Source organism: Coriobacteriia bacterium (genome assembly GCA_018368455.1).
Taxonomy (GTDB): Bacteria; Actinomycetota; Coriobacteriia; order Coriobacteriales; family UMGS124; genus JAGZEG01.
Genome location: JAGZEG010000005.1, coordinates 1 through 57,671, shown reverse-complemented (window position 1 = coordinate 57,671; position 57,671 = coordinate 1). Strand labels below are relative to the sequence as shown.

The following is a 57,671-nucleotide window of genomic DNA, read 5'->3' as shown; positions in this document are numbered from 1 at the left end:
CCTCGACGCGCAGGCGCAGGCGGTAGATGCCAAAGCCCGCCAGCAGCATGCCGAAGATACCGCACAGGAAGGGCAGCAGCATGTCAGGCGGCAGGCCGGAGTCGGTGCGGAACACGACCGGGTGGATGGACGAGGGAATAAGGCGCGTGATGAAGAACGAGATGGGCGCGTCCACGGCGGCGAGGATGCCAAACACGGCCGAGAACCGGGCGCGCTTCTCGGGGTCATCGATGGCCGCGCGCAGGATGAAGTAGGCGATGACGAGAAGCATGAGGATGAAATACGTCGTCAAGCGCGGCTCCCACACCCACCAGACGCCCCACTCGACGCGCGTCCACAGGTCGCCCGACACCATCGTTGCCAGGATGAACACGAGGCCCACCTGCATGCACAGGCGCGAGCGCGTGTCATAGCGTGCGTCCTTGCGCACGAGCAGCAGCACGCCGTAGACGGCAGCCACGATGATGAACACGAACGACACGACGGCCACGGGCACGTGGAAGTAGAAGATCTTCTGCGAGAACAGCTGCAGGTGATCGACGACCTGTCCGTTCACAACGTACGTCTCGTCGAGCACGGCGCCGTTGACCATCGGGGCCTTCAGGAACGCCCACAGAAAGTCGAACGTCGTCAGAATGAGCCCCAGGACAAGCGTCACGATAGCAACGGTATCCCACGGTATCCGGGACGCGCCAGAGCGCTTGGTATCCGCCACGGCTCGCCTCCTTTCCTTTCATGTGCGAGCCCAGCGGGCCCACCCAGCAGATACGTGCAGACGGGGCGCCAGTCGCGCCCCGCCCGACTACGAACCAACGACGAAATCGTACAAGCCCCAGGCCACGGCCACCATGATGATGTCGTAGCCGCCGGCCAGCGCCAGAGAGCGCCAGAACGTCACCATCTGCCCCTCGACGCCTGTCAGCGCCACGGCCGTCGACGACACACAGGCGTAAAGCAGCGGGAAGATGAGCGGGATGAACAGGATCGCGAGCAGCACGTCCTTGCCGCGCGTGTCCATCGTCATCGTGGAAAGAAACGTGCCGACGCCCGCCACGCCGATCGTACCGACGAACAGCGGCAGCACGATGAGCCCAGCCGTGGGCGCCACCTGAGCGCCGCCAAGGAAGAACAGGAAGAACAGCGGCACGGTGATGATCTCGACAGCAAGCAGGAACAGGCAGTTGCTCGTAGCCTTGGCGAAGAAGATGGCGCCGCGGCTCACGGGCGCGAGCAGCACGCCCTCGAGGCAGCCGTCAGCCGTCTCGTGCGAGAACGAGCGGTTGAGGCCGAGCAGCGACGTGAACACGATGAGCGCCCACAGCAGGCCCGCGGCGACGTTGAGCACGTCAAGCGCGTCGCCGGTCTGCGAAAGCGTCGCGCCATACACCGTGAGCACGAGCAGCGCGTACACGCCCATGGAGACGAGCATGTCGCGCGTGCGCAGCTCCATGCGCACGTCTTTGGCAAGCAGCGTGCGGTACTGCGACCACGCGCTCGGGCCGCGACGGGAATCGCCGGCATCGTTCGCACCCATCTACGCCACCCCCATCCCGACCGTCTCCAGGTACGTCTTGCGGAACTCCTCGGCGTCGAAGTTCTCGCGCGCGTCGAACGCCACGACGCGGCCGCGCGCCAGGATGAGTGCGTGCGAGCACAGCGAGAAACCCTTGTCGAGGTCGTGCGACACCATGACAAACGTGCGACCGGCGCGCACGCGACCAATGAGCTCGTCGAACAGGTGCACCGCGTGCGGGTCGAGGCCCGCGTACGGCTCGTCGAGCAGCACGAGGTCGGGGTCGTTGATGAGAGCGCGTGCAATGGAGAGACGCTGCGTCATGCCACGCGAGAACGTGCGGGCCGCGTCGTTGGCGCGGTGGTCGAGCTCGACGACCTCAAGCAGCTCGCTGATGCGCTCGCGGGCGTCGGGAACGCCGTAGAGCCGCGCGAACAGCTCGAGGTTCTCGCGCGCCGTGAGATCACCGTACACCATGGACTTATGCGAGATGAGGCCGATGCGGGCACGCAGCTCCTCGGGGTGCTCGAGCGCGTCGACGCCGAGCATGGAGAGCTTGCCGTGCGTCGGGCGCGACAACGTCGACAGGATGCGCAGCAGCGTCGTCTTGCCGGCGCCGTTGGGCCCGAATATCGACAGGAAGGCGCCGGCGGGCAGCGCGAAGTCCACGCCGTCGAGCGCCCGCCGGTCGCCAAACACCTTGCACAGGTCGCGCGCGTCTATCGCAAGCTCGGCGTCCCCCGGCGCCACGGCGCTCGCTTCCCCCTTGCGTGCGATGTCCATGCTACTTCGACTTCCTCGGACGAGCCTTCTTGGCCTTGGCCGACGCCGCGCCGCCCTTGACGTTGGCCTGGCCCGCGACGAACTTCACGGGCTCGGGCGTCGTGGCGCTGTCAACCACCTGCAGGGCGCCGCCACGCTTGGGCAGCGTGCACGCGATGATGCCGACCGTCATGATGCCAAAGCCTGCCCACACCATCCAGATGAGCGGGTTGACGCGGGCGTTGATGACAACGGAGCCATCAGACGTGTAGCCCTGGAACGCGACAAACAGGTCCTCGAAGAACGAGGAACGCGTCTCGGCCGACAGCTTCGTCTGGCCGTAGCCGCTAGAAGCCGTGAGCGCAACCGTGGGCTGCATCTCGCCGAGGTCGGTGCCGTCACGCGTCACGCCGATCTTGGCCGTGTACACGATGTTGTTCGACTGGTCATAAGCGTTGGAGTCGCCACGGTACTCGAGCGTGTAGCTGCCGAGCTGCATCTGCTGCGTCGTGCCCTCGTCGAGCGTGAACGTGTGCTCCGTGACGTACATGCTCGACGCGATGAGGCCCACGAGTACGATGCCGAGGCCGAAGTGCGTCAGGTAGCCGCCCGCCTGAGCGGGAGCCTTGGCAAACAGGCGCACGATGGCCTGGCCGGCGTTCTCGCTCTTGTTGGCCATGCGGCCGCGTACGCCACGCACGACGAGGTACGCAGAGTTGGCCACGAGCAGCGCCGCGACGAGCAGGCCCAGGATGGCGAGGCCGTTGTAGTACCACGACGGACCCATGGCCGCCAGGTCGGCTGCCGGCGTGCCGCCGCTGGCGAGCAGCGCGTTGTACGCCGGGAACAGGCGCGTGACCCACAGCACCATGAGCAACACGAACAGGACGATGCCGATGACGGCGGGCACGCGGATGTTCTTGGCGAACTCCGCGCCGTCCGTCTTGCGCCACGCAAGGAACGGGCACACGGCCGCAAGCGCGCAGAACACGACGCCGAGCGGACGCGACACGGAGTCGTACGCGCCAGCGCCCACCGTGACGCCGCCGGCAGGCAGCCAGGCGGGCAGGGCGCTGGAAATCGTGAGGTAGGCCAGCAGCACGGCCGAGAACACCATGATGAGGTTCGTCAGGTAGAAAGAGCCGTTCTTCGAGATGACGGACTCGATGTCGTCACCACTCGCAAACGTGGAGCGGCGCACGAACCAGCCCACGAGCAGCGCGAGCATGGCCGCGCTCATGATGAGCAGGAAGATGACCGTGGAGACCTGGTCCTCGGAGAACGCGTGGACAGACTGCACGAGGCCGGAGCGCGTGATGAACGTGCCGAGCACGACGAAGCAGAACGTCAGCGTGGCGGCGAGTAGCGCCCAGCCGCGCATCATGTCGCGCTTGCGGTAGACGTTGAAGCTGTGCAGCATCGCAACGCTCGTGAGCCACGACAGCAGGCTCGCGTTCTCGACGGGGTCCCAGCCCCAGTAGCCGCCCCAGCCCAGCACGACGTAGGCCCACACGGCGCCGAGGCCGATGCCGATCGTCAGGAAGATGAACGAGAACAGGGCGATGCGCTGGCACAGGTCGATCCAGCGGTGCGACGGGTCGTTGACGACGAGGGCGGCGATGCCATACGCGAACGGGATCGTCATGCCGGCGTAGCCGATGAACAGTGTCGGCGGGTGCAGCGCCATGGCCCAGTGCTCGAGCAGGACGTTCATGCCCCAGCTCGCCGCTGAACCCGTCAGGTTGCCGTTCTCGTCGATGAGCGAGGGGCTCGTCGCCACGAACGGGTTGTTGCTCGAGGAGAACAGCATCGTCATGACGAACAGGATGAGCACAACCTCGGTGATGACGAGAGCGACCGTCGTCAGGTCGTCAGCGTGCTTGCGGCGCCGCCAGGCAACCCAGGCCGCAAAGGCCGCGATGAGGAAGCCCCACAGCAGCAGTGACCCGGCGCGGCTCGCCCACAGGCCGGCGAGCTGGAACAGCCAGAACAGGCCGTCGCCCGTGTCGGTGGGATAGTTCTGCGCCACGTACGCGATGGCGACGTTGTGCGCAAAGAAGCCATGCACGATGACGAGGCAGCTGATGAGGATAGTGGCTGCCGAGACAAACACGAGCGCAAAGCCCGCCTGCTTGAGGGCGGGGCTGCGCCGCGCCTGTCCCCATGCGAGGCAGACGACCGATGCGAGCGAGCTCAGCAGGCACGCCCACAGCGCAAGCGCGCCCAGCGTTCCCAGTGCGTACGAAACCATGTGTTGACCGCCCTCTCCACGCCGGCCCAGTCGCGCCGACGTACGTCCGTGCATTCCCCGATGCGAGCCTAGCGCTCGCTTACGCGTTCTCCCCCGCGGCGCTGACGCTGGAGTCGATCGCAACGTCGGTGGCCTCGAAGACCGTCATGTCCTGGGAGAGCTTTCCCGTCACAACGACGGCCGTGCCCTCCTCCATGCCCTCGGGCAGCGCGCCGTCGTAGGCGACGTCGACGCTGGCCTCCTGCGAGTTCAGGTTGAAGCGCACGTCGGCGTTCACGTCGGCCAGCGAGCCATCCGTGACATAGCCGGCGAGCTTAACCTCCGTGCCGATGTAGGCGCTCGGGTTGTGGAACATCACGCCCACCGTGAGGGCGCCCTCGGCACTCTCGTACTTGGAGGGGCACTTCGTCACCATCTCCGTGGCGTGCAGCGCGCCGTCCGTGACCGTGCCCGTGCAGATGGCCGTGACGCCGTTGCCAAACGTGGCCGGAAGCGCACCGTCATACGTGACGTCGAGCGTCTGGGAGGCGTCGGCCTCGTCGCAGACCTGGAAGACGGCCGTCGTGCCCTGCGTCGTGTAGGAGCCATCAACGACCGTGCCCGAGACCTGCACCTTCTTGCCCTCGTACTGGCCGGAGGCGGCGTCGCCCACCGACAGGGCCTTCGCCGTGCCGCCCGAGCCCAGGAACACGAACAGCAGCAGCGCCACAACGACGACGATGAGGCCCACAAGCGTAAGGCGCTTCTTAGCCTGAGAATTCATGCCAGCACGCTCCTTCCGCGCCCGCCGTCGCCACGCGAGGGGACGCCTCCTCAGCAGCCAGGGCCGCCGGCAACCCGCATCACCTGGGAAAGCGATGCGCGCTCCACACTCGGCCCGCTCAAGATAATCTGCCCTGAAGTATATCCAAGGCGCGGGCCCGCAGATGACTCGACGGGAAAAGTCCTCCCCTCCTTGCGCAAACGCAAGCAAGCCTGAAAGAAGATTCACAAACCGGGAGTCGCACGAAAAGACCCGGCCCCTCGCATGGAGAGACCGGGTCGTTGGAAACGCTCGCCGTGCTGTCGTGTCTACTGGGCCGCAGGCGCCGCGACAGCCGTGATGTCGGCGGCAGCCATCATGTCGGCCGTCGGGACCTCGACGACATTCGTGGCCTCGCCGGGGATCTCGCGAACAGGCTGCGCGCAGATCGTGCGGCAGGCGTAGGAGCCCATGCCCATGCAGTCCTCGATGCCCACGACGGACACCTCGCTGTACTGGCCCACGTCGCCGGCGTGATACAGGCCGGGGATCGGGTTGCCGTCCCAGTCGAGCGTCTCGCCGTTCTCGCCCCAGTGCAGGCCGCCGATCGTATAGATGGCGCACGGCACGAGCTGGGCCGCGTAGTACGGCGGCTGGCCCAGGGCCTGCAGCTTCGGCGTGCCGTAGTAGGCGTTCGGCTGCTCGGCGCGGTGGAACTCGGGGTCGACGCCCTGCTCGCAGTAGCCGTTGTACGTGTCGATCGTCTCCTGCAGCGCCGCGGCATCGATGGGGTCGTTGCCGCTGGACTCCGCGAGCTTCTCGACGAGCTCCTCGATGGTGTCGGCCTGGACGAACCAGCCCTTCTCGAGCTCGGCCTTGTTGTCGTCGCTCCACGTGTAGATGTCCTTGGCGTACGACCAGCCGATGTTGCCCAGCGTGCCGGCACCGCTCAGCTTGCCGCCGTCCATGAGCTGGGAGTCGAAGATGAGGTACATCGGCAGGTTCGTGAAGCCCTGGTAGGCCATCCAGCCACCGCCGTAGTTAAACGGCTCGTACAGGCACTTCGTGTGGATGAACTCCTTGTCCTCGTCCATGAAGCGCTTGCCCTGGGCGTTGACGATGATGCGCGCGCCGCAGAACTCGCCGTCGGGCGTGTGCAGCATGGCGGTGCCGAGCTCGTCGCTCGCCTTCTTGTAGGCGACGCTGGCCTGGCCGTTGAGCTCGAGGCACATCCACGTCAGGTTCTTGAGGGCCGCGCCCACCGACAGGCCCATGAGTAGGCCGTCGCCCGTGCACGTCGGGGCGCCCTGGTTGGCCAGGCCCACCTCCTTCGGCACGACGAAGCGGGCCACGAGCTCCTGGTTGCCCAGGAAGCCGCCCGTGGAGAGCAGCACGCCGCGGTTGGCCTTCACCGTGACGGGGTTGCCGTCCTTGTCCTCGGCCTGCACGCCGAATACCTCGTGCGTCACGGGGTCGGCGATGAGCTGCTTGCCAGGCGTCTCGTACAGCACGGTCACGCCGCAGCCGTCGACGATCTTCTTGGCCGTCGCCCAGACGCCCTTGCCGCCAGTCGTGCGGTCAAGGCCGTTGGCGTCGAGCCACGTGGCAACCGCGAGGCCCTCGTCGGAGACAGCCTGGATCGTCTCCTTGCTGATGTAGCCGCGCGACCACACGTACATGTTGTCAACGTTGTTCGGGAAGACGGCGCCGGCGCTGGCGCACGTGGAGCCGCCGCACATGACCTCGTCGCACTTCTCCAGGACGATGCAGCTCACGCCCTCGGCAATGGCCTCGCGCGCCGCGGCGGCGCCGGCGATGCCGTAACCCACGATGACGACGTCGGCCTCGTAATCCCACGTCTGCGGGAGCTCGCTCACGATGGTCTGCGCCTGGGCCTTCGGGGCCAGAGCGCCCAGACCAAGCGCGGCGCCGCCCAGAGCGGCCGTCTTCAGAAAGTCCCTGCGCTCGATTCCCTCACTCATGTTGCGTTCCTCCTTGTCGCCGTGCATACCGTGCGAACCTGACGTTCACAGTACGGGATAGGGCGGGCACCACACCTCTTCCGAACTCTTCGATATGCTGTGTGGGGGCTCATACCTTTCGGATGATTGGGCGTTTGCGCAGGTGATGGTAGGGTGGCGTGCAGTACCAGTTAACCGGGTCTTTCGGGATAGCGCGCCTACGATTTGCGCCGACACCCCCACACGACAATCGGAGGTGCAACGGCGTGAACCTTAGTTTGCCCGCGATGCGGCTCGACCCCAAATGGAAGATCGTCGCGCGCACAGCCGTGCTCGACGCCATCGTGTGGGTGTGGTTCCATCAGGCATCCTACCACTCCCGCTTCACGGAGGCGTACGTCGCCACGCCCGCACTGTTCGGCCAGATGGGCTGGGCGCTCGTGTTCTCGGCGCTGTTCGGCGTGATGTTGCTGCTGCCCGGCTGGAACCGCGTGCCCGTACGCGCCCGCGTGGGGTTCTCGCTGCTCGCGTCGGGCTCGGTGGCCGCTATCATCGCGCTCGACCTGCTGGGGCTCTCGAGCACGTCACTCGGCTTCTTCGTCGCCATCGTCATGCACCTCGCGCTGACGGGGTGCCAGATCTTGCGCCTCGAGAACCTCGCAAAGGCAGGTGGGCCGCGCGCACTCGTGCTGTCGCTGTTCGGGTCGTTCATCCTGTTCTACGCGCTGAGCGCCCTGCTCATCGTCGCGCCTGAGACCCTGTACGACAGTTTCATGATCGCCGCGCCGCTCGTGCTGCTCGTTGGTTACCGCCAGCCGCTCTCCCCCGCCGACTACTCGCAGGGGCTCACGCGCAAGCTCGTCATCCTGCCCGCCAACGTCCACCTCATCATCATGGGCGTGGCCGCCGGCGTCATCTACGCCTCGGAGGAAACGCGCAGCGCCACGTCACTCGCGCAGCTGTTCGTAGACCCGTCACCCGTGTTTCTCATCATGATGCTGCTCTACATGGAGCTCGGCATCGTCACGGCAGCAAAGCTCAAGCTGAAGCACGGCGTGTACTTCGCGTTCATGGGGCTCACGTGGGCGCTCGGCAGCTTCTTGGGGCACGTCGTGTGCGAGGTGCTACCCGGCGTGCCTAGCTCGACGTATGCCGCGCTGGCGGCCCTTGTCGTGCTGTCGTTTTTCGTGTTCGAGGGGACGTGGGAGCGCGCCGCGGCAGACGAGGGGGCCGAGCGGGCGCAGCGCATCGAGAGCGTCGTCGAGCAGGGAGAGCTGACGAAGCGCGAGCGGGAGGTGCTCGACCTGCTGCTCGAGGGGCGGAGCCTGCCGTACATCCAGAAGGAGCTCTACATATCGGAGGGCACGGCGCGCACGCATGCGAGCCATCTGTACAGCAAGCTCGGCGTGCACAACCGACAGGAGCTGATAGACCTGTTCAAGTAGGGCTCGGGCAGGTGTCGCCTCTGTGCGGCCCGGGTACCTGGCGGCAACGTGGGGCGCCGGGCCCTATCTCTGTGCTCAAACAGTCTCGCGTCGCTCGAGCTTCGGCGAAAAGGGCCCTACCACTCGGGCGCGCATACCGTCGGAGCCCGAGTGCTGCGGAACTGCGCCAGAGATGGGGCCCGGCACCTCGCAGGCGCTTCTCGCACCGGAGCCGGAGGGCGAACCTCCCAAATTTGCGGGAGTCAAAAACGCGTGCGGTCGGCCCGCCTTGCACACAAGGGGGCGATTCGTGGCCAGGAGGCGGGCTTGTGTATGGGGCCATTTCCCGAGTGGCGCCCTTCTCGGCTGCGGGAATTTCGCAAGCTGCAGCTTTGTCTTTCAGGTTTGGTGGGCAGGAGCGGGGAGGTTAGAGGGCCTATTCACGAGCTCAGTTTCTGGCCAGAATGCGCGCGCTTCCACGCAAAAACAGGCGGCCAGCCCGCTCTGGTGGGAGGGGCCGGCCGCTTCGAGGCCACGGGCGTCGGGGGTGCGCCCGGACCGCGATGGGTAGAGCTGTCGAGCGTACGCCGCCCGGGGGTTCGGGCTCAAACGCGCGCGTTACTCGGCGTAGTTGGCCAGGAACGGGCCATCCGTCTCGATGACGGACGTGCACAGGTCGGGCACGAACACGTACTGCGCGCAGGCCGGCTCAAAGAAGCGGTCAATGTACGTGATGTGGATGGGCTGCATGATGTAGGCACCCGGATAGACCGAGGGATCGGAGTAGTCGCACTCGAACACGTAATCCCACGTCTGCGAGCCCTCGCTCTCGACGACCTTCGAGATCTTCGAGTTGACAAAGCCGGGCACGAAGTCCTGCATGTAGGGCATGACCTCGTAGGCGTGCTCGACCATGGCGGGATCGGCGCCGTCACGCACATGCGTGAACAGCAGGCGGTGGCACGTGGCCTTTTCGGTGTCCGTCAGCTTGAGGATGCCGTCGTCGCCGTACGCCGCGAACTGGTACAGGCTCACGCGCTTCGTGTCAGCGAGCATGTCCTTGAGGTTGGCCCACGTGTCGGTGCCCTTGGCCTCCTCGTAGGCATCCTGGTTCGGGAAGCCGATCTCGAACATGATGTTGCCAGGAGCCTGCGTGGCGGGCTCGAGGACGATACCGATGACGGAGACGTCGCTCAGCGCCTTGCCGGCAGCCTCGAGGTCGGCGTAGAGGGCCTGCTGGTCGGCCTCGGGCAGACCTTCGGCGTACGAGACGAGAAACGATGCGCTAAACATTGTTCAGCACCTCCATGTCGGCGGGGTCGGCGAAGTACGAGCGGTCCATGCTCACGGTGCGCTCGCGAACCTCGTCCCACCACGCCTGGACATCGGGGTTGGGGCGCAGCGGCGTGTCGATACCCCAGCACCCGCCAACGCCGGCGACCTTCCACGTGAACGTGAGGACGTTGGAGTCCATGGGCAGCCAGCACGGCGGCGCCACGAGCGTGCTCACGAGCTCGGCACCCGTCGCCTGGGCGAGCGGGGCGTAGCGCTCGAGGTAGTCGTTCAGGAACGCCTCGCCGTCGCCGGGCTTCGTCTCGTAGCGGTCGACGACGTAGATCGGCGGGACGGCAGCTGCGGCTGCAGCAGCCTCGCCGTCTGCGCTCGCGGACGCCTCGGCAGCCTGGGCCGCGCCGGTGCCTGCCAGCAAGTCGCCCGCGGCGACGACGCCCGCGGCGCCGGCCGCCATCATGCAGAATCGCCTTCTATCGACGCCTGTAGTTTCTTTCATGCGTGCATCTCCTCCTTGTCGATGCCCCTTGATATGCGAGCAGATCCGCAGATTTCCGCAGGTACGCTCACGTATTCCAAGGTAGCCTCGGCAGGAGTGCCAACGCGTCCGTAGAAGCCACCGATATCGCTGAGCGCGCGTCATACGAAAGGGATGAGTGAGGGTCGCGGGGACGCCAGGGGCGAGGAGGAAATCGGGAGGACCGGCGAAGCTGGGACTCGGGGGCAGGGTGCGGAGAACCCCGGGGGCGCCGAGAGCCGAGGGCCAGGGCGAGACGGGGCACGGAGGGCCCTGGGTGCGCCGAGGGCCAGGGGCGAGGCGGGATGCGGAGGGACCCCGGGGGTACCGCGAGGGCCAGGGACAAGGCGCGGCGCATAGGGACCTGGGGCACCGAGGGCCGGGGACGAGGTGGGCACTCAGGCCTGGCACGGATTTGCGGATCTGCTAGGTTTTGCAAAACGGGAGGCGAAGTCTGGGCGCAAATTGCGGGCGTGCTAGGTTTGCACGGGTTCTGCGGGCACCCGGATGCGTTTCCTGCGAAGTACCGCGCTTTCTACCTGCGGTTTTCTTGCGAGCGAGATGGACCTGCCGGTGGTGGCGCCTCCGCAAACCTCGCAGAGCCGCGCATCGCGCCCAGATCCGGACGGGCGGTTTGCAAAACCTGGCAGATCCGCAAAACGCGCCCACCCGGGCACGGTAGCCCCCAGCGGCGTCGCCCCAGTGTGGCGTGCGCAGTCGCAAAACGTGTCGGGGTCCGGGGAGACCCTACCCACATGCGTATAACCCCAGCATGACACACCCGCCCGGAGGTCCCACCCACATGCGTCGCCCCAGTATGGCGCACGCAACCGCAAAACATGTCCGCCCGGGAATTCCGACCTGCACGCCTCGCCCCAGCATGACGCACCCGCCCGGGTGTCCCCTGTGGAGTCGCCCCAGCAAAGCACGCGCGGCCGCCAAGCGCACCCTCCCGGGAGTCCCCGCACGTCGCTCCGGTGTGGCGCGCACAGTCGCAAAACGCGCCGGAGCCCGGGATCCCACCCGTATGCGCAGCCCCAGCATGACGCACCCGCCCGGGTGTCCCCTGTGGAGTCGCCCCAGCAAAGCACGCGCGGCCGCCAAGCGCACCCACCCGGGAGTCCCCGCACGTCGCCCCGGCAAAGCGCACGTAGCCGCAAAACGCGCCGGGGTCCGGGGACTCCCACCCGCATGCGTTGCCCCAGTGTGGCACACGCAGCCCCGCGAAGCGCGCCCACTCGGGCGCCCCTGACACGCCCCCCAGCAAGGCACGCGCGCCCGGAAACCAGCGGAGCCCGCACCGGCTCTCCGGCACCCGCGCTCCCCTATCCCCGGCGAGCACTCACGCGATGCAGCGCCCACGTGAGCGCCGTCACGAGCACGAGACTCGCAGCGAGCGCCAGCCACGGGCTCGCCGTCACGCCGATGATGGCGTAGCCCACGAGTCCGCATGCCATGACGAGGCCGGCATAGGGAATCTGCGTCGAGACGTGACGCAAGTGGTTGCACTGCGCGCCCGTCGACGAGAGGATCGTCGTGTCCGAGATAGGCGAGATGTGGTCGCCGAACACAGCGCCTGCAAGCGTCGAGCCGATAGCCGCCAGGTAAAGCGGGTCAGACGGCTGGAACAGGCCGAGCACGATGGGCAGCAGCAAGGCCATCGTGCCCCACGACGTGCCCATCGCAAACGAGATGAACGCCGCGACGACGGAGATGAGTACGGGCAGCATGCTCATCGGCGCGCCCGAGCCCGTGACGACGCCCGCGACGAACTCGCCCGTGCCCAGCATGTAGCGGCACAGGCTGCCCAGGCTCCACGCCAGCACGAGGATCATAATGGCGCCCACCATCGAGCGCACGCCCTCGGAGAGGCCCTCGACGAAGCGGTCGAGAGTCATGAGCCGGCGCGGCAGGAACATGGCCGCCGCCACGAGCAGCGCCACGCATGCGCCGATGCACAGGCCGGAGACGGGATCCTCGCCGATGGCGACGGAGAACGCCACGCCCTCGAAGAAGCCGCCCATATACAGCATGCCAATGACAGAGAACACGATGAGTACGACAAGCGGGATGATCAGGTCGCTCACGCGGCCGCGCTCGGAGATGGCCAGGCCCTTGTACGTGCGCAGCTCTTCCTCGGCCGCCCCGTCGATATCGGATTCCTCCGTTACGACGCTGGGGACCTGCACGCGCCCCTCGAGGTCCTCGTCAGCCTTGCCGTGGAGGCGCATGCTCGACACGGCGTCCATGACGGTGCCGCTGCGGGGAATGCGCTCGGGATTCGCCAACCCTTTGCACGCACGCTCCGCCTTGAGCATGAGGCCGAAGTCCCAGCCCGTCACGATGAGCAGGATGACGAAGTAGATCGTCAGCAGCGCGTACAGGTTGTACGGGATTGAGGCGACAAACGTATTGAAGCCGTCTTCGCCCAGATAACCACCCACAGCGACCGCCCACGATGACACGGGAGCGATGATGCACACCGGCGCCGCCATGGAGTCGATGATCCAGGCAAGCTTCTCGCGGCTGACCTTGAAGCGGTCGAGAATGGGACGCATGACGGCACCGACCGTGAGGCAGTTGAAGTAGTCGTCGATGAAGATGAGCACGCCGAGCACGGCCGTGAGCATTTGGGCGATGCGCTCGTTCTTGACGTGCGCCGTCACCCACTGCGCATAGGCTCGCGAGCCACCTGCGATGGCGATGACGACCGTGAGCGCGCCCAACAGTGCCAGGAACAGGATGAGCGCTCCGTTGCCGCCGATCTGCTCGGCGAACATGCGTGGCAGCATGGCGAACGCGTCGAGGAACTGCCCAAAGCCGACGCCGTTGAGGCTGAACTGGTAGATGACGAGGCCTGAAAGCACGCCAAGCGCCAGCGAGGAGTAGACCTCCTTCGTCACGAGCGCAAGCACGAGCGCAAGCAGCGGCGGGACGATGGACCAGAAGCCCGTCGAGATGAGGGCGAAGCCTTCCATAGAGCACTCCAGCAGGTAGCAGTCCGGCAGCGAGGCGGACGGGTTGAGCCAGTAGGATCCGCCGCAGGCATCATGATAGTGCACGAAAGGCGAGCAGGATAGCGCGGTCGGAACGGCGGCGGCCACCGAGAGGCCACGCTGGCACGGCCCACGTCAACGGCGCGAACTCTTGCACGCCGAGGGGCTCTCCGGGGCCAGAAAGGCCGCTCGTGTATGGCCGACGTCTCCCCGGGGGCCCGCAAGTGACTCGACAGAGAGCGCCCACCTGCGGTTTTGCTGGCACCGCAGGCCAGGCGATCTAGTGGGGGTATGCACGAGCCCGATTCTCGCCCACGAAAGATGGGCATGCGTGCAAAACCGCGCCCGTAGGCGTTCGCAACCGTACAGGTGCACGGTGCCCGCGCAAAACCGCAAGGGCCGCTCGCCGCGGAAAGCGTCCAGAAGCATGCGAGCGCCCATCCCCGCACGCCGAGCGGCCTTTCGCGGGCAGGAAGGCCGCTCGTGCATAGGTCGCCTCCCCCTAAGGACGCGCCGCGCACCTGTCGGAAGCCGGGCACCTGCGGTTTTGCCGGCGCTGCGGGGCGGCCGGCCCAGCGAGAGCATTCACGAGCTCGATTCTCGTCCGCAAGCAGCGCCCGCCTCCGCGCGCAGAGCCGTGCCCGACGCCGCCAAAAGCCGCAACGCTCGCAGGCCTACCGAGCGAGGCGCTCCACACGCACGACGTTCTCCTGCGTCAGGGCGGCGCCCGTCAGCCGGTCATAGCGCAGCGGCGTATGGTCGAGCGGGCCCACGCCCATGGCGCCCTCCCCCGCCTGCTGCTTGCCGGCAAACTTGCCGCTGCGCCCGCCCGGAGCGGCCGACGTGAACAGAGCGCTGGGATGGATGTCGTCTGTCACGTGCGCGATGACGCGGTCGCGCCCCAGCTCGGAGACGACCTCGACCTCCTCGCCGTCGGCAATGCCCAGCTCAGCGGCGCGGCTCGTGTGCATCCACACACCCGCCATGCGCTCGCGCGCCGGATCACCCTTCTTGCCGGCCAGCACGTGCGACGATGTGTGCGACTCGAACGGGTTGTTCCCCGAAATGAGGCGGAACTCCCCAGGTCCCGGCTCGACGAGCGGCGGCTGCCAGCCCGGCGTGCGCCCCAGGCCAGCCCGCTCCCACAGCTCGCTCGCAAAAGCGATCTTGCCGTCGGGCGTCTCGATGACGGGCTCTCCTGTGCGCGCCGACAGGTCGATGCCCGTATCCCAATAACCCACGCGTTTGAGCTCGTCCAGGTCGGCCCCGTAGGGCGCGATGCGCGCGCGGGCCAGGTCGTCTGCCGTAAACGCGAAGTATCGTCCCACCCCCAAGGCGTCGGCGAGCTCGCGAATGACGCGGTCGGCCGAGCGCGTGTCGGGATGCAGTGGCTCGATCGCGCGGTTGCGGTAATACAGACCGCTCCCCTTGATGCCGACGCCGCGGTCGCACTCGAGGAACGTCACGTCAGGCAACACGTAGTCGGCGAGCATGGCCGTCTCCGTCATGCGGATGTCAATGCACACGAGCAGGTCGAGCTCGCCGAGCATGCGCATCCACTCACGCGGGTTGCCGTAGCCCATGGCCGGGTTGGAGGCGTAAGCGATGAGGCCGTGGATCTCATCGAGCTCGATGGACTCGCCAATCGTCGTGCACAGGCCTGCGCCCGCCTCGACAAGCGGGTAGCGATCGGCCCCCGCCTTGGGAGCCTGCGGCGTCGGCGGCGTGAGAAACTGCGCCGGGTCGAGGTCGCCCAGGTGCAGTACCTGCGGAGGGTTGAGGTTGCCACCCTCCTGGCCGTAATTGCCGAGCAGGGCGTCGACCAGGGCGATCATACGGGCCGTCTGCGTACCGTTTACGTAGGCGACACCGATGCCACCGTGGAAGCCACAGTCCACGACCGAGCGCGGTCGGGCAGCGCCGAGGCCTCTGGCGACACGCAGGACGGCCTCCTCGGAGATGTCACACTCACGGGCAGCCCACGCAGCGGTGTATGGCTCCATAGCACGGGCAAACTCGTCGAAACCTGTCGTGTGAGCCGCAACGAACTCGCGGTCGTAGAGGTCTTCCTTGATGAGGACGTGCGCGATGCCCAGCAGCAGCGCGAGATCGTGACCGGGACGGATCTTGAGCCACTCCGTCGCCTTGTCCACCGTGGAGTTGCGCCGCGGGTCGACGGAGACGATGCCAGCACCGCGCTCGCGGGCCTGCGTCACGAGGCTGCCCGTCGAGACGCTCGCGGAGTCCACGAGCGAACGGCCGAGATAAACGATGTAGTCCGTGTGCTCCAGGTCGCTGTCAGGGCTGTAGCCCAGCGTGTGCTGCCAGCCGGTGACGCGGCTCGACTCGCACGCGCCGTTGACACCGTAGATGTTCGGCGAGCCCAGAGCCGCAAGCAGACGGGCGGCGTACCAGCGGAAATACGAGGAAACACCCGTCGTGCACGCCAGCGAGGGCGCACCGTGGGCTGCGATGATGGCCTGGATGCGCTCGGCTATCTCAGCGTAGGCCTGCTCCCAGGAGATCGGGGCGAACGTGCCGTCAGGCTGGCGCTTGAGCGGGTGCAGCACGCGATCGTCGCCAAAGTACGGCATACCGAGGCGGCGCTTTCCGCGGCCGCAGAGGCGTGGCGCTTCGCAGGGGTGGCCGGGCACGGGCAGCGTCGCCTCGACGCGACCCGTCTGCGGGGAGATGCGAGCGTAGAACGCGCACTCGGCGTCGCACCCACCGCACGTCGTGACGACGTCGCGCATACCGTCGGAAGCCTGCGCAGCCGGACGTGCGTCCACAAAGGCCTGCGCACTCGTGCCGGCGACATCGCGCGACTCCACAGAGGTCGCCACCTCGCACGGCACGTCGGACACGGGGGTCGCACCCGAAGCAGCATCGCAAGCGGCGCGAGCGGCCACGACCTGCGAGCCTGTCTCGCCGGCCGGCGACTCGATGGTGTCCTGCGGTGCGCGCTCGTCCATGGGAATCCCTTTCCGCGTTTGGATTCCCCCGACCTTACCCGCTTTTGGCCGAACCGGAGTGATCACCGCATCGAACCTGCCTTCCCCACCGATTCTTCAGGCGGCCCATCCCTTGCGCCGCACGGATACCGTCACGCCTCCCGCACCGGGAGACAGATCTTGAAGCAGCACCCCTTGCCCGTGAACAACAGGTAAGGGATAAAAGCCTCTCCAGCGACTTCAGGCCCCTCGGGCAAGCCGGCAATGAGATGCGCGAGAAAGCGCCATCAGCCAAACACCGCTCATCCAATCATCTTGGCTCTTGAAAAGCTGCACAAATTGCAGTATTTAGTCTTGAAAAGCTGCAATCTATGACTAGTATAGATCTTGAAAAGCTGCATATACAGCGATTACCAGCATGGATGAGGCCGCGATGCTTAAGCGCAAAATGACCGCCTTTCTCACCCAATGGCGCGCCACAAAGGAGCGCGAATGCCTGCTCGTCAAAGGGGCTCGCCAGGTGGGCAAGTCGTATATCATCGACGCGTTTGGTCGCGAGAACTATGCCAGCTATATCGTGCTCGACTTCGTTGCGCACCCCGAGTACAAGGACATCTTTGCCGGGTCGTTGGAAGCCGACGCCATCTATCAGCAGATGACGCTGCTCATCTCCGGCATCCACTTCATCGAACATGACACCCTCATCTTCCTGGACGAGATCCAGGAGTGCCCCCGGGCGCGCACCGCTCTCAAGTATCTTGCTCAGGACGATCGCTTTGACGTTGTCGCCTCAGGCTCGCTTCTTGGCATCCAGTTTCGTCAGGCAGACGAGGTTGCCTCTATTCCCGTAGGCTACAAGCGTGTCATCGAGATGCACCCCCTCGACTTCGAGGAGTACCTCTGGGCGCAAGGACTCGATGGAGCTGCCACCGCGCTGCTGCGCCGCTACCTTGACAACCTGGAACCCGTTCCTCGCGCTGTCCACGAGTCCATGATGAGAACGCTGAGGGAGTATCTTGCCATCGGAGGCATGCCCGAGGTTGTCCAAACCTTTGTTGACACCAAGAACTACGGCGATGTTTTCGCAACACAGTCGAAGTTGTTGGCCTCGTACCTCGATGACATCGCGCGCTACGCCTCAGAAACCGAGCGCGTCAAGGCGCGAGCCTGCTTCACGTCATTGCCGCGCCAGCTCGCCAAGGAGAACACGAAGTTTCGCTACGCCCTCGTCGAAAAGGGCGGCACCTCGCGCAAGTTCGACAGTTCTGTCGACTGGATCGCCGGTGCCAACATGGTGCTGCGCTGCACCTCTGTCAGCACACCGAGCTTCCCGCTCGTCGCTTACGAAGACGACAGCAAGTTCCGGCTTTATGCCAATGACACGGGGCTGCTCATGGCGATGTATGGCTTCGAGATGCTTGCCCCCGTTGTCAACAACACGCTAGCGGGCCCAATGAAAGGCGGCCTCTACGAGAATCTCGTCGCAGGGATGCTTGCAAAGAACGGGATCCCGCTGCACTACTGGATGTCCCAAAACGGCAGCCACGAAATCGAGTTTCTTGTCGATAGGGCTGGCAGCACCGTCCCTGTGGAAGTCAAGGCCCGACGCGGCGCTACCGCCTCGCTCAACGCGTTGCTAGAGCGCGAGGACATTGCACTCGGCTACAAGCTCATTGACGGGAACGTAGGCAGAGACGGCAAGAAAGTCACGGTGCCTCTCTACCTGACCCCGTTCCTCTTCCGTTAAAGGGCCGTCGAGAGCCCCTCTGCCCACGAACTACAAAAAGGGGCCGGCCGCGCGTGGCGACCGACCCCTGAACGAGCTTGCGTATCTCGCTTGCGTTACTTCGCGGCGACAGGCTTGTGGTAGACGTACCAGTAGGCCAGGCCGACGAAGATGACGCCGCCCACGATGTTGCCGAGCGTGGCGAGCGCCAGGTTGTAGCACACGCTGCCGACGTTCAGCGAGGCAGCCGCAGCCACGGACGCGCCGAAGCCACCGGCCTTGCACGCGAGGCCCATATTCAGGAAGAACATGTTGGCAACGCAGTGCTCGAAGCCCATGGCGACGAAGGCGCTGATGGGGAGCAGGATGCCGATGACCTTGTCGGCGACGTTCTTCGCAGCAAAGCCGATCCACACGGCCAGGCACACGAAGATGTTGCACATAATGCCCTTGAAGAACAGCGTGGCCGGGGCGAGCGTGACCTTGCCCGCAGCGACGCTCACGAACTGGTCGCCCACAGCGCCGCCGTTCATGCCCTGCAGGTTGGACATGTAGAGCAGGAACACGATGAGCAGAGCGCCCACCAGGTTGCCGATCCACACGACAATCCAGTTCTTGAACATGCCGCCCCAGCTGATCTTCTTGCTCATAACGCCCGTGATCATGAGGCAGTTGCCCGTGAACAGCTCAGCGCCGCAGCACAGCACGAGCACGAGGCCGAGGCAGAAGCACAGGCCACCCAGGCAGCGCTGCGCGGCGAACGTCAGCGTCGTGTCGCCCAGGAACATGACGAAGAACGCGGCGCCGAACGCGATGAAAGCACCGGCGAACATGGCCAGCACGAACATCTTGCCGATCTTGAGGTTGGCCTTCGAGACGGCGGCCGCCTCAGCCTTCTGCTCGATGTCGGCCGGGCCGGGGGCTGCCGGCGTCAGCGCGGCGACCTGCCCCTGCGGCAGTTGCATTTCGCTCATAGCGAATGCCTCCAAACGTAAGATGTGGCCCCTGGAAGGGGCCCAGGAAACTCAGCGCGAACACTGTACCACCCCGCGCGCCAACCAGACGCCGCGTTATTGCGCCTGGCTCGTGTGCGGGATGTCCGAGAGGTCCGCGCCCCCCTTGATGCGGGCGTAGAGCGCCTGCACCGCTTCGAGCACCTCGGGCGACAGCGGCTCGTAGAAGCCCGTGTTGCCCGGTTGGATGCCAACGAACGCCACGTCGTCACACGCGGAGCGCACCTCGCCGAGCAGCAGCGTGATGGGCAGCGAGTGAGACGACATCAGATAGCTCGTCGAGATGTCCTGGTCATCGATGAGGCGCACCTCGCCGACGGGCAGCCCCATGGCGGCGGCGTCCACGACGATGACGCGCTTCGGGTGGCGGCGCTTGATGACGATGATGTCGTCCTCGGGCGTCTGGCCCCCGTCGATGACGTCCCACCCCTCGATGGGGTCGTCCTCGAGCATCTTGGCGAGCATCGGGCCGGCGGCGTCGTCGCCGCGCAGCACGCTGCCCACGCAGAACACGATGTTGGGTGCGGCCTGCGCCTGAGCGGCGCCCTCGAGCTCGTCGGCATCCATGCCCATTACTCCTTGCCTCTCCCTGTCAGATACAGCGCGACCTCGTCACGCACGTCCCCGAGCAGGTCCTCGAACTGCATGAGCCACGCAACCTCCTGCGTGCGCACGCCGAAGTCGGAAAGCTGCACGTCGATGCCCGCCTTGGCCGAGCCGCGATACCCCAGGTCCTGCAGGACCTGGTCGACGGCCGGCAACAGCGTGGCAACGTGGGACTTGTCGATCTGGATCTCGCCGTAGCGCGCGATGCCCTCGAGCTTGTAGCGGGCGTCGCTCCCCTCGGGGAACAGCGAAACGATCCTGTCGAACAGCTCGCGCGAGCACCCCAGCGCCGGTTCGAAGCAGTCGATGACGCCGGTGTGGTGCCCGATCGCCAGCGTATAGTACATGACCTGCTTCGACTCCTCGGGGATGGACTCCTGGCTCTCGACGAACTTCTTCGTGAGCCGGTAGAACACCACCTCGCCGGGAGCGCCCGACCAGGCCGCAGACGTGCGATCCTCCGTCCGGCGAACCGCAGCGGCGTCGGGGTCGGCCGCGTACAGCGCCTCGAGAGACGCCGCGCACGGACCCGGCCTGCGCGCGCCCGCATCGGCCGCGGGGGCCCCGGCACCTGCCGAGACCCCCGCAACGAGCGGCGCGCAGGCCGGCGTCGTCGCGTCCGAGCCCTGCCCGCAGGCAGACTCGGCCGCGCGCGTATCAGCCTGCGCGCTCATTTACGCCACTCCGACCGTGTGGTCGACCGTGACCTTGCGCAGCGCGTTGAAGATCTCGACGCGACGCGGGTCATCGCAGTGCTGGATGAAGTCGTCCACGTGTCCCATGACGTCGGTCTTGGCGCCCTCGAGGACATCCATGTACTCGTTCACCAGGTCGCGACCGTAGCGGTAGCCCGCCATCTCGCGGGCCTCGCGCTCCAGGGCGACGCGCAGCTTGTACGGGACGCCGGGGTGCAGGATCGGCGCCTGCTCGTCCTCGGCCTCCTTGTCGACCTTGGCGTGCAGCTTCTGGTCAAGCAGGCCCAGGGCCATGGCAAAGCCGTAGATCGTCTGCGCCGGCGACGGCGGGCAGCCCGGGATGTAGACATCGACGGGCAGGAGCTTGTCCGTGCCGCCCCAGACGCAGTAGTTATCGTAGAAGATGCCGCCCGTGCACCCGCAAGCGCCATACGAGATGACGATCTTGGGGTCGGGGGCGCCTTCAAAGGCACGGTAGGCCGGCATGCGCATGGCGCGCGTGACAGCACCCGTGTAGATGAGCACGTCGGCCTGGCGAGGCGACGGCACAACCTTGATGCCGAAGCGCTCGGCATCAAAGACGGGCGTGATCGTGCCGAATATCTCGATCTCGCAGCCGTTGCAGCCACCGCAGTCAACACGATAGGCATACACCGAGCGCTTGATCTTGTTCAGCAGGGTCTTCTTGGCCGCCGCAACGCTCGCGTCGACCTCCTCCATCGTGGGGCGTGCCTGCAGTCGCTCAGGGAGGATGGGCTCGCTCATACTATGCTCACTCTCCCTTCTCGATAGCCGGCGCCGCCTCGTCCGTCGCTGCGTAGAGGTCGGCGGCGGTCGTGAACGTCGTGCCAGTCTCCAGCGCGTCGATCAGCTGACGCGCGTGGGCCGTCTCGCTCATCTCCTTGGCGCGCTTGGCGTCGGCGAGGCGCTTGCACGTCGGGCACAGGTCCACGACGTCAGCGGCTTCGAGCGACTCGCGCCCCGCGTTCTTCTGCAGCAGGCGACGGCACAGGTCGACCTCCTTACGCGGAGCATAGGGCTCGCCGCACTCGGCGCAGCACTGCACCTCGTAGACAGCCTGCTCCATGAGGTCGGCCTTGTTGCCGACGGCAAGCTCGAACTCCTCGGACAGCTTGATGGCCTCAAGCGGGCACTGCTCCTCGCAACGGCCGCAGAAGATGCAGCGACCGAAGTTGATGGACCAGGTGATCGTCTTGGCCTTCAGGTCCGTCTCCATGCGGATGGCGTTGGCCGGGCAGGCCACCGCGCACGCGCCGCATGCGATGCAGCGCTCGGCGTCGTGCTGCGGCTTGCCGCGCATGTCCTTGTTGGTGGGCATCGGCGCGAACGGGTACTTCACGGTGGAGTTACCCGCCTTAGCGCCGATCTTCCAGAGCTTTAGCATGGTCTCCTCCCCTTCTAGTCCTCAAGCAGCGGAGAGTGCGTACGGTCAACAGCGTAGCGCTCGAGCTGATCCTTCGTGATGACCTTCTCCGTGTGCTTGTTGACATCCACGACCGTGACGCGGTCCGTGCACGAGTAGCACGGGTCGAGGCTGCCGATGATAAGGGCAGCGTCGGAGATCGTGTTGCCGCGAAGCATGAAGCGCAGGACGGGCCAGTTGCTGTACGTTGCCGCCTTGGCGCGCCAACGATAGCACTTCTGGTTGTCGCCCGTCATGGCCCAGTGTATGTCCTCGCCGCGCGGCGCCTCGGTGTAGCCGATGCCGAACTTGTGAGGCACGTACGTGAAGTTCTCGTTCAGGATCGGGCCATCGGGCAGGCAGTTGAGCAGGTACTCCGTCATGTCGATGGCGTCGAGGAACTCCTGGACGCGCACGAGCGTACGACCCTTGACGTCGCAGGTGTCCTGCGTCGCGGTCTGGAACTTGTCACTCGGCAGCAGCTTGTAGCCGTCGAACGGGTGCACGAAGCGCACGTCGCGAGCAAAGCCCGAACCGCGCATGCACGGGCCGACGGGGCTGTAGTCGCGGGCGATCGTGCGGTCGAGCTTGCCGACGCCCTCGGCGCGAGCGATGAAGTTCGGCGTCGAGAGCAGCATGTCGACGAGCTCGAGGACGTCCTTGCGAAGACCGTCGCAGATCTCGATCGTCTGCTGACGCTGCTCCTTCAGGATGTCGCGACGCACGCCGCCGATGAGGTTCAGGCCGTACGTCTTGCGGTGACCGACGAGCTTCTCGGCCAGGTCCATCGAGCGCTCACGCACGCGGAAGAACTGGTAGAAGCCCGAGTCGAAGCCAGCGTAGTGGCACACGAGACCCAGGTTGAGCAGGTGCGAGTGCATACGCTCAACCTCGAGCATGATGGCGCGAATCGCCTGGGCACGCGCGGGCACCTCGATGTTCATGGCGTGCTCGACGGCCTCGGCGTACGCCACGGAGTGGGCGCAGCCGCAGATGCCGCAGACGCGGTCGGCGAGGAACGTGACCGCATCGTAGTTCATGCGCGCCTCAGCGACCTTCTCCATGCCGCGGTGCACGTAGAACAGACGGTAGTCGGCGTCGATGATGTGCTCGCCCTCGACGAACAGGCGGAAGTGACCCGGCTCGTCCGAGGTGATGTGCAGCGGGCCCATCGGCATGACCGTCGTCTCCTTGCCGTGGGTCTCCGTGAGGAACTTGTAGTTCTCCACGTCAGACACCGGCTCGGGGCGCTTGCGGTAGTCCATCGAGTCCTTGCGCAGCGGGTAGAGCCCGTCAGGCCAGTCGTCCGGCAGGACGAGGCGGCGCTTGTCGGGCAGGCCCACCGGCACGAGGCCGAACATGTCGCGAACCTCGCGCTCGCTCCACACGCAGGCGGGCACGAGCGGCGTGACGGACGGGTACTCCATCGTGGCGGGGTCGATCTCGGCGCGCACGGTGACGAAGCCGCGGTCCTCCCCCTCCATGGACAGGATGTAGTACACAGCGTACATGCCGCAGATCTTGCGCTCGTCGTTGCCCACCATCATGGGCAGCCAACCGTCGCGCTGGTAGTACAGGTAGCTCACCACGTCGGGAAGCGTGTCCGTCTTCACCGTGATGGTGACCTGGTTGTCGTCCTGCCACTCGGCCTTGAGCAGCGCACCGGGGATGTTCTGGCGAACAGCCTCGACGTGGCTCTCACACCTCCGCAGGCCGATGTTGGTGTTAGAAACGTTGCTCATGTCAGCTCCTAGCCAATCTCGGACGTCGTGGTCTCGGTGCCGAACAGCTGGCGGAACAGAGGAGCCTGGTGCAGCTCATCCGTATCCTGCTGCAGCACGATGGCGCAGCTGTTCTCGACGCCCTGCACCAGCGGCTTAGGCGTGGCAACGCCGAACCAGATGATGCCAACGAGCAGGATGATCTCGGGGATGAGGGCCAGCGCCGAGACGTCGCCCTTCTTCATACCCTCCGGAGCCTTGTGCAGGATGGAGCCCGAGATGATCGTCATGATGACGGAGATCACGACGGTCAGCGCGACGGCGACGACGATGACGAGCCACAGGTAGCCAGCCGCAACGCCGGAGACGAACATCAGGAACTCGGAGATGAACATCGCCAGCGGCGGGAAGCCAGCCAGGGCGAACAGGCCGACGACCATGAGCGTGGCCGTGATCGGCATGGCCTCGATGACGCCCGTGATCTTGCGCAGATCACGCGTGCCGTACTTCATGAGGATGTTACCGGACAGGCAGAACAGCAGGGCCTTCGTGAAGCCGTGGAACACGCAGTGCAGGATGGCCGCAGCGATGCCCAGCGGGCCACCGAAGCCGAGGCAGATGGCGATGATGCCGACGTTCTCGACCGAGTGGTACGCGAACTTGCGCTTGAGGTCATGCTGGCTCACGAGCGACAGCGCGGCGAACACGATGGACAGCGCGCCGACGATCATGAGGATGAGCTGCGGGAAGAAGGCGCCCACCGTCTGGATGTCAAGCATGTAGAAGCGGATGATCACCAGGATGGCGCACTTGAGCAGCACGCCGGACAGCAGGGCCGACACGGGGCTCGGCGCCTGGGAGTGCGCGTCGGGCAGCCACGTGTGCATCGGGAACAGGCCGGCCTTCGTGCCGAAGCCGATGACGACGAACACAAAGGCGATCTTCATGAGCTGGGGGTCAAGCTGGCCAGCGTAGGGCAGGATGCTCGTCAGGAACGCGGCCTCATGGGGGTTAGCCATGATGTCGGCAGCGTTGGCATACACGAGCAGCGTGCCGAACAGGCCGAACGCGACGCCAGCCGTGCAGACGATGGCGTACTTCCACGAAGCCTCGAGGCACAGATCGTTGCGATAGATGCCCACGAGGAACACCGTGGACAGCGTCGTGGCCTCGACGGCAGCCCACATCAGGATGATGTTGTTCGTCGTCGTGGCGAGCAACATCGTGAACACAAAGCAGCTGAACAGCGCGTAGTACTGCTTGACGCGATCAGCGTCCATGACGTGGTTCAGGACGTCGTGCTTCACATAGGGCAGCGAGAACAGGCCCGTGAGGAAGCCGATGACGCCGATGAGCAGCACGAAGATGGCGCCGAGCGAGTCGAGGTGGAACCACAGGCCCATGGCGTCGATCGCCGTGTTGTTCAGCAGAACCGGGCCGGCGGTCATGATCGACAGCACGAGCACGGCGGTCATCGAGACCATGTGCACGGCTGCGAACAGAGAACGGCTCGTCTCCTTGGGAAGCGCGGCCATCACCAGGGTGAAGACCAGAGGGCAAGCAAGGAGAGCGATGAGAAGCGCGGAGAGTTCCATGCCGCCCCTACCCCCTCAGATTCGTCAGGTCGTTCGAGTCGAGCGTGTGGACGCCCTTCCAGATCCTCGAAACGACGATGGACATGATGAGCACGGCGAAGATGGCGTCGGTGGCGATGCCGATCTCGATGATCTCAGGCGCGGTGGGGGCCAGCAAGGCCAGCGTCACGTGAGAGCCATTCTCCATCAGGCAGTAGCCAAAGACGGACTTCATGATGTTGCGTTGGCTCACGATGCAGGTCAGGCCCACGAAGAAGTGAGCGAGCGAGATGGCGAGAGCCGGCTTGACCTCGGCGGCCGTGGGCAGCTGGATGCCAGAGACGGCCCAGAAGCACACGAGCACCTCGACGGCGATGAGCACGACGCTCAGGGCCGGATTGAGCTTGGACTTGGCGTTGGAGTCATCCGGGCAGCCCATCTTCTTGTACGTGTACCAGATGATGGCCGGCACGAGGATGACCTTCGTGACGAACGCCGAGGCGGACCAGAGCATGAGCTCGGTCGCGCCCGTCGTGATGCCGAGCGTGAGCAGCAGCATCACGAGGATGAACGACTGAACCGCGTACGTGATGACCGTCCGCTTCATGGACTTGGAGAGCACGACGAGCGTCGACGTCACGATGAGCAACGCGCCCAGGATGTTGACGAGTGTGTATCCCATCGCTTACCTCCTAACCCAGCCACGCGGCCGACAGGGGGCCGGAGACGACGACAAGAATCATCAGAGCGATGAACACGCCAGACATGGCCTTGGGCAGGGGCTGGCCAGCGGCGACCTCCTCGGAGGGCTCGCCCGGAAGCACGGAACCCATCCACTTGAGGAACCAGGCGAACGTCGCGACCGTCTCGAAGATCATGATGACGACGAGAGCGAGCGCGAACGGATGCGTCGCGCCGACCTCGAAGCCACCGGCAAAGATCTGGAACTTCGAGAAGAAGCAGTTCATCGGCGGCACGCCAGCGATGGCCAGGGCAGCGAACGCGAAGGCGACGCCCGTGACCGGGTAGCGCTTCATAAGGCCCTTGACCTTCGGCAGCATACGCGTGCCCAGCGTGAAGGACAGCGAGCCGGCAACGAGGAAGAACAGCGTCTTGGCGAACGCGTGGTTGAAGATGTGCGCCACGGCGCCGTCGAACGCCATGTCGCTGCCGAACGCGAACAGGCCGAGGCCCATGAAGATGTAGGCAAGCTGGGCGATCGTGGAGAAGGCCAGCAGGCGCTTCATGTCCTTCTGAGGCAGGTACATCAGGAAGCCAAACAGCATCGTGCACAGGGCGCCGATGCAGGCAACCCACGCCACAGGCTCCGGGATGGGGCCGGCGACGAGCAGGCCGCGCGCAAAGATGCAGACGCCGACCTTGACCATCGAGGCGCCGTGCAGGTACGCGGACACAGGCGTCGGCGCCTCCATGGCGCTCGGCAGCCACATGTACATCGGGAGCTGCGCGGACTTGGCCCACGCGGCGAACAGGATGCCGAACAGCACGACCATCTTCCAGCCGTCGCTGAGGTCAGCGATGGCGGTCAGCGCAAACGTACCGGTCTGGACGAACGTCACGATGGCCGCGACGAACAGGCCCAGCGAGCCGATGTGCGTGATGATGAGGGCCTTCATGGCCGCCTTGCTGGCCGTGGGCGTGGCGTAGTAGCCGATGAGGCCCCACGAGCACGCACCCGTCACCTCGAAGAAGATGACCTGACCGACAAGGGTCGAGCTGTACACGATACCGGCCATGGCGCCGATGAACATCGACAGGTACACGTAGAAGCGCTTGCGCGGGGCATCGGGATGCTCGCGGTTCTTCTCCGACATGTACGCAACCGAGTAGATCGTAACCAGAAGGCCGATGCCGACGAACGCAGGAGCGAGCAGCGTGCTCATGTTGTCGAACGTAAAGCCGAGGATCTCGGCCTCACCCATCGACGCGAACACGATGTCCGTGGCCTCCTTGCCGCCCTGGAAGTACATGGCGGCAACTGCAATCGTCAGAATCGTCGAGATAGACGCACCGACGATCGTGAACCACTTGGCAGCCGGGCGCGGGAACAGCAGCAGCAGCGCGGCGGCGATGAACGGGACGGCGATGGCGAGCAGCCCAAGGGTCTCTATGACAGGCATTGGTTTTCTCCTCCCTTCAGACTACACGCCAACGACGACGAACACGAACGACAGGACAGAGATGCCGAAGATGGCCCACGTCTGCGAGCCGAGCAGCTTGAACCGAACGCGAACGACAGAGCTCTCGATCACGTTGATGATCAGGAACAGCACGACGAGCTTGACGAGATACAGCACGAGGCCCAGGAAGAACGAGCCGGCGGTGATGGCCACGGGGGCCGCGCCGAACGGCAGGAAGATGCCGATGAACCAGGACACGACGAGGACCTGCTTCATGCTCATCGAGAGCTTGAGCAGGGCGAGCGACGCGCCAGAGTACTCGGCCAGAGGGCCCTCCTGCAGCTCCTGCTCAGCCTCGGCCATATCGAACGGGACCTTGCCCAGCTCGACATAGCACGCCATCGCGAACGCGACAGCAGCCAGCACGACGGCCACGGGGGCCGTAGCAGCGCCGGACGCGATCGTGACGCCCATGACGCCAACGTTCGTGGAACCGACGGCCAGGGCCGTGGCGAACAGGGACAGGATCATCGTGGGCTCAACGAGCACGCCGACGATGAGCTCACGGATGCCGCCGACGCCGCCGTATGCCGAGGACGTGTCCAGAGCAGCCAGCGAGAAGAAGAAGCGGGGCAGAGCCATGAGGTACAGGATCGTGATGATGTCGCCGAGCAGCGGAATGGGGCTGTACTGCGTGATCATCGGGATGCCCATCGCAAGGATGAGCATGACCGCAAAGAACAGGGGCGGCATGATGCGGTGGACAAAGCTCGTATCCTTGCTCAGGACCTCCTGGCGATGCATGAGCTTGGAGAGGTCACGGTAGTCCTGCCAGATATCCGGGCCCTTGCGGCTCGTGATCTTGGCGCGCACGACGCGGGCAAGGCCCGAGAAGAACGGCGCGATCAGGACAACGATGATTGCCTGCAGGATGCCGATGAGAACGTTAACCATGCTTCCCTCCCTCCTACAGCGCCACGGCCAGGACCAAGAAGACGATCAGGGCAACGACGATGTACATGATGTACACGCTGTAGTTGCCACCGACGATCTTCTGGGCGAGGCGGCCCAGGACGTCCACGCCATGCGCGACGTCGTCCACCAGGATCTTGTCGGGCTGAGGCTCGACGGCGCGCGCGACGTCGACGGAGCCCTCAAAGAAGTGCGCTATCTTCCAGCACACGCTCGTGCAGAAGTCCCGGATCGTGTAGAGCGGCTTCAGGAACATGTTCACGTCAGAAGCGAAGCTCGTGGCGATGACGGGCATCTCCTTGTCAGGCTCGTAGCCGCAGGCCCAAGGCTGCGCCATGCGCGGAGCCAGGCCGTGGTTGAGCGCTTTGCGGCCAAAGATGGCCAGCGCGACGAAGGCGACGAGCAGGATGGCGATCAGCGGCGTCGACATAGCCGTGCCGGTGATGACGTTCTCCGTCGCGGCACCGGTGACGACGTCGAGAGCCGGCGTCGCGAGCACAGACGCGGCAACATGCGCAAAGACCAGCGCGATGAACGGGGCGCCCAGGCCGAGAATGACGCAGACGGCGGCGAGGATGACCTGGCCGACGATCATCGGCGTCGGGACCTCCTTGGCCTCCGCGGCCTTCTGGCTGCGGGGAGCGCCGGCAAACGTGACGCCGTAGGCCTTCACGAAGCACGTGACGGCCAGCGCGCCGGTGATGGCCAGGGCCACGACGGCGAGCACGGCGAACACCATCGTCGCCTTGTTGCCCAGGAACGCGGCGTCAAACAGCGACTGGTACGTGAACCACTCGGAGACGAAGCCATTCAGCGGCGGGATGGCCGAGATGGCCAGGGCGCCGATGAGGAAGCAGACAGCCGTCCAGGGCATGCGCTTGAACAGGCCGCCCATCTCCTCCATGTTGCGGGTGCCCAGGGAGTACAGCAGAGAGCCGGCGCCCAGGAAGAGCTCGCCCTTGAACATGGCGTGGTTGAACGTGTGGTACAGAGCGGCGAGCAGGCCAAGGCCGGCGAGCACCGTGTTGTCCATCGCCGCACCGATGAGGGCAGCGCCCACACCGAGCAGGATGATGCCGATGTTCTCGACGGAGTGGTAGGCCAGCAGGCGCTTGATGTCGTGCTCGGCCAGAGCGTAGACGACGCCGAGCACCGAGGAGATGGCGCCGATGACGAGCACGAGGAAGCCCCACCACAGCTCGACGCCAGAGGCGGACAGCAGGTCAAGACCGACCTTCACGATACCGAAGATACCGATCTTGATCATGCCGCCGGACATGAGCGCCGACACGTTGGACGGAGCCGCCGGGTGAGCCATGGGCAGCCAGCTGTGCAGCGGGATCATGCCGGCCTTCGCGCCGAAGCCGAAGAACGCCATGACGAAGCACAGCGACGCCATCCAGGGCGCCAGAGGCGTCGCGCGGAAGGCGGAGAATTCGAACGAGCCCGCTGCGTTGGCCATGAGCAGGAACGACATCATGATGAACACGAAGCCGAGGTGTGCCATGACCAGGTACATGAAGCCGCCCTTGATGGAGCCGGGCTGCTCCTCGATGATGACGAGGAAGTAGCTCGTGAGCGACATGAGCTCGAAGGCTACGAGGAACCAGAACGCGTTGTCAGCCGCGATGACGAGCATCATCGACGCGACGAACCAGTTGAGGAACATGCAAGCGCGAGCCTGCTTGCCCTTGTACTCGTCGAGATACGAGATGCCGTAGATGAACGCGACGAGGGCCAGGATCGAGATGATCGTGACCATCAGGCCAGCCAGCGGGTTCAGCAGCAGCGAGAACTGCGCGAACGGGAACAGGAAGCTCGCGCTGAACGACTCGCCGTTGCCGATCATGGCGATGAGGCCCGCAAGCAGGCTCATAGCGGCAGCGGCGATGCCCAGCCCGCAGCCGGCCATCTTCGCAGTCTTCTCCGTCTGCTTGAGCAGAATGGACACAAAGCCAGCGACGATGGAGGTGACCATGGAGGCAAGGAACAGGGTGACGGCCATTATTCGCTCTCCTCCAATCCCATGCCGTGGCTGACGCCCTCAAGCACGTCGCTCTGAGCCGCGGTGCGGTAGCGCTTGACGTCGTTGAGGTCCTTGTTGTCCTCCTCGCTGATATAGCGAAGAGTGCGCGTCGGGCAAGCCGCGACGCAGCGCGGGCCACCCTCCGGGTCGAACGAGCACAGGTCGCACTTGACCGCGCACGTGATGACGCCCGGGTCCCACGTGAGCAGATCGCTCAGGTTGGCCTCGTGGATCGGCGTCTCGTACGCGATGCCGGCGACACCGGCAATAGAGGTGCCACTTGGGTGGATGGCACCGAACGGGCAGGCGACGGCGCACAGGCGGCACCCGACGCAATGCTGCTCGTTCACGTGGATCATGTTGTTCTCATGCACGATGGCATTGACAGGGCAGACCTCCGCGCACGGAGCTCCCTCGCAATGATGACAGGCGATGGCGGCCGTAACCTCATCGACCTTCATCACAGCAAGGCGGGGCTCCGACTGCAGCCCTGCGTTGTAATGCCCATCGTGACAAGCCGAGCGACAGGTGCCGCACCCAATGCACCTATCCGGCTCGATACTTATGAAGCGATTCACACCCGCTCCCATCCTGAAAAGGGGCCCGGGACGCCCGTCGGTGACGCCCCGAGCCCGTCCGTCCTGCGATAGGTGCTTACACCAGGATCTGATCGGGCACGTCGGAGTTCGAGAACGCGACCGCCGGCTCCGCAGCCTGGTGAGAAGCCGCCTCGGCAAGCTCGGCCTTGAGGTCGTTGTAGAGCTCGGCAACATGGCTCTCGGCCCAGACCTGATCCTTGACCTTATCGACCTGGCAGGCGCTGAACTTGTCCTCAGGCGTCATGGAGACGGCATCGGTCTGGTGCAGCGTCAGGGTGTTGCAGCGGCCGATCCACCACTGGTACGTCATGTAGACCGTGCCCTGGTTGATGCGGTCGCTCACGTCCGCGCGCGAGTAGACCTCGCCGCGGCGCGAGTGGATCTTGACGATCTCGCCGTTCTTGATGCCGCGAGCCTTGGCGTCCTCGGGATGCATGTGAACGAAACCGGGCTCGTCGGCGAGCAGCGCCAGCGCCTTGCAGTTGCCGGTCATCGAGCGGCAGCTGTAGTGGCCGACCTCGCGGACGGTGCACAGGATGAGCGGGTACTGCTCGTCGGGCAGCTCCGTCGGGTGCTCCCAGTCATGCGCGATGAGGTTGGCCTTCTTCGTCGGCGTGTTGAAGACGCCGCCGGGGAACAGGTCGGGCGTGCCGGTGTCCTCCATGTTGGGCATAGGCCACTGGGCATGGCCGAGGCCGCCGTTGGCCTTCATCTTCTCGTACGTGCAGCCGTAGAACTGCGGGCAGAGCTCGCGCAGCTCATCCCAGATCTCCTGCGTGTTGTTGTAGTGCATGGGGTAGCCCATACGCGTGGAGAGGTCGGAGATGATGTCCCAGTCGTGGCGGCACTCGCCCTTGGGGGGCACAGCGGCGCTGAAGTGCTGGAACGTACGGTCGGAGGCCGTGAAGACGCCCTCGTGCTCGCCCCACGACGTCGCGGGCAGGAACACGTCGGCGTACATCGTCGTCTGCGTCATGAAGATGTCCTGGCAGATGAACAGGTCCAGGTTCTTCAGCGTCTCGATCGTGGCCTTCGAGTCGGGCTCGGTCTGAACCGGGTCCTCGCCGTAGTTGTAGAAGCAGTGCAGCTTACCCTCGTGGGCGAGGTGCTCGAGCTGCGTCAGCTTGTAGCCGTCACGCAGCGAGAGCTTCTCCTCGGGCACGCCCCAGGCCTTCGCGAACTTGGCGCGGATCTTCGGGTCGCTGACCTTCTGGTAGCCAGGATAGAGGTTGGGCAGGCAGCCCATGTCGCACGAGCCCTGAACGTTGTTCTGGCCGCGGACGGGCGCCAGGCCGGAATTCGGCTTGCCGATCTGGTGCGAGATGCAGGCGATGGCAGCGATGGTGTGCACCGTCTGGACGTTCTGCTTCTGCTGGCAGACGCCCATGCCCCAGCCGATGACGGACGAAGGCTCCGCCGTGGCGTACATCTCGGCGGCCTTGTGCATCGTTGCGGGGTCAACGCCGGTGATGTCCTGGACCTTCTCCGGCGTGTAGTTCTTGATGGTCTCCCACCACTCCTCAAAGCCGTTCGTGTGCTCGGCGATGAAGTCCTTGTCGGCGTAGCCATCGTTGATGATGCAGTTCGCGAACGCGTTGAGGAACGCGACGTTGCAGCCGTTCTTGATCTGCATGTAGATGTCGGCGATACGCGACGTCTCGATGCGACGCGGGTCTGCAACAATGATCTTGGCGCCACGCTCCTTGGCGCGCACAACACGGCGCGCGACGATGGGGTGCGAGGCGCTCGGGTTATACCCGAACAGGAAAACGCAGCCGGCCTTCTCCATACCGGGGATGCCGAGGCTCATACCAGCCGTACCAACTGTGTCCGTCAGACCGAGGACAGTTGGGCCGTGTCAAGTTCGGGCGCAGTTGTCCACGCTGTTCGTGCCAACGCACGCACGCGCGAACTTCTGCATGACGTAGTTAGCCTCGTTGCCACCGCCACGGGAGGAACCCGTGACAAGGACGGACTCGGGGCCGTACTTCTCGATGATGGCCTTCATCTTCTGGGCCGTGAAGTCCAGGGCCTCGTCCCACGTGACGCGCTCGAAATCCGAGTCCTTCGTGCGACGGATCATCGGGTGCAGGACGCGGGGCGTCAGGATCTTGGTGTCGTTGATGAAGTCATAGCCGCTCATGCCCTTGAGGCACAGCTCGCCCTCGTTGGTGATGCCGTCAAGCGGCTCGGTGCCAACGACGCGGTCGCCCTCGACGAGCAGGTTGAACTTGCAACCCGCGCCGCAGTACGGGCAGACGACGTAATGCTTCTCCATCTCCAACCTCCCTCTTTCGTGCTCGGTGTGCTTTGCTCAGGCGGCCGTCGGTGTCGCTTGCGCAAAGCGCACATCCAATGAACAGACAGTGCTCTTGCTACGCGCGAACAATCCGCGCGCCTCGTACGCGATGCTTGGTGCTACTGAGCGACGGCAGCGGTCGCCTTGCCCATAACGAGGTCGTACAGCTCCTCTTCGGTGACGACGCGCAGACTCTTCGTGGGGCACGCCTCGACGCACGCCGGGCCGTTCTCACGATCGACGCACAGGTCACACTTGATGACCGAGGCCTTTGTGCGCGCGTTGACGAGCAGATCGCCCATCGGCGCGGGAACCTGCTGGGAAACCACGTCGACGGCGCCATACGGGCACGCCATGACGCAGCTGCGGCAGCCGATGCAGTTCTCCTCGCGCACGCCCACGCGGTTGTGCTCCGCGTCCTCGTACAGCGCGCCCGTGGGGCACGCGTGCGCGCACGGAGCGTCAGCGCAGTGGTGGCACGCGATGGGCGTCGTAATGCGCCCCGCGACGACGACGTTCAGACGGGCCTTCGCCACGTCCTCGGGAACGTCGTGCTTCATGATGCAAGCGGCCATGCACGTCCTGCAGCTGATGCACCGGTTGGGATCCGCGACCACGAACTTGTTCATGTCTTTTCCTCCTCCCCCGACTTCTCCGCACTCCCCGTATCCATGCACACCGTGGAACGCAGCCTCAGCCAAGGCGACACACGTCATCGATCGCAGGTTGATCGGACCTCGATCGACAGGCATGCGTCAGGGGGTGAAGCCCACCGTGTCGGGCCGACAATACGCCTCTACGCGCGCGTACGTAATTCACCTGAGGCATCACCTGGTCCATTTTGCCGGCGGGAAGGCGGGATCTTTGCGCTGGCTTAACATGGGCGGAACTGTTTTTGTCGCTTTCCACTGTCAGATCGGCGTCATACTTTTGTAGTACAAAGAAATACAGTGAGCTGTGGCTTTGTTGCTAGATGAATCCCGTTTAGTGGAATTTTGGTCTACCGAGGCGAGGCACCACAGCCAGAGAAGGGCAAAAATAGTCCGTTTGACGACGTTGACCATTCGCCGGAATAGCACCTCTAGCTATCTTCGTAACACCATAAATTTGCGCACAGAAACCCGGCGAACGGACGATTCTGTGCCGTGAACGCACTCGATGTGGGCGTTCGAGGTCACAATCTAGATGTCGGGATTATGTGAAGAGAGGAAATCTGCAACCTGGGAAACGGGGGGAACTCAGGCTGTCAGAGACCGACTGATACGAAAACACCCCCCGTCCGGGGGGCCCGGACGGGGGTGTTGTGGATGGCGCGGAGGTGTGGAGGACCGGCGTTACTTCGTGCCGAAGATGCGGTCGCCGGCGTCGCCGAGGCCGGGCAGGATGTAGGCGTGGTCGTTGAGCTCGCGGTCGAGGGCGCACGTGTAGAGGCGGATATCGGGATCGAAGTCGAGCGCCGTGCGCACGCCCTCGGGGGCAGCGACGAGTACGAGGCAACGGATGTCGCGCGCGCCGGCGTCGCGCAGGTACTTGATGGCGGCCGTCAGAGAGCCGCCCGTCGCGAGCATCGGGTCGACGACGAGGCACGTGCGGTTAGCGATGTCCTCGGGCAGCTTGCAATAGTACTCGTGCGGCTCGTGCGTCTCGGGATCGCGGTACATACCCACGTGGCCGACGCGCGCCGAGGGCACGAGCGTCAGCAGGCCGTCGACCATGCCCAGGCCCGCACGCAGAATCGGAATGATAGCGACCTTCTTGCCGGCAAGGCGCTTGCACGTCGCCGTCTCGAGCGGCGTCTCAACCTCGACGTCTTCCAGGGGCAGGTCACGCATCGCCTCATAGCCCTCGAAGATGGCCAGCTCGCTCACGAGCTCGCGGAACTGCTTCGTTGCCGTGGCCTTGTCGCGCAGGATGTGCATCTTGTGCTGTACAAGGGGATGGTCGATGACCGTGAACCGCTTAGGATCGAACTCTGCTGCCACATCGGACATGAGCTGAGGCCTCCTTTATGTGGGCGCGTTGCGTCGCCGTTCGGATATCCGCAGAGTAGCGCAAGCGCGCCACCTTCGCACGCCTCGTCCGGAAGCGCTCGCGCAAAATGCCGGTAGAGAGAGCGGGGGTAGGGGGTGAAGCGGCGAGGCGAAGGCCGGCAGGCTTGACCAGACGAGCGGGGGCGGAGGCCGGGCTGGGCGAGCGGAGGGAGCAGGCGGGTTTGGGCGAGCGAAAGGAGCAGGCGGGAGCGGGCGCAATCGACGTTTGTGCGAGCTTTTGTAAATTGGGGCTCGCAGATTGGGCGCGTTTTTCGATTGTGCCAGGTTTGCGGGAAGGAGCTCTCAGCAGCACACGCCCCTGACCTGGGAAAACGCTGACGACCCCACGCCACCCCCTCGCACAGGCGCAAAAAACGCCCCGCAAACCTGGCAGGAGCGCAATTCGCGCCCAATCTCGGCGCCCGGTTCTGCAAAAGCTGGCAGAACCGAAAAATGCGCCCAGGCGGCGCGCCCTAATCAGGCTCATCACCCACCGCACGACAACGTACCCCAGGGTAAGATACCCCAGGGTACGTTACGGGACAGCACTCCCTACTTGTGCGCTCCCACGTTCCAGATGCGCTCGTCGTAGCGGTAGCCTTCGTAGCTCGCGCTGATCTGCTGCGGGTCGAACGGCGTCATCTGGTAGACGTAGTTCAGCCAGTTGCGGTAGAGCAGGTTCGCATGGCTGCGCCACGTGAACAGCGGCTCCTGCGCCGGATCATCACCGGGGTAGTAGTTGACAGGCAGCTCGATGGGCTTGCGCGCCGCCACGTCGCGCTCGTACTCGTCGCGCAGCGTGAACTTGCCGTACTCGAAGTGGCCCGTCACGTAGATCTCGCGCAGGTCGCGCGAGGCGATGAGCGAGCTGCCCGCCACGTCGCTGTGGCCAAGCACCTGCAGCTCGGGCACGCGCTCGATGTCGGCCTCGTCAAAGGCGGCATGCCGGGAGTGCGGCATCATAAACACCTCGTCGAAGCCGTTCGTCAGGAACTGGTACTCGTCGCACAGCCTGTGCGGGAATATGCCGAACATCTTGGCCGGCAGCATGCGCTTCGGCACGCCGTAGCGATGGTAGAGCCCCGCCAGTGCACCCCAGCAGATGTGCATCGTCGAGAAGACGTTCTCGCGGCTCCAGTCGAGCACGCGCTGCAGCTCGGGCCAGTAGTCGACGTCCTCGAACGGCAAGTGCTCGATCGGCGCACCCGTGATGATGAGGCCGTCGTACTTACGATCCTTGAGCTCGTCGAACGTCTCGTAGAAGCGCACGAGGTGGTCGGCGGGCGTGTTCTTGGACTCGTGGCTGCCCATGTGCATGAAGTCAAGGTGCACCTGCAGCGGCGACTTGGAGATGAGGCGCAGGATCTGCGTCTCCGTCTCGATCTTCTTGGGCATGAGGTTGAGCAGCACGAGATTGAGCGGGCGAATGTCCTGCTTGGCGGCCACGTCCTCCTCGAGCGCGAAAATGCGCTCGTCCTCGAGAATGCCTTTCGCGGGCAGGCCGTCAGGTATCGTGATAGGCACGGAAAACTCCTCCTGGATGCTCTCTGCGCTACAGACGAATGCGTGTCCGCCCCATCCTACCGCTCGTCGGCGTTGAGATGGATGATGCGGATGGAGCGCACGAAGTTTTCCTCGAGCACGATGCGCGCCATCGTGGGGCCGCCGGCAGCCCGAGGGCGCGTCACAGAGCCGGGGTTGACGATCGTACACGCCCCGACGTCGGTCACCTCAGCGATGTGCGTGTGGCCGCAGATGGCGATGCACGTGTCAAGCGGGGCAAGTTTCGAGGGGATGTGCGTCACCTTGAACGTGATGCCCAGGCGCTCAAAGCGGGCCATGGCCTGCACGTTTGGCCCATACTGGCCCGGCCAGTCGTTGTTGCCGAGCACGGCGATGACAGGCGCTTGCATCTCGAGGCGCGCGATGATATCGTCGGCGCAGATGTCACCAGCGTGTACGATAAGGTCGGCGCCGGCACAAGCGCGAAACGCGGCCGTCGAGAGGACGCCGTGCGTGTCCGACAGGACGTCGATGCGAAACTGTCGCTCAGAACCGGGCTCAACGACACGTAATGGCAAGACGGGCAACACGGGCTCTGGCGCGAGCTCCGGCTCGACCCGGGCTGCCGCCGACGAGAGGCTGCCAGTACCGTGGGTCAGCGACGCAGGTACGGCTTCCATGAAATCACCTGCCTAGAGCTTGAGCACTTTCTTGAGCGGCGCGACACGGCGGCGCGACACGGGGATCTTCTCGTTGTCGTCGCGCATCGTGAGCTGCAGCGTGCCACCGGGGATGCTCTCGACCTCGCTGACATACGACAGGTTGACGATGTGGCGGCGATGCACGCGGAAGAAGTTGGCGTCGGCCAGGCGGGCCTCGAGATTCGTGAGCGAGATCGTCGACAGGTAGTGATCATCCTCGGTGTACAGGCAGGAGTAGTCGTCCTTGGCCGTGATGTAGCGAATCTTGTCGACAGGCACGAGAATCTTCTTGCCGCCCTTTTCGACAGGGATGCGCTCGGATGCGGGCTGCGACTTTGCGACGGTCGTGCCCAGTGCGGCGCGCACTTTGTCGACGGCGCGGCGCAGGCGATCCGTCTCGACGGGCTTGACGAGGTAGTCGACGGCGTTGACGTCAAACGCGCTCGCCGCATACTCGCCGTACGCCGTCACGAACACGACGGCAGGCAGGTTCTTGAGCTTCGAAAGCGCCTCGGCCAGCTGCATACCGTTGACGCCCGGCATGTTGATGTCGAGGAACATGACGTCGCAGTGGGACTTCTTGAGATTCTCGATAGCGGCGCGCACGTTGTCGGCCTCGGCGACCACTTCGACGTCGCCGACCTCATCGAGCAAAAAGCGCAGCTCAGAGCGGGCAGGAGCCTCGTCGTCAACAATCATTGCCTTCAACATGGTCTTGCTCCGCTCCCTCTCGAACCGTTCGTTCACCCACAGGCCTGGGGCCATTGTAGCCGAAAACGTATCCGTTCAAGGGCTCAGAGCACCCGCTCACGTGAAGTATTCTTGACGATCCTCGCCCCGCAAATATGATGCTCCGCCTAGGCTTTTTGCTTACGCGTCCTCGAAATCTCCCCCGTCGTCCTCGTCGTCATCGTCGCCCCACAGCTCGGCCACGGCTCCCGCTATGCGCATCGTCACCGTCGTGCCCACACCGAGCTGCGTGTCGATAGTCATGCCGCTGTCGCCCCCAAAGCAAGCATGCAGGCGGGCGTCCACGTTGTGCAGCGCGATGCCCGTGCCCCGATCGGAGGCGCGACACTCCCCGTGCACGAGGCGCTCGGCCGTCTCCTGCGTCATGCCGAGGCCGTCGTCGGACACGGCGATCACGGCGTCGCCGCCGTCGGCGTGAACGTCGATCGTCAGCGTAAGCGGGCCCTCGGGGCGCATGGCGTGGTTGACGGAGTTCTCGATGATGGGCTGGATGATGAAGGCGGGCACGCGCACGATCTCGAGCCCCGGCTCGACGTGTACGACCTGGCGGATGCGGCTCTCGCCAAAACGAGCCACCTCAAAGCCCAGGTAGCGCGTCGTCTGCTCTATCTCGCGCTCCACGGTGATGAGGTCGTCGGAGTTCTCGAGCGTACGACGGTAGAACGTCGCGAACTCGCGCAGCAGCACGCGCGCCCGGTCGGGATCCGTGCGGATGAGCGCGGCAATCGTGTTGATGGTGTTGAACAGGAAGTGCGGGTTAATCTGGGACTGCAGGGCCTGGAGCTCGGCCTTCGTCGCCAGCTCCACCTGACGGTCAAGCTCCGCCATCGAGAGCTGCGTCGAGAGCAGCTCGGCAAAGCCCTCGGAGATGGCCATCTGCGTCTCGTCGATGAGCTCGGGCGCCTCGTAGTACAGCTTGAGCGTACCGAGCGAGGCGTTGCGCACGAGCAACGGCGCCACGATGCCAGCAGGGATGATGGGCGAGCCGCTCGTGGCCGCCGTGGCTCCCGTCGAGGAGAACACCTGGGCCTCCTGCGTGCTGAGCGCCTCGTGCGTCGCCGCCGTGTGGATGGGGCTACCCAGCGGGAAGTCCTCGGCGAAGCGCCCGGCGTAGCCCAGCACGACGCGGTCGTCGGTCATTGCGACAGCCATGGCCTGCGTCTCGGGCAGCAGCAGCTCGCACACGGCCTGGCAATTCTGCTGCGACAGGCCGCCGCGCATGTACTCGAGCGTCTTTGAGGCGAGCGAGAGCAGCCACTTGGTCTGCGAGGCGCGCCGCTCGGCGAAGAAGTGCTCCTGGATCATGACGTTGACTCCCTAGCCGACGATCTCGCGCACGACCATGATGATGCCCGACAGGACGAGAAGCACGCCGAACAGGCCTGTGAGCAGGCGCTCGTTGACGTGTGTGAGAATCTTGGCACCCAGCTTCGCGCCGATGATGGACCCGACGATGAGCAGCAGGCCGAGCAGCCAGTCGATGTTGCCGAGCAGGGCGTGCGTGATGAAGCTCGGCACGGCCAGGATGCCCACCGACACGAGCGACGTGCCGCTGGCCTGCTTCATCGTGAGGCCGAAGGCGGCCTGCAGGATGGGCACGATGAGAAAGCCGCCGCCCAGGCCTAGCCAGCCCGACAGGAAGCCCACGACGCAGCCGAGCAGGATGCAGCCCACGTAGAAGCGCACGCTGCCGTCCTCGGAGAGCAGCGTCTTCTTGGGCGCAGGGGCCGTGGCGCCGTTTGCGGCGCCGGCAAGAGCAGCGGGACGGCTCTTGTAGACGCGCTTGAACATCTTGTACGCCGTGAACAGGATGAACACACCCGTCAGGATCATCGCGTACATGCCCGGCAGGTTCGTGGCAGCAACGGCGCCCAGCGGCGAGAGGCACGCCCCTGCGATACCGACGATGATGCCGATGCGGAAGCGGATCGTGCCGTCGTGCAGGCGCGCCAGCATGCCCGAGATGGACGTGGGCAGGATGGCAAACAGCGACGTGCCCGACGCGATGGCCGCCGGCTGCCCGAAGACGATGTGGATGAGCGGCACCATGACCATACCGCCGCCGATGCCGAACATGGCGGACAGGATGCCGACACCCACGCCGCACAGGGCGATGGCGATGCCGAGCAGAAGCGTGATTTCCATGCGGTCAGGACTTCCCTTGCGTTACTCGGCGTCGGTCGGTGTCGAGGTCGGGGCTGGCTTGGCGGTGGCTCGACGGTCTTCCGAGTCGTCGGAGGGACGCTCGCTGACGGGATACTGGTCGGACGGCTTGCCGTCAAGCAGGCCGTCGGCAGCCTCGACGCGAGGCTGGGAGCCCGTCGCCCACGTGGGGACGTCCTGGTCGTCGTCGCCCCACGCGGCCGAGAGATCGTCGGCGCTCAGCGGGGCGTCGCTCTCGCTCTCCCACGTGGGGACCTCGGCGGCATTCACGTCCGGGACATCCTCTGGCTCGCTGGCTGCAGGCGCGTCGGAAGCCTGCGCAGGCACGGGAGCCTGTCGGGGCGTCACCGGAACGTAGTGCTCGTGGCGCGCGTCGCGCTCGGACTGCTCGCCCCACTCCGTCTGCGCGCCCGCAGCCGCGAACGTCCCGACGCCCTCAGCGCGATCGCCCGCGGCATCGGCAGCGGGGCCAGCTGTCGGGCTGCCGCTCACCATGCCCGCACGCTGCGCCATGCGCGCCGCGATGGCCGGCGAGAGCATGCCGGCGCCGCGCAGCACGTGCTGCATCTCCTCGTCGAGCCAGGCCGTGCGCGCCACCTCGGGCCATGCCTGCTGGAAGTGCAGGTAGTTCGTGCAGTTCTGCTCGGCGTAGTCCACGGCGTCCTTGCGGCCCTGACGATAGATCTGCCAGTAGGCGGTCTTCTCCGGCGTCATCATCGCGCGCCAGTACGCCGTCTTGCGGATGCGGTTCGGCAGCTCAGGGCTGATCCACGGACCCGGGTAGGGCATGAGCGCCTCGGGCGTCAGCATGTGCATGTCGATGTTGGAGTTGCAGATCTCGATCTTGCGGCGCTCGTACGTCCAGCGATAGACGTCCTGCAGGAAGCGCGGGGCCGTGTCCTTGATGCGCGGCGGCGTGTGGCGGACGCGCCATTTGTTGTCGAACCACACGTCCATGCCATAGAGGCGCATGTTGATGAGGTAGTCGAGGTCTTCGCCGCGCGTGATCCACGGGTCGAACGCCACGCGGGTGAACGCCTCGGCGTGCACGGCGAAGCAGCCACCGCACACGACGTTGCTGCGCGAGATGCGCGGACCAGCCAGCGCCTGCGTCATCCACTCGTTGAACTCGGCGCGCTTCGCCCAGAACTTGTCGTAGAACTTGACGGTGCGGCGATCGGCCAGCGCAGAGTTGCGACGGTCGAGGAAGTAGCCGGACTTGGCGACGATGGGCAGGCCGTTGCGATCGACCTGGCCGAAGCCGTACACGGCGTTCACGAGGAAGTTCTCGTCGAGGATCGTCTCGTCGTCGTCGATGAACACCGCGACGTCGCAGCCCAGGGCGCAGCAGGCCAGCAGGCCCATGTTGCGGATGGCGCCGTAGCCGCGCAGCGAGATGGGCTCGCCGATGTCGGCGGGCAGGTCTTCGGAGATCTTCTCGTTGAGCACCATGGACTTGAACGAGTCGACGATGACGACGTCGGGCAGCTCGTGCCTGTCCACCAGCTCGCGCACGCGCCGCACGGCCCGCTCCTCAACGGCCGGCGGCGCAGTGACGAGGATGATGACGGTCTTGAGGCCGAGCACCTGCTTGAGCGAGGCGAGGCACAGGTCGAGCTGGGGGTGCTCGCTCTCGACGGGCGTGGCGTGGTCATACCACTGCACGCTGCCGGGATTGCCCAGGTGGTCGCTCGACGACCAGTATGTGGGGATGACGACCGCCGGATTCATGGCGCAACCCCTTTCCTCGCAAGCTCGAGAGGCGCTTGGCACGCGCCGGATGCTTACGAACGCGTTGTCGAAGAGCCGGCCGTTGCGGGGGCCGACTCGAGATTCTGAAACACAGACGTCCTGCTCAGGGCACGATACAGCGGGTAGCCCAGTACGTAAAGGATAACCGCCTCACCGATGGCGGTCGAGACGAGGCCGAAAACATACATGGGCAGGTAGGCGCCGTCCAGGCTTATGCTCGTGAACGGAATCGTGTAGAAGCCAAGGCCCTGGAGCAGCAGCGGCAGGTAGGCCGGGACGACGAGAGCGTTGAAGATGACGGGGCCGGCAAGCGCCAGCAGCGGGTTCGCACGGAAGTGGCGCATCCACAGCGCGCCGAGAAGCGTGGCCAGCGAGCCAAACACGACGTCGAGCAGGCCGAGCATGCCTGTGCCCGAGATCGCGATGTTGAGCAGGTTGGCCAGGGCACAGCCGATCGTGAGGCCCGGCACGGCGGCCGGCGTGAACATGGCGAGGACGCAGAGCGCCTCGGAGACGCGGAACTGGACCGGCCCCCAGGCCAATCCTCCGAGGAACAGCAGGGCGACGAGCGTGAACGCCGCATAGGCAGCGGCGATCATGCCCGTCTGGGCGATGAAACGCGTGTTCATGGGAAGGTCCTTTCGAGAAACGTGACGCTTGGGCAACGGGTGGGTGCACGTCTGGACAGGGCCCAACGATGGCCAGACGGGTCTCGCCGCGCGGAGGAGCGACGCGCGGGGTGCACACAGGGTACCCGCAGGCACGAACGCGCGACAAGGCGTGCGGTATGGTAGCAGATGCGCGGGCCCGTGGCGCGCGTCAGCAAGAAGGCGCCGGGGCCGGAGCGCAGCTAAGACGGAGTGCGGCTGCTACAAAAAGCGGCCTCGTGAATTCCGCTGCTACAAAACCCGGCGTTTTGTACGATTCGGGGTCGTTTTCGGCAGTGTTACTACTAACAATGCATGTATCACTGCAGGTGGGCAGCTTGCAGGTAAAACTAGCAAGTGAGTGGGATCGTGCATATCGCTGCATTCTGTAGCACGCGATTTCACGAGGCCGGGTTTTGTAGCATGAGCGATAAGCGCCCGTCGATGTGGAAGGCGGAATCGAAAAGCTGCTTCGCCTCCGGCAGATCAAAAACCCAGCGCTATTCCCTGCCGAGATACTCATAGAAAAGTGAAGTTCTGGGTAAAGACCAGACATCATATCGAGTAAGTACCTTAGAAGAAAGGAAGACAAGATGAACACTGTCGACGAAGATGAAAAGAGCGGCTTCGACCCTGTTCTAGCGCGGGCAAGCGTGAGACAGTTCACGGAGGAGCCCGTGAGTGACGAGGATGTTCGTCGGCTGTTCGTGGCCGCAATGGCGGCGCCGTCAGCTCGCAACCAGCAGCCGTGGGAGTTCTACGTTACGCGCGACCGCGCCATGCTCGAGGCGCTCTCGCAGGCAACACCCTACACGAAGCCCGCAGCCGGCGCAGCCCTGGCCATCGTCGCGTGCGCGCGCACGCAGGAGCTCGCATCGCCGGCGCACGTCCCGCAGGACATGGGCGCCTGCGTCGAGAACATCCTCGTGGAGGCGGCAGGCTTGGGTCTCGGAGCCGTGTGGATGGGCGTCGCGCCGTACCGCGAGCGCATGGACGAGACCGCTCGGATGCTCGGCATCCCCGCTGATGCCGGCCTCGACCCGTTCGCCATCATCGCCGTCGGCCATCCTGCCAGCGAGGTCACACCCCGCGGCCCCGAGCGCTTCGACGAGGCACGCATCCACTGGGCGTAGAGCCCCGTACCAGCTATCAAACCAGAGGCGCCCGCCGTCTGCGAAAGAGCAGGTGGCGGGCGCCCCATATTTTAAACAACAGTGAACAGATCCGAACGGCTTACCTCGTCAGCAACCGAGAACGACTCGCAGCAGGTCAGCAGCAGTTCGGTAGAAGGGTTCACGCGCATCCCGCGCCACGGCCTCGGCAAAGCGAGGCATCCAGACGAGCGCGTGGCGGTCGAGAAAAGTCTGATAGACCGCCGTAGGAGAGCTTCCGGACAGCGAGACCTCGCTCACCGCTAGAGTGCAGAGGTACTCGAGGAACTCGAGCTCCGTGTCCACGCGGTCAACGGGGTCGTTCGTACCCTCGGGACGGCCGAGCCCGCAGGCGCGCATCGAACGCTCGACGTCCATGGAATGCCTGTTCACGTAGAGCAGCGGCGCCACCCCGTCGTCGGCTGCGCGCCATACGCCCTCGTACGGCGAGACCACCGGCTTCGGCGCTCCCACAAGCAAGCGTGTCGCCTCCACACGCAGTTCATGCGTCACGTCCTCGGCAGCACCCTCGGAATAGGCGTCCAGGCACGCGCCCCAGCCCTCGGGTAGCGCGCAACCAATGGCCCCTGCCATCTCCCGAGCGGCGTCAGCCCACTCGCCCGAGACGAGCGCACCCACCAGCTCATCCGTCGGGTAGGCAAACGACAGGGCAAGCAGTTCGTAAGCCGCCGCACGAGCCTGCCACACCTGTGCCCCATCGCTACCCTGGGCAGTGCTCTCGATCATAGGAAACGTTCCCCTCCTGCCACTTGAGCTAGCCTCCACAAGGCCGGCCTCATATTCACCGCCCACACCTCAAGTTCAGCAGCCGCACGCCACTACGCCGTCCGCGCGCCCCGCCCAACACGGTGCAGTGCCCTTCCCACGCCAGCGCATCAAACAGGGGCGTGCGCACCTGCCTATATCCACACCGCGTCGAGAGCAACTTCTCGCAAAGCGCTCCCCCGCGCCGTCGTCTCGATCACGTTCGTCGAGATGGCCGGCACGACGGGCAACCCCATGAGCAAATCGAGGCGGCTCGGAGGAAACGAGAGGCTGCCGTCGTCGCCATCGATCTCGCAGCAGATGCCACGCTCGGCCAAAAGCTCCCGCACTGCCTCGACGTCGTCATCGAACACCTTGGCCGTCTTGTAGAAGAAGTCGCCCCTATCGAGCTCGTACACACCACCAGCAAGGTTGACAGCCGCATTCTGGCGAAACACCTGGCCGCGATTTTTGTTCTCAAGCGAGCAATAATGCACCCCGAGCGACAGTCCCTCGTCAAGCGCAAACTCCAACAGCTCAAGGCACAGAAGCTCGCTCCCCTCAACGGGCAGACCCGCTGGATAGGAGTAGTCATACGGGACCTCGTACGGCGGGTTCTTGATCTCAAAGCCGCGCTGGCGAAACGGCGCCCAGTCACTCACTGGGTAGCCGAACTCCAGCAGATTGATGCCAAAGACGCCAATCTCGTCGAGCCGGCGCAGCAACCGCTGCATCGCCTCGCCCGTACCGGGGATGACAGGCATCTCCACCATGACGGCGGGGATGTACCGAAGCGCAAGTTCAAGGCGGTTGCAAGCCTGTTCGATGAGGACGGCGACGCTCGTAGGATACCCGGCCCCGTCATCCACATCGATCTTGACGCTCAGGCGCAGCTCGTCAAGACCCGCATCCCGCAGCTCTGCCAAGCACTCCGCGTCCAGAAAGTCGCCAGCCGTATAGAGGCGCAGGTGCGCACCGGGATACTCAGCGCGAGCTCGACGTAAAAACGTATACGTCTCTTCCTTGTAGAGCAGCGGCTCGCCGCCGGTTAGGCCCACATGCGTGACATCGCCACCGACCTCGGCCGAGAACGCTTTGAGTTCCCGTTGAGCATCGTCCCAGGCTGGCAGTCTGTCCGAAACACTCTCCTGGTTGCGGTTGAAACAGAAGTAGCACGAGCGGTTGCAGCGCAGGGAGGGCGCAAACGTACGGCTGCCAAGACCGTCAGCACAGGCCGCGCAGGCCGGGGACAGCTCGCCAGCCCAGAGACTGGCGCCGGCGTTGCGCTCGTGGGCACCCTTAGCGAGGACACGCTCCCGCACAGCAAGAGTCTCGGCACTCAGGTAACCCTCAGGCGCCAGGTCAACACCCAGGCTATCCACGCTCTCGACGTAATCGCGGCGGATGCCCGCGTAGTTCTCGAGCCACGTCGCGAGTGTCGGGCGCTCGGCGAGCAGGGAGTCCCATCCTGCGGGATCCGGACAGCAAGCGTGCATGGCCGATCCCCCGATAGGCACCAGACGATCGTCGCGCTCCCCGGCGCACGTCCGCACGCCCCTACAGTCCTCCATGCCTCCCCCTCCCGCACGCGATATCCCGGGCCGGAGAGCCGGTCGCCACGCGTCCGGCCCTCAGCCCGGGACGAGCAAGCCCGTCCGTTACACCAGGTAGTAGATGTTCGGCTCCGTACCGACGCTCGTCTGGAGCTGCTTATACTCGCGCGTCGCTATGAGCTTGGAGACTTCGGACTCGGGATCGTCGAAGTCACCCCAGAAACGCGCGGACTCGCGGCAGACGTCGGCACAGGCAGGACGCTCGCCGCGCTCGATGCGGTGCCAGCACATCGTGCACTTCTCGACGACGCCCTGCTGGTGCTCGGGGGCGTCGGCGTCGCCCACCTTGAAATCGAGGAAGTACTTCGGCGCCTCCTCGTTCAGCGTGCGCACGCCATCGTAGGGGCAGGCGGCTATGCACGAGCCACAGCCAATGCACACGTCGTAGTCCTGCAGGACGACGCCGGTCTCCTCGTCCTTGTACGTGGCACCGACCGGGCATGCCTCAGCGCACGCCGGCTTGGAGCAGTGCTGGCACGAGTATGTGTAGTACGACAGCGCCAGCCCGTTTGGCCATTCGCCCGATGGCGCATTGTCGACATCGCTGCCCTCAGTCTTGGCTCGGTTCCACCACACACCCTCGCCGATGTTGTTCTCGACCTTGCAGGCCATGGCGCACAGGTTGCAGCCAACGCAGCGCGTCGTGTCGATGACAAACCCATAGCGTGCCATTACTCAGCACCTCCGTCGTAGAGCTCGACTTCGCACAGAATGTCGTTGTAGCAGCTGTTGCCCGACATGGGATCCATGATCTGACGGGTCAGATCCGTGTTGTGGCCGGCAACGAAGTCGCCGATCTGCGGGCCATGCGGCAGCCTAACGCAGTCAGGACGGATCCCCTTCGTGACGTGGGCTTTGAGCACGACCGAACCACGATCATTAAAGGCACGCACCATGTCGCCCTGCTTGATGCCGCGGGCGAGGGCGGCTTCCTCGCTGATGTCGATTTGGGGCTCGACGCGCAACTCGTTGAGCCACGGCGTGTCGCTGAACACCGACTGTCCCTGGTACATCTCGTGAATGCTGAACGCGAACAGCGGGTACTTCTCATGCTCGGGGCTGTTGACGCTCGCCTCGACGGCCTCTTCCCAGCAGGGACGGCGCTCGAGGTCCCAGTCGATCTCGCGCCCGTCGTAGTTGCGCGGCGTGGGGTTCTCGATGTAGAAGGCGTTGCGGATGCCCGCATACGTGGACGTCCCCGGAGCCAGGCGCTCGCCCTCGGCAAAGTTCACGATGACGCGCTTCTCTTTGTAGTCATCGTACGTCGAGCCGTTTTCGCGGTTGGTAGGCGTGTCAAGAGCTGCGCGCAGGTACTCCTCGTCGCTCATCGGATAGAGATCGTCATAGCCCATGGCGTCTGCCAGCAGACGGAACACGTCCATGTCCGTCTTGCACTCGCCAGCCGGCTCGACAGCTTTCTCGAGCAGCGAGAAGCCGCCATCGCTGTCCTCTTTCTCCCACGTCATCGCGATGGGGAGCACGATATCGGCGTAGCGCGCCGTGTCGGACATGTACGGGTCGGCCACGACGAGCAGGTCGAGCTTGTCGAACGCCTCCTTGAGCTCCGTCGTGCCGCAATCCGAAGACATGGGGTTGGCCTGCATGATGTAGGCAACCTTGATCGGCACCTCCTCGTCGCCCAGTTTGCCCGTCTCCATGACCTGCGGGAAGTAGATGGACGACATGTTGAACTCGGTCTTGCCACCCTCGACCTTCACGAGCTCGGAGACGTCCACGCCAGGCAGGACTGCGTTGTCGAGCTCCGCCGCCTCGCCGAGGATGTTGTAGAACAGGAAGGAACCTTGCTGGTTGTAGTTGCCGGTCAGGCAGGCCAACAGCATGATGTTCTTATAGAAGTGGCGCGAGTTGGTGTAGTGGCCTGTGCCCTGGTAGTTCGCGATGGCTGCGGGCTTGGCGGTCGCATAGAGCTCTGCGACCTCCTCGATCTTCTCCTTGGGCAGGTCGCAGACCTCAGCGGCCTTCTCGACCGTGTACTCCTTGATGCCCTCGAGCACGTAGTCAAGCACCGTCTGGTACGTCACGCCCTCGATCTCATACGAGCCGCGCACGGCCGGGTTCGCCACGGTGTTGACCGAGCCATACGTGCCCGCGTCCTCGTCCCACACCACCTCGGCGTCAACGGCCTCGTCACCCTCGCCTTCGGGCTCGAGCCCCAGGTCAGAGAGGCGCAGGAACGTGCCATCCTCCTTGCGTAGGTAAGGAGCGATGGACTTCGTCTTGAGGAAGTCCCAGTCCACGAGCTCGTGATCGACGATGTAGTTGCACATGGCAAGAGCGAGCATGCTATCCGTCGCGGGGCGGATCGGCAGGTAAACGTCGGACTGCGAGGCCACAACGTCGAAGCGCGGGTCAATCGTGACGATCTTCGTACCGTTCTCCTTGGCCTTGCGCAGGAAGCGCCACGCCGTACGGGAGGCGCTCACGGGGTTGACGCCCCAGATCAGGACAACTTTGGAGTCCAGTACGGCGTCCTGCGAGCCAAAGCCCATGCCAAGACCCGGGATGGACGGGAGCGCCCACATGAGTGCCGCATCGGCCGCAGGGCCGATGGAGGTAAAGCCGCTGCGCTGGACGAAGCGGTCATACGAGATGCAGGTGTAGCCGCGCGTCGCGTTGAGGCCCCAGCTACCCTGCGGGCAGTTCAGGGCAGTCGTGCCAACGAAGCTGTACCACAGAGCGACCGAACGATCTCCGTACTCGGCCTGAGCGGCCTTCATATGGTCAGCGATCGTCGTGATGGCCTCGTCCCAGGAGATACGCTCCCACTCGCCCGCACCGCGCTTGCCCACGCGCTTCATCGGGTAAAGGTTGCGATTCGTGCTGTAGAGGCGCTGGGGGTTCGTCTGGCCGCGGACGCATCCCGTCTTGAACTCGGGGTGCCCCTCGACGGGACCGAGCGGCTTAATCTGCACGAGCTTGCCCTCGCGCACGATGCCCTTGAGGCGGCAGTTCGGGCCGCCGCAGTTGCCTCCGCACTTGCTGTAGAACACCTGCTCGTCAGCAGCTGCGGAACTGCCGGCGTCCTTGTCGCTCGACGCGCTCGGCTCGGCGGCAAGCGCCCTCAGAGCCGGCGCCATCGCGTGTGCGGCCGTGGCCGCGCCGGCGACCGTGCCCGTCGTCTTGAGGAAGCTGCGGCGCGTGAGCCCGCTCTTCTGGACGTTCGTTTCTCCCATGGATCCTCCCTTTTCTCCCCTCGGGAACCTCAGCCGCAACCCCGGGGCGAGAGCTGGCGTGTTACTCGCGATGGCCATGCCAAAGAGGCGCCATGTCCCTCGCGATGAGCCGGTCAGCGCAAGCGTCGTCGCCTCGCATGACAGACCTTTCGGCAGAGCTCGCCTCGCTCCTCCTGCGGCTGCTGTCTAGTCTGTCATATATATATATGATTGTGAATATAAAAATGCTGCTAATCGCCACTTGTCATATAGTCATATGACACAGTAACAGAGGCTACACCTTGGAGGACTTTTTCTGAGAGTCCCCAGCAGTAGCTCTGACCTGCACCTTTGTCTTTGGAGTCCTATCCTCGGGCATCTCACTTGACATCGGGGCAAACCCTTCGGAGAACGCGCTCGGAAGCACCAGCGTCCCGCCGGACTCCTCCACGCTCTCGTATGCCAGGTGCATCGTGCGCAGCTTCATGGCCACGGGGTCATCGCCATAGACGTCCGAAGCGTCCTTGAGCATTTCGGAGATGTCCTTTTCCGCCTCGGCGAGCACCATGCGTGCGTTCTTCCGTCGCTCGGCCGCCGCCTCCTGGGCCATCGCTTGCTGCAGCTCCTTGGGGATGACGATGTCGCGGATCTCGACGTCGACGATCGAGATGCCCCAGGGATTCAGCTTCGCCTCGATCTCCTGCTTGAGCTCCTCGTCGAGCTGCTCGCGACGCGTGGCCACCTCCGCGATGCTCCTGCGCCCGATCGCCTTGCGCATCGACGTCTGGGCGACCCACGCCACGGCCTGCGCGTAGTCCTCGACCTCGACCGTCGCGCGCTTGGCGTCCCACACCATCCAGAACAGTACCGCGTCGGCGTTGACTGGCACGAGGTCGCTCGTCAGCGTTTCCTCGGCACCGAAATACGTGGATGACACGCGCTGGTCGATGCGCAGCGTGTAGAACTCCACGAGAGGGATCGTGAACACGATGCCCGGCCCCGCTACGCGGTTGAAGCGGCCAAAACGCAGGACGACGGCCTTCTCCCACTCCAGCACGATGTGGACAGAAGACATGGCAAGGCAACCGGCGAGAAACGCCGCGATGAGGACGGCAAGGCCGACGCCGCCGACAAGCAGGGCGCCCAGACCCAAGACGAGACAGAACGCGGCCGCGAACACAACGATCGAGAACGCGACGGCTCCGTTGCGAGAGGCGCGCCGGCGGGTCGTCTCCGCGCCCAGCACGGCCCCTCGGTCAAACGCGCCCGCGACGACGGCAGGCTGTGCCCCGGGAGCTGCGTCCCCATGCGTCGAGACCTCGCCTTTCCTGCGACTCATCCGTAGCCTCCTATGACTGGGCCGCCCGCGCCCGCTCCATGCAGGCGGAGAAACGCTCCTGGATGTCGTCGAGCGACATCCCCAGCTCAATACACCTTTCGAAGTACTCCTGCGTCACGACCTCGGCCATCGAGCTCAGCGTCCTCTCGTGGCGACCGCCCACGTCAAGCACGAACGCCCCCTGGCGCCGGCGCGACTGGATGAGCCCGTCCTGCTCCAAGCTCATGTACACCTTGCTCACCGTGTTATAGTTCACGCCAATCTCGGCCGCCAGCCCGCGCACGGTCGGCAGCTGGTCGCCGGGCTGGTAGTGACCCGACGTGATGAGGTAGACGAAGCGATTCTTCAGCTGGACCCAGATGGGGATGCTGCTCTCTTCGTTGATGTCGAACAGGGCCACGCGCGTCCCCTCCCTCGTGCCATTTTTCGTGCCCTCGCCACCATGCGGTCAACCATTGACGCTACGCGGACCCATTAAGCCCAGGCCAGCAGCTAGGCATGCGTCTCCGCTGACGCGTGCTCCGGAACGGGCTGCTCATGAGTGCCCGCCCCAACGACAACGCCCCTCATGATACATCCTCCCATGATGACCAATACCATGGCACACACCAGGACAGCGGCTGGCACCTGCGGAAAATGCACCAGTCGGCGTCCGACGCCACCCGCAGACCGAGCGCCTCGCAACGCACGTCCGTATTTTCCCGCAGCACAGGCAATCCCACCCGCACGTCCCCACGCAAGGCCCCGCCGCCCTTCCGAGTAGGCCCTCGCCATCACGGACAGCTCTGCCGCGAGCGGTACCGCCAGCCCACACACGATAAACCCCAGCCACCACCACGTCGAAAGTGAACCCGTCACCAGAACGTTAGCCGAAGCGAGAGCCGCGGGGCTGCCGCCCGATCGCGCCGAAGCGACGAACAGCGCCGCCGCGATGGCCTCGAGCACGATGACCACCGCGTCGATGGGAACGAGCAAGCGCTTCACGTGGTCAACCCGCCTGTCCCCATCTACGAGCTCTGCCAGGAGAAGCAGCACGGCAAGGCCGCACGAGCACGACGACAGCACGAACAGGACGGGGAGCATCGACGTGTCCCACAGGGCCACCGCCTTCATGCTTTGCAGGAACAGCCCCGTATACGCCATGACGAACAGGGCAAGCACCGCGGCAACGACCTCGGCTGCCGCCACAAAGGCCCTCGTCACGCACGGGGCATACAGGACGCGCACGAGAGCCAGTCCGGCCGCACAGGCAACGAGGGCGCCGAGAGCGTAGGCGCCAAACGTCAGCAGCGACGGGCGGGGGCGCAGCAAGAACAGCAGAATGCGATCAGCGCGTCCCAGGTCGAACACCAGACAGAGCAAGCCCATGGTGAGCATGGCGAAGCCCGCGATCAGGCCGTAAGCGACAAGGCGCTCGGCAGGGCGGGCGTCCTCGATGCTTGCACGGGACGAGGTCCCAAACGGAGTCCGAATTGCACAGAGATCGAGCAGACAGGACGCGGCAACGACGCCAGCACCCGCTCCGCCCAGAAAGAGGTATGCAACGACGAGGGACCCGAACACCTTGCGTCACCTCCCGGCTTTAGCGCGCGAAGACGTGGAATCTGGCTGTGGCGAGCCTTCTCGCAACAAGCCTGGCCATCAACGGCTCGCTCTACGGTACCAGATTTCCCTGCACCCGATGGGCCGCAGGCAGGCTCACGAGCGTCCCGCTGTCAAACGCCTAGCGGTTCTCGATGCTGCCGATGTTCTTGAGCTCGATGGAGATGCGGCCGTCGGGCTCGTTGAAGAACTGGATGTAGTCGGTGTTCGTGCTGTACTCCGACGGGAACGTGATCTCGATGCCCGTGTCGGTGCGGATCTTGTGGCTCTTCGCCATGCGCGCCGTCGCCGAGCGCTTCACGCTGACGCGCTCGGGCAGCTCCTCGCGCCGCGCTTCCTCGGCAAAGCGCTCACGAGCTGCGGGAACGTCCTCGAACACCTCGTCGGCCAGGTCCCAAGGCAGCAGTTCCTCGGAGTCGTCGACGTTCTCGGCCAGGTAGTTCTTCGCCTTTGACAGGGCGACGGCCGTGTTTGTGCCGTACTCCTGAGCCACGTCCTCAACGATGCGCGTCACGGTGTCGAGCACCTCGCGCGTCGAGGCCTGCTGGACAGCGCACTGCAGCAGGCCGTCGGCGATGACCTGCGTCGTCGCGCCGGCGATCGTGCGCGGCTTATCGTTGAAGTCCACGCCCATCGTGCGCTCCGTGATGATGGCGTACGTGTCGAGCTTCTGCGTGGGGCTCGGCAGCATGGCGTCATGACGCACGACGTCGGCAAACGGGGCGCCGCCGAACTCGGAGATGTCGTGCATGAAGCTTTGCTTGCGCGGCAGGAGCAACAGGGCGAAGCGACGGTCGCCCCGGCCCTCAAACGCGGCGTCAGCTACCTCGGCCTCTTCGGAGTTCGCGGCAGCCTGAGCGTCGGAATCGTCCTCGTAGTCAACAACGAGAACATCAATAGCCTCGACGGGATCGGCCATGCGAAGCTGATCGTAGAGGTACTCGGCGATCTGAACCGACAGGCCCACGAAACCGGAGTCCTGCTCGAAGTACTGGCTCAGCGCGTCGGCGAACTGGCTGTCGGCAGCAAACTCGCCGTGCTTGTTCTCAGCGCTGTTGAACGCCTTGCGCACGTGACGCTGCACGAACGACTTGACCGTCCTCACGGAGAGGTCGAGCTCGCGCTGCGAATAGACGCTACCGCCCGACTCAAAGTCGAACGCGTGCAAGATGGCGTGGGTGACGTTCACGTGCAAGCTCCCTTCATTGGCAACCGCTGCTGCCCCGTGCTAAACCCCCGTCAGGTTGCGGTCGGGAGCGCTTGCGGGTGCACTCAACACGGCGCCAGTCGAGCCAGCGAGACCTGCGCCTCGCCAGAGTACCTATCATCTGGTCAGTCCTCGCGATTATGACGGATTCGGACGAACGTGGCACGACGGGGTAGGCGCCCGAACAGCAAAACCCGCTTTGGCTGCACTGTTTTGGGCTCAAGTGTACGTTTCTTCGGTTCGGCCTGCACAAAACGGCCGTGAAGTGCACGTTTCTTTCGACCCAAGAGAGCGCAGGGCGGCACCGAGCAACCCTCCGTTCGACTGCCAAGCACTAAAACCGCAGGTAAAAGGCCTGCGTCTTTCTCTCTCCGCGTGCGTATGGGCTCGCCGCATGGCGTCCAAGCCCAAGAGACATGCACTTGACGGTCATTTTGTGCACGAGCCTGCGAAGAAACGTGCACTTGAGGGCATTTCATGCGCCGCGCCCCGTCGCTACCGCGCTTCGGTAGCATCGACCAGGTCGATGAGTTCCTCGCGAGAGTGCGCGCCGCACTTCTAGCAGGCTTCGAGTAAGAGACGGCTCCCAGCCTCCAAGAAGAAAGGGCGGTGCGACGTCGCAGGTACGTCGCACCGCCCTTGTCGTAGTCCCCCTGTGCCGCCAGGCGCCTCGGTTACAGCCCCCGGACGAGCGTCTCAGCGATCTGGATGGCGTTCGTCGCGGCACCCTTGCGGACCTGATCGCCGCAGCACCAGAAGCTCAGCGAGCTCACGCCGTCGGGCGCGGAGAGGTCGCGGCGGATGCGGCCGACCCAGATGAGATCCTGGTCGGACGTGTCGAGCGGCATGGGGTACTTCGCAGCCGCGGGGTCGTCGACGACCTTCACGCCGGGCGCTGCCTCCAGGATGTCACGCGCCTCGTCGGGCGTGATCGGGCGCTCGAACTCCACGGTGATGCTCTCGGAATGGGAGCGCATGACCGGCACGCGCACACAGGTGCAGTTCACGCGCAGCTCAGGCAGGTGCATGATCTTGCGGCCCTCGTTTTGGAGCTTCATCTCCTCGGAGGTGTAGCCCTCCTCCTTGAAGCCGCCGATCTGCGGGATGAGGTTGCACGCCAGCTGGTACGCAAACGCCTGCGCCGGCCGAATGGGACGACCCGCGCCCATGTCCTCGAGCTGGCCCTCGAGCTCGTGCAGGCCCGGAGCGCCGGCACCCGACGCGGCCTGGTACGTCGACATGATGACGCGGCGGATACCCGCGGCTTGGTGCAGCGGCCACAGCGGCACGAGGCCGATGATCGTCGCGCAGTTGGGGTTGGCGATGATGCCAGAGTGCCACGCCACGTCCTCGGCGTTGACCTCGGGAATCACGAGCGGCACGTCAGAGTCGAGGCGAAACGCGTGAGAGTTGTCCACGACGACGGCCCCGGCCTGCACGGCCGCCGGGTAGAGCGCCCGCGCGATGTCGTCGCCGGTCGCGCCCAGCACGAGGTCGACGCCCTCGAAGCTCTCGGGCGTCATCTCCTGCACCGTCAGCTCGCCGTCGCCAAACGAAAGCTTCGAGCCGGCCGAGCGCGCCGACGCCAGCGCGCGCACCTCCGCCGCCGGGAAGTCGCGCTCCTGCAGGACCTTGAGCATCTCGCGGCCCACGGCCCCCGTCGCCCCCGCCACCGCGAGAACCGGTCGCTCGGGCATAGGCTTGCTCCACGCCATCGCAATCACGCATCCTTCCTGGAACGCTGGCCCCGGCTCCTTGCGCTATCGGACGACCTTCACCGTGCCGGCCGGCGCATCCTCGTCCATGTCGAACGCGGTGTGCAGCGCCTGGACGGCCGCCGTAACCTGGTCGGCGTCGATGACCGTCGAGATGCAGATGGGCGACGTCGAGATCATCGAGATGTTGATGTCGTTGTCAGCCAGTGTCTTGAACATCTTGGCCGCGACGCCCGGGTAGCTCTTCATGCCGGCGCCCACAAGCGACACCTTTGCGATGTGTGCATTGACCTCGACGCCCTCGCCGCCGACCTCCTGGCACAGCTCGCCAATCTTCTTGGAGAGACGCTCGACGTCGTGGATCGGCATCGTAAACGAGATGTCCGTCAGGCCGTCGTGCGACACGTCCTGAATGATGATGTCGACGTTGACGCCCAGCTCGCCGAGCATGCCAAAGATCTGGGCCGCGATGCCGGCGCGGTCGGGCACGTGACGCATCGTGATCTTGGCCTCGGACAGGTCGTGCGCAATGCCGCTGATGACGACGCCCTCGCTGTAGTTGGAATCCATACGGTCCGGAGCCTCCTCGATGATCGTGCCCTTGGAATCGGTGAGAAACGACGAGCGCGCGTGGATGACCACGCCGTACTTGCTGGCGAACTCGACGGCGCGCAGCTGCAGCACGCCGGCGCCGTTCGCCGAGAGCTCGAGCATCTCGTCGTAGGACAGGCGGTCGAGCCGGTGCGCCTTGGGGCAGATGCGCGGGTCGGCCGTATAGACGCCGTCGACGTCGGAGTAGATCTCGCAGCGATCCGCCTTGATGGCAGCGGCCAGAGCGACGGCTGTCGTGTCGGAGCCGCCGCGGCCCAGCGTCGTGATCTCGCCGGCGGCGTTGACGCCCTGGAAGCCGGCGACGATGACGATGTTGCCTTCGTCCAGATCGCGGCGCAGGCGATCCATGCCGACGATGCGGTCGATCTTGGCGCTCGTGTGCGTGGGGTCGGTAACGATGCCCACTTGCGCGCCCGTGTGGCTGACGGCCGGCACGCCCAGCGCCTGGACCGCCATAGCGAGGACGGCAACCGAGACCTGCTCGCCAGTCGAGAGGAGCATGTCCATCTCGCGCGCAGGGGGATCGGGATTGACGGCGTGGGCAAGGTCGAGCAGGTGATCGGTGTTGTCGCCCATTGCGGACACGACACACACGACCTGGTTGCCCGCGTTGTGCCGGCGCACGAGCCGAGCTGCCACGTTCTTGATGCGCTCGACCGTGGCAACGGAGCTGCCGCCGAACTTGGTGACGACGAGAGCCATGCGGATCCCTTTCGAGACGGCGCCTTCCTCTCGGGCGGTGCCCTGGAACGGCGCGCGATGCTGTCACGTCCCGCGCGAAATGTAGATGCGGGGCGGGAGATTCTGACGGACGGCATGCCGCGGCGCGCCGGTGTCAGAGTCAGACAAGTATAGTCTCACGCGTTTCTGAGGCGTTTCCGAATTGCCGGCCGCACAGCTCACACAGGGGAAGCGGTCACGAGATGACGGCGAAGAGCGGGGGCGAAGCCACGCGAGCCTGTGCAGCGGGGGCGCCCGCAGCGAGAAGCGCAGCTCGGGCAGAAAGCCGCCTTGTGTATGAGCGAGTCCACTCGGCAGGCGCCGCCTTGCAGCGAGAGACGCCCTCCGTGGACGAGAATCGAGCTCGTGTATGGCAGGCACACCAGGCCTCGCCGGCCGCACCGCGCCGACCTGCGTTTTTGCGCGCGACGTCCTTCGGATCGGCCTTCGGATCCGAGGGAGCATATTCACGAGGGGGGTGCGGCAGGAAGTTGGACCGGGGGATTCCCCGGTCGGGACGGAGGCCGCGTGTACAGCGAGAGGGAGAAGGTCTTCTGCGTCGAGAGGATGTGGGCCGAGGGGCTCAGGCCGGCGACGGCCTCCAGGGCGTGGGGCTCGCCGGCCAGGTCGACCCTGCGCGGGTGGGAGCTGCTCGCCCTGGCCGGCGAGCTGCCGGCCGTGGCGCCGCGCGCCAGGGGGGCGTGCGAGCACGCCAGGCACGCGCGCTACCCGGCGGCGACGGTGGCCGAGGCCCTGAGGCTGGACGCGCTCGGCAAGCGCCCCTCCGAGGTCGCCAGGGTCCTGGGCCTCTCCTCGGGGGCCGTGGTGGGGGCCTGGCGCAGGCAGGCCCGCGCGGGTAAGCTGCTGCCCGACGGCACGCGCCCTCCCGGGGCGCGCCGGGAGAGGGGGTCGGCGGTGGGCGAGGGGGAGCCGGGGGCCCTGAGGGCCAGGGTGCGCGAGCTGGAGCTGGAGAACGCGGTGCTGTGGGAGGTGGCGCGCGACCCAAAAGCAGGAGACCCGGCGAGA

At 65.1% G+C, this 57,671-nt stretch carries 46 protein-coding genes (1 of these 46 running past the window's edge); 4 read left to right on the top strand and 42 right to left on the bottom strand.

Translation table 11 applies throughout. From position 1 onward, the window contains the following. The 6 genes from ccsA (KHZ24_04290) to KHZ24_04265 form a co-directional block, all read right to left on the bottom strand. Positions 1-715, bottom strand: partial view of a cytochrome c biogenesis protein CcsA gene (gene ccsA / locus KHZ24_04290; GenBank protein MBS5450417.1) — the 5' portion only. It extends 56 nt beyond the left edge of the window; only the first 715 of its 771 coding nucleotides appear in the window; it begins with the start codon at positions 713-715; its stop codon lies beyond the left edge, outside the window. Between the two features lie 87 nt (positions 716-802). After that, positions 803-1,534: a heme exporter protein CcmB gene (locus KHZ24_04285; GenBank protein ID MBS5450416.1), complete on the bottom strand. Its 732-nt coding sequence runs from the start codon at positions 1,532-1,534 to the stop codon at positions 803-805. After that, the gene (locus KHZ24_04280; protein MBS5450415.1) at positions 1,535-2,296 is read right to left on the bottom strand and encodes an ABC transporter ATP-binding protein; all 762 of its coding nucleotides are present in this window, start codon (positions 2,294-2,296) and stop codon (positions 1,535-1,537) included. 1 nt (position 2,297) lies between these two features. Next, entirely contained in the window at positions 2,298-4,526 is a 2,229-nt protein-coding gene (gene ccsA / locus KHZ24_04275; protein MBS5450414.1) for a cytochrome c biogenesis protein CcsA, read from the bottom strand. Between the two features lie 79 nt (positions 4,527-4,605). After that, positions 4,606-5,289 (bottom strand): cytochrome c maturation protein CcmE, encoded by a 684-nt coding sequence (locus tag KHZ24_04270; protein MBS5450413.1) that lies wholly within the window; start codon positions 5,287-5,289, stop codon positions 4,606-4,608. 308 nt (positions 5,290-5,597) lie between these two features. Beyond that, positions 5,598-7,250, bottom strand: a complete 1,653-nt coding sequence (locus tag KHZ24_04265) for an FAD-binding protein (GenBank protein MBS5450412.1) — start codon at positions 7,248-7,250, stop codon at positions 5,598-5,600. A 404-nt stretch (positions 7,251-7,654) separates the two neighbouring features. Between KHZ24_04265 and KHZ24_04260 the strand changes: the two genes are divergently transcribed. Continuing rightward, complete coding sequence (locus KHZ24_04260) at positions 7,655-8,674, top strand: helix-turn-helix transcriptional regulator (protein ID MBS5450411.1); 1,020 nt, start codon at positions 7,655-7,657, stop codon at positions 8,672-8,674. Positions 8,675-9,271: 597 nt separating this feature from the next. Here KHZ24_04260 and KHZ24_04255 read toward each other — a convergent pair. The 4 genes from KHZ24_04255 to KHZ24_04240 all read right to left on the bottom strand — a co-directional run bounded on the left by KHZ24_04255 (position 9,272) and on the right by KHZ24_04240 (position 16,428). Further along, complete coding sequence (locus KHZ24_04255; GenBank protein MBS5450410.1) at positions 9,272-9,946, bottom strand: hypothetical protein; 675 nt, start codon at positions 9,944-9,946, stop codon at positions 9,272-9,274. Next, entirely contained in the window at positions 9,939-10,442 is a 504-nt protein-coding gene (locus KHZ24_04250; protein ID MBS5450409.1) for a hypothetical protein, read from the bottom strand. The genes KHZ24_04255 and KHZ24_04250 overlap by 8 nt, the downstream gene beginning before the upstream one ends. 1,343 nt (positions 10,443-11,785) lie before the next feature. After that, complete coding sequence (locus tag KHZ24_04245) at positions 11,786-13,438, bottom strand: sodium:proton antiporter (GenBank protein MBS5450408.1); 1,653 nt, start codon at positions 13,436-13,438, stop codon at positions 11,786-11,788. A 692-nt stretch (positions 13,439-14,130) separates the two neighbouring features. After that, complete coding sequence (locus KHZ24_04240) at positions 14,131-16,428, bottom strand: molybdopterin-dependent oxidoreductase (protein ID MBS5450407.1); 2,298 nt, start codon at positions 16,426-16,428, stop codon at positions 14,131-14,133. 412 nt (positions 16,429-16,840) lie between these two features. Between KHZ24_04240 and KHZ24_04235 the strand changes: the two genes are divergently transcribed. Next, a complete protein-coding gene (locus tag KHZ24_04235; protein ID MBS5450406.1) occupies positions 16,841-18,154 on the top strand; it encodes an ATP-binding protein in 1,314 nt (437 codons plus the stop codon). 95 nt (positions 18,155-18,249) lie between these two features. On the opposite strand, the gene KHZ24_04230 is transcribed toward KHZ24_04235, so the two are convergent. From KHZ24_04230 to KHZ24_04125, 22 genes are all read right to left on the bottom strand, one after another. Next, on the bottom strand, positions 18,250-19,098 hold the full coding sequence (locus tag KHZ24_04230; GenBank protein MBS5450405.1) for a formate/nitrite transporter family protein: 849 nt from the start codon (positions 19,096-19,098) through the stop codon (positions 18,250-18,252). Positions 19,099-19,203: 105 nt separating this feature from the next. Continuing rightward, a complete protein-coding gene (hycI, locus tag KHZ24_04225) occupies positions 19,204-19,713 on the bottom strand; it encodes a hydrogenase maturation peptidase HycI (GenBank protein MBS5450404.1) in 510 nt (169 codons plus the stop codon). Positions 19,714-19,718: 5 nt separating this feature from the next. After that, a complete protein-coding gene (locus KHZ24_04220; protein MBS5450403.1) occupies positions 19,719-20,426 on the bottom strand; it encodes a formate hydrogenlyase maturation HycH family protein in 708 nt (235 codons plus the stop codon). Further along, entirely contained in the window at positions 20,427-21,212 is a 786-nt protein-coding gene (locus KHZ24_04215; protein ID MBS5450402.1) for an NADH-quinone oxidoreductase subunit B family protein, read from the bottom strand. Positions 21,213-21,219: 7 nt separating this feature from the next. Continuing rightward, a complete protein-coding gene (locus KHZ24_04210) occupies positions 21,220-21,852 on the bottom strand; it encodes a 4Fe-4S binding protein (GenBank protein MBS5450401.1) in 633 nt (210 codons plus the stop codon). A 14-nt stretch (positions 21,853-21,866) separates the two neighbouring features. After that, positions 21,867-23,612 (bottom strand): hydrogenase large subunit, encoded by a 1,746-nt coding sequence (locus KHZ24_04205; protein ID MBS5450400.1) that lies wholly within the window; start codon positions 23,610-23,612, stop codon positions 21,867-21,869. An 8-nt stretch (positions 23,613-23,620) separates the two neighbouring features. Then, on the bottom strand, positions 23,621-25,186 hold the full coding sequence (locus tag KHZ24_04200) for a hydrogenase 4 subunit F (GenBank protein ID MBS5450399.1): 1,566 nt from the start codon (positions 25,184-25,186) through the stop codon (positions 23,621-23,623). A 7-nt stretch (positions 25,187-25,193) separates the two neighbouring features. Next, entirely contained in the window at positions 25,194-25,847 is a 654-nt protein-coding gene (hyfE, locus tag KHZ24_04195; GenBank protein ID MBS5450398.1) for a hydrogenase 4 membrane subunit, read from the bottom strand. A gap of 10 nt (positions 25,848-25,857) precedes the next feature. Further along, complete coding sequence (locus KHZ24_04190) at positions 25,858-27,297, bottom strand: hydrogenase 4 subunit D (GenBank protein MBS5450397.1); 1,440 nt, start codon at positions 27,295-27,297, stop codon at positions 25,858-25,860. A 30-nt stretch (positions 27,298-27,327) separates the two neighbouring features. Beyond that, entirely contained in the window at positions 27,328-28,260 is a 933-nt protein-coding gene (locus KHZ24_04185; GenBank protein MBS5450396.1) for an NADH-quinone oxidoreductase subunit H, read from the bottom strand. 13 nt (positions 28,261-28,273) lie between these two features. Next, entirely contained in the window at positions 28,274-30,286 is a 2,013-nt protein-coding gene (gene hyfB, locus KHZ24_04180) for a hydrogenase 4 subunit B (GenBank protein MBS5450395.1), read from the bottom strand. Beyond that, positions 30,283-30,882 carry a 4Fe-4S dicluster domain-containing protein gene (locus tag KHZ24_04175; GenBank protein MBS5450394.1) on the bottom strand — a complete coding sequence of 200 codons (600 nt, stop codon included), beginning with the start codon at positions 30,880-30,882 and terminating at the stop codon, positions 30,283-30,285. The genes hyfB and KHZ24_04175 overlap by 4 nt, the downstream gene beginning before the upstream one ends. 76 nt (positions 30,883-30,958) lie before the next feature. Then, positions 30,959-33,181 (bottom strand): formate dehydrogenase subunit alpha, encoded by a 2,223-nt coding sequence (fdhF, locus tag KHZ24_04170; protein ID MBS5450393.1) that lies wholly within the window; start codon positions 33,179-33,181, stop codon positions 30,959-30,961. Between the two features lie 140 nt (positions 33,182-33,321). Next, complete coding sequence (locus tag KHZ24_04165) at positions 33,322-33,831, bottom strand: 4Fe-4S dicluster domain-containing protein (GenBank protein ID MBS5450392.1); 510 nt, start codon at positions 33,829-33,831, stop codon at positions 33,322-33,324. A gap of 705 nt (positions 33,832-34,536) precedes the next feature. Beyond that, a complete protein-coding gene (gene upp, locus KHZ24_04160; protein MBS5450391.1) occupies positions 34,537-35,193 on the bottom strand; it encodes a uracil phosphoribosyltransferase in 657 nt (218 codons plus the stop codon). A 591-nt stretch (positions 35,194-35,784) separates the two neighbouring features. Beyond that, complete coding sequence (locus KHZ24_04155) at positions 35,785-36,756, bottom strand: homoserine O-succinyltransferase (GenBank protein ID MBS5450390.1); 972 nt, start codon at positions 36,754-36,756, stop codon at positions 35,785-35,787. A 56-nt stretch (positions 36,757-36,812) separates the two neighbouring features. Continuing rightward, a complete protein-coding gene (locus KHZ24_04150; protein MBS5450389.1) occupies positions 36,813-37,415 on the bottom strand; it encodes a metallophosphoesterase family protein in 603 nt (200 codons plus the stop codon). Between the two features lie 12 nt (positions 37,416-37,427). Further along, positions 37,428-38,147, bottom strand: a complete 720-nt coding sequence (locus KHZ24_04145; protein MBS5450388.1) for a response regulator transcription factor — start codon at positions 38,145-38,147, stop codon at positions 37,428-37,430. A 159-nt stretch (positions 38,148-38,306) separates the two neighbouring features. Beyond that, positions 38,307-39,491 (bottom strand): histidine kinase, encoded by a 1,185-nt coding sequence (locus tag KHZ24_04140; protein ID MBS5450387.1) that lies wholly within the window; start codon positions 39,489-39,491, stop codon positions 38,307-38,309. 12 nt (positions 39,492-39,503) lie between these two features. After that, a complete protein-coding gene (locus tag KHZ24_04135; GenBank protein MBS5450386.1) occupies positions 39,504-40,331 on the bottom strand; it encodes a sulfite exporter TauE/SafE family protein in 828 nt (275 codons plus the stop codon). Positions 40,332-40,352: 21 nt separating this feature from the next. After that, on the bottom strand, positions 40,353-42,080 hold the full coding sequence (locus KHZ24_04130) for a hypothetical protein (protein MBS5450385.1): 1,728 nt from the start codon (positions 42,078-42,080) through the stop codon (positions 40,353-40,355). 53 nt (positions 42,081-42,133) lie between these two features. Next, positions 42,134-42,730 (bottom strand): QueT transporter family protein, encoded by a 597-nt coding sequence (locus KHZ24_04125; protein MBS5450384.1) that lies wholly within the window; start codon positions 42,728-42,730, stop codon positions 42,134-42,136. Between the two features lie 611 nt (positions 42,731-43,341). On the opposite strand from KHZ24_04125, the gene KHZ24_04120 reads away from it, so the two are divergent. Further along, complete coding sequence (locus KHZ24_04120) at positions 43,342-43,881, top strand: nitroreductase family protein (protein MBS5450383.1); 540 nt, start codon at positions 43,342-43,344, stop codon at positions 43,879-43,881. Positions 43,882-43,989: 108 nt separating this feature from the next. Here KHZ24_04120 and KHZ24_04115 read toward each other — a convergent pair whose 3' ends face one another. The 10 genes from KHZ24_04115 to KHZ24_04070 all read right to left on the bottom strand — a co-directional run bounded on the left by KHZ24_04115 (position 43,990) and on the right by KHZ24_04070 (position 56,627). After that, a complete protein-coding gene (locus tag KHZ24_04115) occupies positions 43,990-44,646 on the bottom strand; it encodes a molecular chaperone TorD family protein (GenBank protein MBS5450382.1) in 657 nt (218 codons plus the stop codon). A gap of 173 nt (positions 44,647-44,819) precedes the next feature. Then, the gene (locus tag KHZ24_04110; protein ID MBS5450381.1) at positions 44,820-46,160 is read right to left on the bottom strand and encodes a radical SAM protein; all 1,341 of its coding nucleotides are present in this window, start codon (positions 46,158-46,160) and stop codon (positions 44,820-44,822) included. 162 nt (positions 46,161-46,322) lie between these two features. Next, the gene (locus KHZ24_04105; protein ID MBS5450380.1) at positions 46,323-46,949 is read right to left on the bottom strand and encodes a 4Fe-4S dicluster domain-containing protein; all 627 of its coding nucleotides are present in this window, start codon (positions 46,947-46,949) and stop codon (positions 46,323-46,325) included. Beyond that, entirely contained in the window at positions 46,949-49,471 is a 2,523-nt protein-coding gene (locus KHZ24_04100) for a molybdopterin-dependent oxidoreductase (protein MBS5450379.1), read from the bottom strand. Before KHZ24_04100 ends, KHZ24_04105 begins: the two co-directional genes overlap by 1 nt. A 274-nt stretch (positions 49,472-49,745) precedes the next feature. Then, positions 49,746-50,789: a slipin family protein gene (locus tag KHZ24_04095; protein ID MBS5450378.1), complete on the bottom strand. Its 1,044-nt coding sequence runs from the start codon at positions 50,787-50,789 to the stop codon at positions 49,746-49,748. A gap of 10 nt (positions 50,790-50,799) precedes the next feature. Then, entirely contained in the window at positions 50,800-51,189 is a 390-nt protein-coding gene (locus KHZ24_04090; GenBank protein MBS5450377.1) for a GntR family transcriptional regulator, read from the bottom strand. Between the two features lie 92 nt (positions 51,190-51,281). Beyond that, the gene (nrfD, locus tag KHZ24_04085; protein MBS5450376.1) at positions 51,282-52,352 is read right to left on the bottom strand and encodes a polysulfide reductase NrfD; all 1,071 of its coding nucleotides are present in this window, start codon (positions 52,350-52,352) and stop codon (positions 51,282-51,284) included. Positions 52,353-52,512: 160 nt separating this feature from the next. Further along, positions 52,513-53,580, bottom strand: a complete 1,068-nt coding sequence (locus KHZ24_04080) for a nucleoid-associated protein (GenBank protein ID MBS5450375.1) — start codon at positions 53,578-53,580, stop codon at positions 52,513-52,515. 692 nt (positions 53,581-54,272) lie between these two features. Further along, positions 54,273-55,295, bottom strand: a complete 1,023-nt coding sequence (locus KHZ24_04075) for an aspartate-semialdehyde dehydrogenase (protein ID MBS5450374.1) — start codon at positions 55,293-55,295, stop codon at positions 54,273-54,275. Between the two features lie 63 nt (positions 55,296-55,358). Further along, positions 55,359-56,627, bottom strand: a complete 1,269-nt coding sequence (locus tag KHZ24_04070; protein MBS5450373.1) for an aspartate kinase — start codon at positions 56,625-56,627, stop codon at positions 55,359-55,361. A 546-nt stretch (positions 56,628-57,173) separates the two neighbouring features. Between KHZ24_04070 and KHZ24_04065 the strand changes: the two genes are divergently transcribed. Continuing rightward, positions 57,174-57,671: transposase (locus tag KHZ24_04065; protein ID MBS5450372.1), on the top strand; the 498-nt coding region annotated here is incomplete at its 3' end.

What these genes read in the sequence shown, in the direction of transcription:
- KHZ24_04200 (MBS5450399.1), bottom strand. Translation starts at nt 25,186, where the DNA reads ATGGAACTCTCCGCGCTTCTCATCGCTCTCCTTGCTTGCCCTCTGGTC.
- KHZ24_04145 (MBS5450388.1), bottom strand. Translation starts at nt 38,147, where the DNA reads ATGTTGAAGGCAATGATTGTTGACGACGAGGCTCCTGCCCGCTCTGAG.
- KHZ24_04260 (MBS5450411.1), top strand. Translation starts at nt 7,655, where the DNA reads ATGGGCTGGGCGCTCGTGTTCTCGGCGCTGTTCGGCGTGATGTTGCTG.
- ccsA (MBS5450414.1), bottom strand. Translation starts at nt 4,526, where the DNA reads ATGGTTTCGTACGCACTGGGAACGCTGGGCGCGCTTGCGCTGTGGGCG.
- KHZ24_04105 (MBS5450380.1), bottom strand. Translation starts at nt 46,949, where the DNA reads ATGGCACGCTATGGGTTTGTCATCGACACGACGCGCTGCGTTGGCTGC.
- KHZ24_04070 (MBS5450373.1), bottom strand. Translation starts at nt 56,627, where the DNA reads ATGGCTCTCGTCGTCACCAAGTTCGGCGGCAGCTCCGTTGCCACGGTC.
- KHZ24_04115 (MBS5450382.1), bottom strand. Translation starts at nt 44,646, where the DNA reads ATGATCGAGAGCACTGCCCAGGGTAGCGATGGGGCACAGGTGTGGCAG.
- hycI (MBS5450404.1), bottom strand. Translation starts at nt 19,713, where the DNA reads ATGGATGCCGACGAGCTCGAGGGCGCCGCTCAGGCGCAGGCCGCACCC.
- KHZ24_04125 (MBS5450384.1), bottom strand. Translation starts at nt 42,730, where the DNA reads ATGAACACGCGTTTCATCGCCCAGACGGGCATGATCGCCGCTGCCTAT.
- KHZ24_04120 (MBS5450383.1), top strand. Translation starts at nt 43,342, where the DNA reads ATGAACACTGTCGACGAAGATGAAAAGAGCGGCTTCGACCCTGTTCTA.
- KHZ24_04285 (MBS5450416.1), bottom strand. Translation starts at nt 1,534, where the DNA reads ATGGGTGCGAACGATGCCGGCGATTCCCGTCGCGGCCCGAGCGCGTGG.
- KHZ24_04265 (MBS5450412.1), bottom strand. Translation starts at nt 7,250, where the DNA reads ATGAGTGAGGGAATCGAGCGCAGGGACTTTCTGAAGACGGCCGCTCTG.
- KHZ24_04245 (MBS5450408.1), bottom strand. Translation starts at nt 13,438, where the DNA reads ATGGAAGGCTTCGCCCTCATCTCGACGGGCTTCTGGTCCATCGTCCCG.
- KHZ24_04150 (MBS5450389.1), bottom strand. Translation starts at nt 37,415, where the DNA reads ATGGAAGCCGTACCTGCGTCGCTGACCCACGGTACTGGCAGCCTCTCG.
- KHZ24_04110 (MBS5450381.1), bottom strand. Translation starts at nt 46,160, where the DNA reads ATGCACGCTTGCTGTCCGGATCCCGCAGGATGGGACTCCCTGCTCGCC.
- KHZ24_04205 (MBS5450400.1), bottom strand. Translation starts at nt 23,612, where the DNA reads ATGAGCAACGTTTCTAACACCAACATCGGCCTGCGGAGGTGTGAGAGC.
- KHZ24_04230 (MBS5450405.1), bottom strand. Translation starts at nt 19,098, where the DNA reads ATGCAACTGCCGCAGGGGCAGGTCGCCGCGCTGACGCCGGCAGCCCCC.
- KHZ24_04235 (MBS5450406.1), top strand. Translation starts at nt 16,841, where the DNA reads ATGCTTAAGCGCAAAATGACCGCCTTTCTCACCCAATGGCGCGCCACA.
- KHZ24_04220 (MBS5450403.1), bottom strand. Translation starts at nt 20,426, where the DNA reads ATGAGCGCGCAGGCTGATACGCGCGCGGCCGAGTCTGCCTGCGGGCAG.
- KHZ24_04240 (MBS5450407.1), bottom strand. Translation starts at nt 16,428, where the DNA reads ATGGACGAGCGCGCACCGCAGGACACCATCGAGTCGCCGGCCGGCGAG.
- KHZ24_04140 (MBS5450387.1), bottom strand. Translation starts at nt 39,491, where the DNA reads ATGATCCAGGAGCACTTCTTCGCCGAGCGGCGCGCCTCGCAGACCAAG.
- hyfE (MBS5450398.1), bottom strand. Translation starts at nt 25,847, where the DNA reads ATGGGATACACACTCGTCAACATCCTGGGCGCGTTGCTCATCGTGACG.
- KHZ24_04255 (MBS5450410.1), bottom strand. Translation starts at nt 9,946, where the DNA reads ATGTTTAGCGCATCGTTTCTCGTCTCGTACGCCGAAGGTCTGCCCGAG.
- KHZ24_04210 (MBS5450401.1), bottom strand. Translation starts at nt 21,852, where the DNA reads ATGCTAAAGCTCTGGAAGATCGGCGCTAAGGCGGGTAACTCCACCGTG.
- KHZ24_04250 (MBS5450409.1), bottom strand. Translation starts at nt 10,442, where the DNA reads ATGAAAGAAACTACAGGCGTCGATAGAAGGCGATTCTGCATGATGGCG.
- KHZ24_04100 (MBS5450379.1), bottom strand. Translation starts at nt 49,471, where the DNA reads ATGGGAGAAACGAACGTCCAGAAGAGCGGGCTCACGCGCCGCAGCTTC.
- KHZ24_04095 (MBS5450378.1), bottom strand. Translation starts at nt 50,789, where the DNA reads ATGAGTCGCAGGAAAGGCGAGGTCTCGACGCATGGGGACGCAGCTCCC.
- KHZ24_04215 (MBS5450402.1), bottom strand. Translation starts at nt 21,212, where the DNA reads ATGAGCGAGCCCATCCTCCCTGAGCGACTGCAGGCACGCCCCACGATG.
- KHZ24_04075 (MBS5450374.1), bottom strand. Translation starts at nt 55,295, where the DNA reads ATGCCCGAGCGACCGGTTCTCGCGGTGGCGGGGGCGACGGGGGCCGTG.
- upp (MBS5450391.1), bottom strand. Translation starts at nt 35,193, where the DNA reads ATGTCCGATGTGGCAGCAGAGTTCGATCCTAAGCGGTTCACGGTCATC.
- KHZ24_04270 (MBS5450413.1), bottom strand. Translation starts at nt 5,289, where the DNA reads ATGAATTCTCAGGCTAAGAAGCGCCTTACGCTTGTGGGCCTCATCGTC.
- KHZ24_04135 (MBS5450386.1), bottom strand. Translation starts at nt 40,331, where the DNA reads ATGGAAATCACGCTTCTGCTCGGCATCGCCATCGCCCTGTGCGGCGTG.
- KHZ24_04165 (MBS5450392.1), bottom strand. Translation starts at nt 33,831, where the DNA reads ATGAACAAGTTCGTGGTCGCGGATCCCAACCGGTGCATCAGCTGCAGG.
- KHZ24_04185 (MBS5450396.1), bottom strand. Translation starts at nt 28,260, where the DNA reads ATGGTTAACGTTCTCATCGGCATCCTGCAGGCAATCATCGTTGTCCTG.
- KHZ24_04130 (MBS5450385.1), bottom strand. Translation starts at nt 42,080, where the DNA reads ATGAATCCGGCGGTCGTCATCCCCACATACTGGTCGTCGAGCGACCAC.
- KHZ24_04280 (MBS5450415.1), bottom strand. Translation starts at nt 2,296, where the DNA reads ATGGACATCGCACGCAAGGGGGAAGCGAGCGCCGTGGCGCCGGGGGAC.